Source organism: Plantactinospora sp. BC1 (assembly GCF_003030345.1).
GTDB lineage: Bacteria > Actinomycetota > Actinomycetes > Mycobacteriales > Micromonosporaceae > Plantactinospora.
In genome coordinates, this window is sequence record NZ_CP028158.1 from 8105790 (window position 1) to 8163460 (window position 57671).

The 57671-nt window shown below is 72.4% G+C and carries 50 protein-coding genes, 1 rRNA gene, 2 pseudogenes and 1 riboswitch (2 of these 54 cut by a window edge); of the genes and pseudogenes, 33 read left to right on the forward strand and 20 right to left on the reverse strand.

Annotation, left to right across the window (positions count from 1 at the left end; translation table 11 throughout):
* Positions 1-2623: the 5' portion of a methionine synthase gene (gene metH, locus C6361_RS35615; RefSeq protein ID WP_107270514.1), read on the reverse strand. The gene continues 1025 nt to the left of window position 1, outside the view; the window shows 2623 of its 3648 coding nt (coding positions 1-2623); its start codon is at positions 2621-2623; its stop codon lies off the left edge, out of view.
* Between the two features lie 16 nt (positions 2624-2639).
* Positions 2640-2722, reverse strand: a riboswitch (S-adenosyl-L-homocysteine riboswitch).
* A gap of 147 nt (positions 2723-2869) precedes the next feature.
* Here metH and C6361_RS35620 point away from each other — a divergent pair.
* Entirely contained in the window at positions 2870-3313 is a 444-nt protein-coding gene (locus tag C6361_RS35620) for a VOC family protein (RefSeq protein WP_199853610.1), read from the forward strand.
* Positions 3314-3320: 7 nt separating this feature from the next.
* Here C6361_RS35620 and C6361_RS35625 read toward each other — a convergent pair whose 3' ends face one another.
* A complete protein-coding gene (locus tag C6361_RS35625) occupies positions 3321-4571 on the reverse strand; it encodes an RNA polymerase sigma factor (protein ID WP_107270516.1) in 1251 nt (416 codons plus the stop codon).
* 46 nt (positions 4572-4617) lie between these two features.
* Positions 4618-5028 (reverse strand): YciI family protein, encoded by a 411-nt coding sequence (locus C6361_RS35630; protein WP_234359705.1) that lies wholly within the window; start codon positions 5026-5028, stop codon positions 4618-4620.
* A gap of 242 nt (positions 5029-5270) precedes the next feature.
* Here C6361_RS35630 and C6361_RS35635 point away from each other — a divergent pair.
* Positions 5271-5396 (forward strand): annotated as a pseudogene (locus C6361_RS35635) (sigma factor-like helix-turn-helix DNA-binding protein); the annotation flags it as partial.
* A gap of 85 nt (positions 5397-5481) precedes the next feature.
* Here the strand turns inward: C6361_RS35635 and C6361_RS35640 are convergent.
* Complete coding sequence (locus tag C6361_RS35640; protein ID WP_107262943.1) at positions 5482-5913, reverse strand: VOC family protein; 432 nt, start codon at positions 5911-5913, stop codon at positions 5482-5484.
* A gap of 9 nt (positions 5914-5922) precedes the next feature.
* The gene (locus tag C6361_RS35645; protein ID WP_234359202.1) at positions 5923-6381 is read right to left on the reverse strand and encodes a helix-turn-helix domain-containing protein; all 459 of its coding nucleotides are present in this window, start codon (positions 6379-6381) and stop codon (positions 5923-5925) included.
* A 370-nt stretch (positions 6382-6751) separates the two neighbouring features.
* Between C6361_RS35645 and C6361_RS35650 the strand changes: the two genes are divergently transcribed.
* From C6361_RS35650 to C6361_RS35700, 11 genes and pseudogenes are all read left to right on the forward strand, one after another.
* The gene (locus C6361_RS35650; protein ID WP_107270518.1) at positions 6752-7594 is read left to right on the forward strand and encodes a hypothetical protein; all 843 of its coding nucleotides are present in this window, start codon (positions 6752-6754) and stop codon (positions 7592-7594) included.
* A complete protein-coding gene (locus tag C6361_RS35655; protein WP_107270519.1) occupies positions 7591-8859 on the forward strand; it encodes an SRPBCC family protein in 1269 nt (422 codons plus the stop codon). Before C6361_RS35650 ends, C6361_RS35655 begins: the two co-directional genes overlap by 4 nt.
* Positions 8860-8867: 8 nt before the next feature.
* A pseudogene (gene gvpJ, locus C6361_RS39395) lies at positions 8868-9065 on the forward strand (gas vesicle protein GvpJ); the annotation flags it as partial.
* 208 nt (positions 9066-9273) lie between these two features.
* Positions 9274-10056 carry a GvpL/GvpF family gas vesicle protein gene (locus C6361_RS37835; RefSeq protein WP_107270521.1) on the forward strand — a complete coding sequence of 261 codons (783 nt, stop codon included), beginning with the start codon at positions 9274-9276 and terminating at the stop codon, positions 10054-10056.
* Between the two features lie 7 nt (positions 10057-10063).
* On the forward strand, positions 10064-10315 hold the full coding sequence (locus C6361_RS37840; protein ID WP_107270522.1) for a gas vesicle protein GvpG: 252 nt from the start codon (positions 10064-10066) through the stop codon (positions 10313-10315).
* Position 10316: 1 nt separating this feature from the next.
* Positions 10317-10925 (forward strand): gas vesicle protein GvpO, encoded by a 609-nt coding sequence (gvpO, locus tag C6361_RS35675; protein ID WP_107270523.1) that lies wholly within the window; start codon positions 10317-10319, stop codon positions 10923-10925.
* 11 nt (positions 10926-10936) lie between these two features.
* Entirely contained in the window at positions 10937-11269 is a 333-nt protein-coding gene (locus tag C6361_RS35680; protein WP_107271390.1) for a gas vesicle protein, read from the forward strand.
* The gene (locus C6361_RS35685) at positions 11266-12111 is read left to right on the forward strand and encodes a GvpL/GvpF family gas vesicle protein (RefSeq protein WP_199853166.1); all 846 of its coding nucleotides are present in this window, start codon (positions 11266-11268) and stop codon (positions 12109-12111) included. Before C6361_RS35680 ends, C6361_RS35685 begins: the two co-directional genes overlap by 4 nt.
* Positions 12108-12305, forward strand: coding sequence for a gas vesicle protein (locus C6361_RS35690; RefSeq protein ID WP_107270524.1), 198 nt, complete (start codon positions 12108-12110; stop codon positions 12303-12305). Before C6361_RS35685 ends, C6361_RS35690 begins: the two co-directional genes overlap by 4 nt.
* Positions 12299-12595 (forward strand): gas vesicle protein K, encoded by a 297-nt coding sequence (locus C6361_RS35695; RefSeq protein ID WP_107270525.1) that lies wholly within the window; start codon positions 12299-12301, stop codon positions 12593-12595. Before C6361_RS35690 ends, C6361_RS35695 begins: the two co-directional genes overlap by 7 nt.
* 183 nt (positions 12596-12778) lie before the next feature.
* Positions 12779-15412: an ATP-dependent RNA helicase gene (locus C6361_RS35700; RefSeq protein ID WP_107270526.1), complete on the forward strand. Its 2634-nt coding sequence runs from the start codon at positions 12779-12781 to the stop codon at positions 15410-15412.
* A gap of 46 nt (positions 15413-15458) precedes the next feature.
* On the opposite strand, the gene C6361_RS35705 is transcribed toward C6361_RS35700, so the two are convergent.
* A complete protein-coding gene (locus C6361_RS35705; protein WP_107262953.1) occupies positions 15459-16187 on the reverse strand; it encodes a PP2C family serine/threonine-protein phosphatase in 729 nt (242 codons plus the stop codon).
* A 354-nt stretch (positions 16188-16541) separates the two neighbouring features.
* Here C6361_RS35705 and C6361_RS35710 point away from each other — a divergent pair, with 354 nt between their 5' ends.
* Positions 16542-19634, forward strand: coding sequence for a glycoside hydrolase family 9 protein (locus tag C6361_RS35710; protein ID WP_234359203.1), 3093 nt, complete (start codon positions 16542-16544; stop codon positions 19632-19634).
* A 60-nt stretch (positions 19635-19694) separates the two neighbouring features.
* On the opposite strand, the gene C6361_RS35715 is transcribed toward C6361_RS35710, so the two are convergent.
* Positions 19695-21119: an Nramp family divalent metal transporter gene (locus C6361_RS35715; protein ID WP_107270527.1), complete on the reverse strand. Its 1425-nt coding sequence runs from the start codon at positions 21117-21119 to the stop codon at positions 19695-19697.
* A gap of 212 nt (positions 21120-21331) precedes the next feature.
* On the opposite strand from C6361_RS35715, the gene C6361_RS35720 reads away from it, so the two are divergent.
* Positions 21332-21838 carry a GNAT family N-acetyltransferase gene (locus tag C6361_RS35720; protein WP_234359204.1) on the forward strand — a complete coding sequence of 169 codons (507 nt, stop codon included), beginning with the start codon at positions 21332-21334 and terminating at the stop codon, positions 21836-21838.
* Positions 21839-21850: 12 nt separating this feature from the next.
* Here C6361_RS35720 and C6361_RS35725 read toward each other — a convergent pair whose 3' ends face one another.
* From C6361_RS35725 to C6361_RS35735, 3 genes are all read right to left on the reverse strand, one after another.
* A complete protein-coding gene (locus C6361_RS35725) occupies positions 21851-22828 on the reverse strand; it encodes a TIGR03885 family FMN-dependent LLM class oxidoreductase (RefSeq protein ID WP_107264471.1) in 978 nt (325 codons plus the stop codon).
* Positions 22829-22932: 104 nt separating this feature from the next.
* The gene (locus tag C6361_RS35730; protein ID WP_107270529.1) at positions 22933-24348 is read right to left on the reverse strand and encodes an NADP-dependent succinic semialdehyde dehydrogenase; all 1416 of its coding nucleotides are present in this window, start codon (positions 24346-24348) and stop codon (positions 22933-22935) included.
* A 70-nt stretch (positions 24349-24418) separates the two neighbouring features.
* Complete coding sequence (locus C6361_RS35735; protein WP_107270530.1) at positions 24419-24688, reverse strand: DUF6343 family protein; 270 nt, start codon at positions 24686-24688, stop codon at positions 24419-24421.
* A gap of 135 nt (positions 24689-24823) precedes the next feature.
* On the opposite strand from C6361_RS35735, the gene C6361_RS35740 reads away from it, so the two are divergent.
* Together C6361_RS35740 and C6361_RS35745 are read left to right on the forward strand one after the other, a co-directional pair.
* Positions 24824-25246, forward strand: coding sequence for a PPOX class F420-dependent oxidoreductase (locus C6361_RS35740; RefSeq protein ID WP_107270531.1), 423 nt, complete (start codon positions 24824-24826; stop codon positions 25244-25246).
* Between the two features lie 113 nt (positions 25247-25359).
* Entirely contained in the window at positions 25360-26241 is an 882-nt protein-coding gene (locus C6361_RS35745) for a GDSL-type esterase/lipase family protein (RefSeq protein ID WP_107270532.1), read from the forward strand.
* Between the two features lie 100 nt (positions 26242-26341).
* Here C6361_RS35745 and C6361_RS35750 read toward each other — a convergent pair whose 3' ends face one another.
* The 3 genes from C6361_RS35750 to C6361_RS38655 all read right to left on the reverse strand — a co-directional run bounded on the left by C6361_RS35750 (position 26342) and on the right by C6361_RS38655 (position 28949).
* Positions 26342-27001: an EcsC family protein gene (locus tag C6361_RS35750; RefSeq protein ID WP_234359706.1), complete on the reverse strand. Its 660-nt coding sequence runs from the start codon at positions 26999-27001 to the stop codon at positions 26342-26344.
* 274 nt (positions 27002-27275) lie between these two features.
* Positions 27276-27422 carry a hypothetical protein gene (locus C6361_RS37845; protein WP_199853167.1) on the reverse strand — a complete coding sequence of 49 codons (147 nt, stop codon included), beginning with the start codon at positions 27420-27422 and terminating at the stop codon, positions 27276-27278.
* Positions 27423-27662: 240 nt separating this feature from the next.
* Entirely contained in the window at positions 27663-28949 is a 1287-nt protein-coding gene (locus C6361_RS38655; protein WP_234359205.1) for a hypothetical protein, read from the reverse strand.
* A gap of 293 nt (positions 28950-29242) precedes the next feature.
* Between C6361_RS38655 and add the strand changes: the two genes are divergently transcribed.
* The 4 genes from add (at position 29243) to C6361_RS35775 (ending at position 32459) form a co-directional block, all read left to right on the forward strand.
* Complete coding sequence (add, locus tag C6361_RS35760; RefSeq protein WP_107270533.1) at positions 29243-30286, forward strand: adenosine deaminase; 1044 nt, start codon at positions 29243-29245, stop codon at positions 30284-30286.
* 36 nt (positions 30287-30322) lie between these two features.
* On the forward strand, positions 30323-31243 hold the full coding sequence (locus tag C6361_RS35765) for a proteasome assembly chaperone family protein (RefSeq protein WP_107262961.1): 921 nt from the start codon (positions 30323-30325) through the stop codon (positions 31241-31243).
* Between the two features lie 64 nt (positions 31244-31307).
* On the forward strand, positions 31308-32093 hold the full coding sequence (locus C6361_RS35770; protein ID WP_107270534.1) for an exodeoxyribonuclease III: 786 nt from the start codon (positions 31308-31310) through the stop codon (positions 32091-32093).
* Positions 32094-32123: 30 nt separating this feature from the next.
* Positions 32124-32459, forward strand: a complete 336-nt coding sequence (locus C6361_RS35775; RefSeq protein ID WP_107270535.1) for an antibiotic biosynthesis monooxygenase — start codon at positions 32124-32126, stop codon at positions 32457-32459.
* Between the two features lie 19 nt (positions 32460-32478).
* Here C6361_RS35775 and C6361_RS35780 read toward each other — a convergent pair whose 3' ends face one another.
* From C6361_RS35780 to C6361_RS35790, 3 genes are all read right to left on the reverse strand, one after another.
* The gene (locus C6361_RS35780) at positions 32479-32916 is read right to left on the reverse strand and encodes a hypothetical protein (protein ID WP_159079639.1); all 438 of its coding nucleotides are present in this window, start codon (positions 32914-32916) and stop codon (positions 32479-32481) included.
* Between the two features lie 55 nt (positions 32917-32971).
* Complete coding sequence (locus tag C6361_RS35785) at positions 32972-33574, reverse strand: class F sortase (protein WP_234359707.1); 603 nt, start codon at positions 33572-33574, stop codon at positions 32972-32974.
* Between the two features lie 141 nt (positions 33575-33715).
* On the reverse strand, positions 33716-34219 hold the full coding sequence (locus C6361_RS35790; protein ID WP_234359206.1) for a hypothetical protein: 504 nt from the start codon (positions 34217-34219) through the stop codon (positions 33716-33718).
* A 420-nt stretch (positions 34220-34639) separates the two neighbouring features.
* Between C6361_RS35790 and trmB the strand changes: the two genes are divergently transcribed.
* From trmB to C6361_RS35805, 3 genes are all read left to right on the forward strand, one after another.
* Complete coding sequence (gene trmB / locus C6361_RS35795) at positions 34640-35377, forward strand: tRNA (guanosine(46)-N7)-methyltransferase TrmB (protein ID WP_234359708.1); 738 nt, start codon at positions 34640-34642, stop codon at positions 35375-35377.
* Positions 35378-35491: 114 nt separating this feature from the next.
* Positions 35492-37990, forward strand: coding sequence for an RNA helicase (locus C6361_RS35800; RefSeq protein ID WP_107262967.1), 2499 nt, complete (start codon positions 35492-35494; stop codon positions 37988-37990).
* A 72-nt stretch (positions 37991-38062) separates the two neighbouring features.
* On the forward strand, positions 38063-38872 hold the full coding sequence (locus C6361_RS35805) for an inositol monophosphatase family protein (protein ID WP_107270537.1): 810 nt from the start codon (positions 38063-38065) through the stop codon (positions 38870-38872).
* Positions 38873-39039: 167 nt separating this feature from the next.
* On the opposite strand, the gene C6361_RS35810 is transcribed toward C6361_RS35805, so the two are convergent.
* Positions 39040-39555, reverse strand: coding sequence for an AAA family ATPase (locus C6361_RS35810; RefSeq protein WP_107271395.1), 516 nt, complete (start codon positions 39553-39555; stop codon positions 39040-39042).
* Between C6361_RS35810 and C6361_RS38880 the strand changes: the two genes are divergently transcribed.
* From C6361_RS38880 to rrf, 3 genes are all read left to right on the forward strand, one after another.
* Positions 39554-39685: a hypothetical protein gene (locus tag C6361_RS38880; RefSeq protein ID WP_255416190.1), complete on the forward strand. Its 132-nt coding sequence runs from the start codon at positions 39554-39556 to the stop codon at positions 39683-39685. The genes C6361_RS35810 and C6361_RS38880 overlap by 2 nt on opposite strands.
* A gap of 200 nt (positions 39686-39885) precedes the next feature.
* Positions 39886-40542, forward strand: a complete 657-nt coding sequence (locus tag C6361_RS35815; RefSeq protein ID WP_107262969.1) for a hypothetical protein — start codon at positions 39886-39888, stop codon at positions 40540-40542.
* A 283-nt stretch (positions 40543-40825) separates the two neighbouring features.
* A 5S ribosomal RNA gene (rrf, locus tag C6361_RS35820) occupies positions 40826-40942 on the forward strand.
* Positions 40943-41051: 109 nt separating this feature from the next.
* Here the strand turns inward: rrf and C6361_RS35825 are convergent.
* Positions 41052-41855: a trypsin-like serine protease gene (locus C6361_RS35825; RefSeq protein WP_107270538.1), complete on the reverse strand. Its 804-nt coding sequence runs from the start codon at positions 41853-41855 to the stop codon at positions 41052-41054.
* A 141-nt stretch (positions 41856-41996) separates the two neighbouring features.
* Positions 41997-43937: a VanW family protein gene (locus C6361_RS35830; protein ID WP_369931025.1), complete on the reverse strand. Its 1941-nt coding sequence runs from the start codon at positions 43935-43937 to the stop codon at positions 41997-41999.
* 353 nt (positions 43938-44290) lie between these two features.
* Between C6361_RS35830 and C6361_RS35835 the strand changes: the two genes are divergently transcribed.
* The 3 genes from C6361_RS35835 to C6361_RS35845 all read left to right on the forward strand — a co-directional run bounded on the left by C6361_RS35835 (position 44291) and on the right by C6361_RS35845 (position 52122).
* Positions 44291-48676, forward strand: a complete 4386-nt coding sequence (locus C6361_RS35835; protein WP_107270539.1) for an ExeM/NucH family extracellular endonuclease — start codon at positions 44291-44293, stop codon at positions 48674-48676.
* Positions 48677-48819: 143 nt separating this feature from the next.
* Complete coding sequence (locus tag C6361_RS35840) at positions 48820-49818, forward strand: hypothetical protein (RefSeq protein WP_107270540.1); 999 nt, start codon at positions 48820-48822, stop codon at positions 49816-49818.
* 309 nt (positions 49819-50127) lie between these two features.
* Positions 50128-52122, forward strand: coding sequence for a cell wall-binding repeat-containing protein (locus tag C6361_RS35845; RefSeq protein WP_107270541.1), 1995 nt, complete (start codon positions 50128-50130; stop codon positions 52120-52122).
* A 90-nt stretch (positions 52123-52212) separates the two neighbouring features.
* Here C6361_RS35845 and murD read toward each other — a convergent pair whose 3' ends face one another.
* Positions 52213-53595: a UDP-N-acetylmuramoyl-L-alanine--D-glutamate ligase gene (murD, locus tag C6361_RS35850; RefSeq protein WP_107270542.1), complete on the reverse strand. Its 1383-nt coding sequence runs from the start codon at positions 53593-53595 to the stop codon at positions 52213-52215.
* A gap of 184 nt (positions 53596-53779) precedes the next feature.
* Between murD and C6361_RS35855 the strand changes: the two genes are divergently transcribed.
* The 3 genes from C6361_RS35855 to C6361_RS35865 form a co-directional block, all read left to right on the forward strand.
* Entirely contained in the window at positions 53780-54463 is a 684-nt protein-coding gene (locus C6361_RS35855) for a TetR/AcrR family transcriptional regulator (RefSeq protein WP_159079640.1), read from the forward strand.
* Between the two features lie 34 nt (positions 54464-54497).
* Complete coding sequence (locus C6361_RS35860) at positions 54498-56231, forward strand: ABC transporter ATP-binding protein (protein WP_107270544.1); 1734 nt, start codon at positions 54498-54500, stop codon at positions 56229-56231.
* 83 nt (positions 56232-56314) lie between these two features.
* On the forward strand, positions 56315-57671 hold the 5' portion of the coding sequence (locus C6361_RS35865; RefSeq protein ID WP_107271397.1) for an ABC transporter ATP-binding protein. The gene runs 677 nt beyond the window's last position; the window shows 1357 of its 2034 coding nt (coding positions 1-1357); its start codon is at positions 56315-56317; the stop codon falls past the right edge of the window.

The window sequence follows — 57671 nt, forward strand, 5'->3', positions numbered from 1 at the left end:
CGGAGACGACCCCGACCACCCGGGACGCGTCGAGCACGTGCACGGTGCTGCCGTCGTACGCCGGGGCGATCCGGACCGCGGTGTGCTGCCGGGAGGTGGTGGCCCCGCCGATCAGCAGCGGCAGGCTCATCCCGCGCCGCCGCATCTCGGTGGCGACCGCGACCATCTCGTCCAGGGACGGGGTGATCAGCCCGGAGAGCCCGATCGCGTCGGCGCCCTCGGCGATCGCGGTGTCCAGGATCTTCGCGGCCGGCACCATCACGCCGAGGTCGACCACGTCGTAGTTGTTGCAGCCGAGCACCACGCCGACGATGTTCTTGCCGATGTCGTGCACGTCGCCCTTGACCGTCGCCAGCACCACCTTGCCCTGGCCCCGGTTGCTCTCCAGCCGGCCCTCCGCCCGGGCCTGCTCCTTCTCCGCCTCCATGTACGGCTCCAGGTAGGCGACCGAACGCTTCATCACCCGGGCGCTCTTGACCACCTGGGGCAGGAACATCTTGCCGGAGCCGAAGAGGTCGCCGACGACCTTCATGCCGTCCATCAGCGGCCCCTCGATCACGTCGAGCGGGCGGTCGGCCTGCTTGCGCGCCTCCTCGGTGTCGGCCTCGATGAAGTCGACGATCCCGTGCACGAGCGCGTAGGAGAGACGCTCGGCGACCGGCGTCTCCCGCCAGCCGAGGTCGACGGTGCGTCGGGTGCCGGAGCCGCTGACCGTGGAGGCGAAGCTGACCAGCCGGTCGGTGGCGTCCGGACGCCTGTCGAAGAGTACGTCCTCGACGAGTTCCAGCAGGTCGGCGGGGATGTCCTGATAGACGGCGAGCTGACCGGCGTTGACGATCCCCATGTCCAGCCCGGCCCGTACGGCGTGCAGCAGGAAGGCCGAGTGCATCGCCTCGCGTACGACGTCGTTGCCCCGGAACGAGAACGACAGGTTGGAGATGCCGCCGCTGGTCCTCGCCCCCGGGCAGCGCTCCTTGATCAGCGGGAGCGCCTCGATGAACGCCTTCGCGTACCCGTTGTGCTCGCTGATCCCGGTCGCCACGGCGAGCACGTTCGGGTCGAAGACGATGTCGGTGGGTGCGAACCCGGCCCGCTGGGTGAGCAGGTCGTACGCCCGGGCGCAGATCGAGACCTTGCGTTCGGTGGTGTCCGCCTGGCCGAGTTCGTCGAAGGCCATCACCACCACACCGGCGCCGTAGTCCCGGATCCGCCGGGCCTGCTCCAGGAAGGTCTCCTCACCCTCCTTCAGGCTGATCGAGTTGACGATCCCCTTACCCTGTACGCACTTGAGCCCGGCCTCCAGCACGCTCCACCGCGAGCTGTCGATCATGATTGGGATGCGGGCGACCTCGGGCTCGGTGGCGATCAGGTTCAGGAAGGTGGTCATCGCCCGCTCGCTGTCGAGCAGGTCGGCGTCCATGTTCACGTCGAGGATGTTGGCGCCGCCGCGTACCTGCTCCAGCGCCACGTCGACGGCGGCCTGGTAGTCGTCGGCCTCGATCAGCCGGCGGAACCGCGCCGAGCCCGTCACGTTGGTCCGTTCGCCGATCATCACGAAACCGGTGTCGGGGCCGATGGTGAACGGCTCCAGCCCGCTGAACCTGGTGGCGGCCGGCACCGCCGGTACCGGTCGGGGCGCGCGGCCGGCGACCGCCTCGGCGATCCGGGCGATGTGCTCCGGGCCGGTGCCGCAGCAGCCGCCGACGATGTTGACCATGCCGGCGTCGGCGAACTCGCGGAGCAGCCGGCCGGTCTCCTCGGGCTGCTCGTCGTAGCCGCCGAACGCGTTCGGCAGCCCGGCGTTGGGGTGGCAGGCGACGTAGGTGTCGGCGAGCCGGGCCAGGTCGGCGACGTGCGGACGCGCCTCGGTGGCGCCGAGCGCGCAGTTGACCCCGACGACCAGCGGCTCGGCGTGCGCGATCGAACTCCAGAACGCCTCGACGGTCTGCCCGGAGAGGGTCCGGCCGCTCAGGTCGACGATGGTCACCGAGATCCAGAGCGGCAGATCCGGCGCGACCTCCCGGGCGGCGGCGATGGCGGCCTTCGCGTTCAGCGTGTCGAAGATCGTCTCGATCAGCAGGATGTCGACGCCGCCTTCCGCCAGCGCCCGGATCTGCTCCGCGTACGTCTCGCGCACCCGGTCGAAGGTGACGGTCCGGAAGGCCGGGTCGTCCACCCGGGGCGAGAGCGAGAGGGTCACGTTCAGCGGCCCGACCGAGCCGGCGACGAACCGGCCGCCCGCCTCGTCGGCGGCCTGCCGGGCGAGTTGGGCGCCGCGCAGGTTCATCTCCGGGACCAGCGCCTGGAGGCCGTAGTCGGCCTGCGCGATGCTCGTCGCGGTGAAGGTGTTCGTCGAGGTGATGTCCGCGCCGGCCGCCAGGTAACGCCGGTGTACGTCGAGGATCACGTCCGGCCGGGTCAGGTTGAGCAGATCCGGGTTGCCGGTCACGTCCTGCGGGTGGTCGGCCAGCAGGTCGCCCCGGTAGTCGGCCGGAGTGAGCTGGGCACCCTGGAGCATCGTGCCCCAGGCACCGTCCAGCACCACGATCCGCTCGGCGAGCAGCTCGCGTAGCGCCCGGGTGCGGGCCGCCCGCGTCTCGGTGCCGCTCGAAGCCGTACCCATTGGCCACCTCCGTCGTGGAACGGAGGCGCCCTTGGAAAGATCGAATCCTCGGGTCGAGCGTGGCGGGCATCTCTGCCCGTTGCAGCGCCTCTCGACCCGAGGATCGAGAATACCGGAAAGGGCTCGGCGGGACCGAAACCTTCGCGCAGTGTGGGATGGCGCTCAGCACCCGCCCGGGTCTTGACCTGAAGCGCGGTTCAACTCGCAGGCTTGGTCCTTCCGATCGGGAGGAGTCCGGCGTTGACGATCGATCCGAGGGCGCATCTCCGGCTGGCCCGACCGACCCGGGATCCCGCCGCGATCGAACGCTTCTATGTCGCCGGGCTCGGCCTGGAGGTGCTCTACCGGGCCACCGGCGACGCTCCGGGGGAGCACGACCTGGTGATGCTGGGCTGGCCCGGGGCGGGGTGGCACCTGGAGATCGTCAGCGGCCCGCACCTCGCCGCCGAGCCGGCGCCGAGCACCGAGGACCTGCTGGTGCTCTATCTCTCCGGACCGCTCGACGAGGCCCTGCTCGCCCGTCTCGCCTCGGCCGGCGGCCGCCGCGTCTCCCAGGGCCCGTACTGGGACCGCTGGGCCGTCACCTTCGCCGACCCCGACGGCTACCGCCTCGTACTCTGCGTCCGCTCCTGGGGGGCGGGGGTCACCTCCGGGACGTCTCGGGTCGGGCGGGCCACCACCTTCCTCTGAGACAGCGTCACGGCTCGGTGGTGGTGATCAGGCGGGCGGCGCGGGCGTTCAGGTAGCGCTGCTGGGGCAGGGCGGTGGCGCGGCGGGCGGCGGTGGCGTACGCCACCCGGGCCGCGGGACGGTCTCCGGCCAACTCCAGCAGGTGTGCCCGGACCGCGTGCAGGCGGTGGTCGTCGGCGATCCGGTCGTCGGTGGCGAGCCGCTCCAGCAGGTGCAGTCCGGCGCGCGGGCCGGACGCCATCGCCACCGCCACCGCGTGGTTGAGCGCCACCACCGGATTGGCGGCGATCCGCAGCAGCACCTCGTAGAGCGCGACGATCTGCGGCCAGTCGGTCGCCTCGGCGCTCGGCGCCTCGTCGTGCAGGGCCGCGATCGCCGCCTGCACCTGATATTGCCCGGTCGGTCCCCTCGGCAGGGCCGCGCTGACCAGGGCCACCCCCTCGGCGATCTGCCCGGCGTCCCAGCGGCTCCGGTCCTGCTCGGCCATCGGGACCAGCGCGCCGTCCGGCCCGGTACGCGCCGGGCGGCGGGCGTCGGTGAGCAGCATCAGCGCCAGCAGTCCGGTCACCTCGGCGTCGTCCGGCAGCAGCCGGTGCAGCATCCGGGCCAGCCGGATCGCCTCGGCGCAGAGTTCCGTGCGGTAGAGGGCCGGGCCGGTGGTGCTGGCGTACCCCTCGTTGAAGATCAGGTAGAGCACGTGCAGTACCGCGGCGAGCCGCCCGGCGCGCTCGGCGGGCGGCGGCATCCGGAACGGGACGCCGCTCTCCCTGATCCGCTGCTTGGCCCGGCTGATCCGCCGGGTCATGGTGGCCTCCGGCACCAGGAAGGCCCGGGCGATCTCCGTACTGCCGAGGCCGCCGACCGCCCGCAGGGTCAGCGCGATCTGCGAGGCCGGCGAGAGCGCCGGATGGCAGCAGAGGAAGAGGAGTACCAGCGTGTCGTCGGAGTCCGGCGGCGCCCGGTCGGCGGCCGGCGCCAGCCACTGGTCGGGCAGCGCCCAGCGGGCGACGGCGTCCTCCCGGCGCCGCCGCGCCTGCTCGGCCCGGAGCAGGTCGGTGAGCCGACGGGAGGCGACGGTGATCAGCCAGGCCCGGGGGTTCTCCGGAAGCCCCTCGGCCGGCCACCGGGTGGCGGCGGCGAGCAGGGCCTCCTGCACCGCGTCCTCGGCGGTGTCGAAGTGCCCGTACCGGCGGACGAGCGCGCCGAGGACCTGCGGCGCCAGGTGACGCAGCAGGTCCTCGACGTCCTTCTCCGGCACGCTGGCGACGCCCTGTCGATCCCGGTGCCCTACGGTCCCCGGCGTCCTACAGGTCCTCGATGCCCTCGGCGATCGGCCGGATGTCGACGTACCAGTCGGTGGTCAGGGTCGCGTTCTCCGGATGCGGGGTCCGGGCCAGCTTCGCCGCGATCTCGGTCGCCCGGTCGAAGCTGTCGCACTCCACGATCGTGTAGCCGGCCAGCACCTCCTGGGTCTCCGGGTACGGTCCGTCGGTCACCACCGGCACGCCGTCGGAGAGCTGGATCCGTCGGGCGTGCACCGGCGCGGTCAGCCCCCGGGCGTCGACGAACTCGCCCGACTCCACCAGGTCGTCGTTCCAGGCCGCCATGAACTCGTGCAGCGCCGCCATCTCCTCCGGCGACCAGGCCGGCGAGTCGTCGCCGCCCTTGCCGGCCATCGCGTCGTAGTCGCGCTGGGACCCGCTCATCATGATCATGTATTTCACGGTGACTCCCTCTCCGGTCGGCACCGCCTCCGGTGCCGCTCGCTGGAGACGTCGAGGCCGGCGGACGCTTCCGGACATCCATCCGCCCCAGCATGCCGCAGAACGGGATGCTCCTATGGAAGTCAAGGGGTGTTGAGGGCGGTGAAGTCGGCGAGGAGGGCGGTGTGGACCTCGCGGACGATGTAGCGCTTGAGGCAGCGCATGATCTCTTTCTTGCTGAGTCCTTGTTTGGCCGCTTCTACGGCAACCTCACCCAATCCCAAATCGCCGAACAAATCGGCGTCTCCCAAATGCACATCAGCCGCCTCCTCACCCGCGCCCTCACCAAACTCCGCGGCCAACTCGCCGACACGTACTGAGAAGTAAGCGCAGGCACACCTCCGCCCTACCCGACGGCCCGAGCGAGCGACCGCGCCGGCCACCGGGTAGGGCGGAGGCGTCTGTTCAGTCGAACTCGGCGGCGGAGTACTCCCGAGGCTCGACCAGTACCATCCAGTTGCCCGAGTTGTCCCGAGCGACCGCCTCGACGCCGTACGGGCGCTCCTCCGGGGTGTGGATGAACTCGACACCCCTGGCCCGAAGCTCGTCGTACGTCCTGCGGCAGTCGTCCACGTGCAGGCCGAGCCCGAACATCCCACCGGAGTCCATCTCCCGGTTGATCGCGCTCACCATCTCCGGCGAGTACGGCGGACCCGGCAGGGTCAGGTGCACCTGTAGCTCAGGCTGCTTGGGGTGTTTGACGGTGCACCAGCGGTAGGAGCCGTCCGCGAGGGTGATGTCGGTGTGCTCCTCGAAGCCGAGCACGTCGAGGTAGAACGCCTTCGACGCGTCGATATCCTTCACGAACACGCTGGCGATCGAGATGTTAGTGATCATGCGACCAGGCTAGGAGGGGTCGGCGGACCCCGGCTTCTCCCCGGTTGCGGAGCCGCGCCGCTCGGCGAGTCCCCACATGAACACGAAGCAGCCGGGGATCCGGGGAGCACCGCTCGCGGCCCAGCGGCGCTGGAACTCGCTCGGCGTCTCGCCGACCAGCTCCCGGAACCGGCTGCTGAACGAGCCCAGGCTGGTGAACCCGACCGCGTGGCAGACCTCGGTGACGGTGAGGTTGGTGGCCCGGAGCAGATCCTGGGCCCGCTCCACCCGCCGTCGGCTCAGGTGCACCGCCGGGGAGACCCCGTACGTCGCCGTGAAGAGGCGCTGGAAGTGGTATTTGCTGATCCCGGCCACCGCCGCGAGGGTGCCGAGGTCCAGCGGCTCGGCGTAGTGCAGGTCCGCGTAGTCGCGCGCCCGGCGCAGATGCACCAGCAGGTCTCCGGGGGCCCGGCGCGGCGGCACGCTCACGGCGGCCCAGTCTAGGGCATCGAGTCACCGATCGAGACGAACAGCAGGAGAATCGACCCCCGCGCGTCGAATGGGCACGGTGTCCATTGCGCCCCCGGTCGAGACGCTCTTTCTTTGCTCTCTCGATTTACCGATTCCAGTCACCGATCGCTGTCCCGCGTCATTGTCGACGGATCGCGCAGTCTCGACGAATCCGCAGCTCGTCAGCGGTATGTGCACGGTTTTCCCCCACCATTTTGTGGCCTGGGTCACAGCAATTCGAAAAGGCGTTTTTCCTCGACGGAACCCCGGGTACGGCCTGCCGCTAACGACGAAATGACGACGACCGAATGGCCGGCGTGCCATTGGTACACCGAAGGGGATGACGAGAATGAACAGAGCGACACAGATCGCCTTGGGGGCCGGCGTCGGCTATCTGGTCGGGCGGCACCGGAAGCTGGGTCTGGTCGCGGTGCTGGGCGGCGCGGTGGTGGCCGGACGGCTCAGCGGCGATCGCGGGCTGCTGCACCGCGGGGCGAAACTGCTCGGCGGCTCCTCCGAGCTGGGCCGGATCGCCGAGCTGGGCGCCCCGCTGGTGGCGGCGACCCGAGCCGCGGCGACCAGCGCGGTCACCCGACGCATCGACTCGGTCAGCGCCGGGCTGCGCGAGCGCACCCATCCGGAGCGGGCAACCGGCCAGGGACGACCGGACGAGGCGGACCAGGCGGACGGGGTGAACCAGGCCGACGAAGCGGACCAGGCCGACGAAGTGGCGAAGCCGGTCAAGCGGTCCCGCCGGAAGCTGTCGGACATCCGGCCGACGGCCCGCCGGGGTCCCCGGAGTCGCCGGCCGGCGGACGACGAGGACGACGACCTCGACGAGTTCGGGGAGGACGAGTTCGCCGACGACGAGTTCGCCGGCAACGAGTTCGCCGACGAAGGCCCGGAGCCCGGTGCCGACCTCCGGGACGACGGCATCGACGGTCCCGACGCCGATGAGGACGAATCCGACGACGACGTCGACGATCGCGACGCAGACGACCGACACCTGGACGACCGCGACGCGGACGACGACATGGACGACGACCGCGACGCAGACGACCGGGCTTCGGAGCGGGCCTCGGCCGGGCGGGCAAGCACCCGGAGGCGTCCCACGGCAACGTCCGGGCAGCAGCAGCCGGCCCGGCGGCGAGCCTCGACCGACGCCGCCCCGGTGCGCCGGAGGACCCGATGAGCCCGGCTGACAGTGCGGCGAAGGCTCGTCCCACCGGCGGCCGGGCGGCCCGCTCGACCGAATCGGCTGAGTCGACGGCCTCGAAGGACTCGACGGGATCGACGGGATCGACGCCCTCGGCAGGACTGACCGAGGCGCTCCGGGGTCTGGCCGGCGCCGCTGGTGAACGCGTCGTCACGGCCGCGACCGGTCGGATCGGTGGTACCACCGAGCGGCTCGTCCGGTACGCCGAGCGCAGTGGGCCGACCGGGGCGGCCGCGAAGGCCGGCGCCGGACGGCTGGCCGAAGGTGCCTCCCCGGTGAAGGCGGGACTGGCCGCCGGAGTGGCCGCCGTCAAGGAGCGGGTACGGACCGCGCTGAGCCGGGGCGGCGGCGGGGCGAAGGAGAAGCTCAAGGTGACCAACATCGTCGAGTCGATCGAGGTCGGCGTGCCCCGGCGGGTGGCGTACGACCAGTGGACCCGGTTCGAGGACTTTCCCCGGTTCATGAAGAAGGTCGAGCATGTCGAACGGACCTCGCCCGAGGAGCTGACCTGGAAGGCGCAGATCTTCTGGTCGCACCGCAGTTGGCGCTCCACCACCGTCGAGCAGGTCCCGGACGAGCGGATCGTGTGGCGGTCCACCGGCGACAAGGGCTCGGTCGACGGGACGGTGACCTTCCACGAGGTCACCCCCGACCTGACCCGGATCCTGCTGGTGCTCGAGTACCACCCGCAGGGGCTCTTCGAGCGGACCGGCAATCTCTGGCGGGCCCAGGGCCGTCGGGTACGCCTCGAACTCAAGCACTTCGTCCGGCACGTGATGACCGAGACGATCCTGCATCAGGACGAGGTGGAGGGCTGGCGCGGCGAGATCCGCGACGGGCAGGTCGTCCGCGACGGCGACCCGGCCGAACCGTCGAACGACGACGACGCCCCGCGCCGCCGTGGCGCGACGCGGCCATCCCGAGCCGACGGCCGGCCCGGAGCCGACAGCCCGTCCGGAGCCGACAGCCCGTCCAGAGCCGACAGCCCGTCCGGAGCCGCCAACCCGTCCGGAGCCGACAGCCCGTCCAGAGCCGACAGCCCGTCCGGAGCCGACAGCCGGGGTGCAGCCAGCAACCGATCCCGGACCAGCCGCGAGGGCCGAGCGAGCGGCCGGGGTGAGGGCGAGCGCACCGGGCGTGGTACCGGCGCCGGAGGCAGCAGTGGTGGCCGCAGCACGGAGCGGGCCGGGGGCGAGGCCGAACAGGCCGGCCGGAGCAGCCGTGGAGGACGAGGGCGATGACGGACATCGTGCGACGGACCGACGCCGGCGGGGGCGGCGGAGGCGGAGGCGGCTCGGACCTGGCCGAGGTGGTCGGGATGATCCTGGACAAGGGTGTGGTCATCGACGCCCACCTGGCGGTCAGCCTGGTCGGCATCCGGCTGCTGACCGTCGACGCCCGGGTCGTGGTGGCCAGCGTCGACACGTACCTGCGGTTCGCCGAGGCGACGAACCGGCTCGACCTCTCGGCCACCCGGGACAAGGGCCTGCCGGACCTGGTCTCCGGCCCGAAGGCCGGGCTGGTGGAGAAGGCCGGCGACGCCCTCGGCGAGATCGTCGGCAGCAGCGGCAGCGGCAGCGGCGACAGCAGCAGCAGCGGACGAGGCGGGGATCGTGACCGGGTTCCTCGCCGCCGTCGTCGGGAGGAGGACTGAGATGACAGCTTCGTCCATCGTGGACATCGGCGCCGGGACCGGACAGTTCCTCTACGGGGTGGTGCCGGCGGACGTCGAGGTGACCCCGCAGGCACGGGGCCTCGGCGACCCGCTCGGGCCGGTCACCACGATCCGGCAGGGCGACGTCGCGGCCCTGGTCAGCGAGACGCCCCTGGACGTACGACTGGGACGTCCCGAGGACCTGGTGGCCTACCGCGACCTACTGGACGGCGTCGCGGTGACCGCCGAGGTACCGGTACTGCCGGTGCGGTTCGGCACGGTGCTGCCGAGCGCGGCGGCGGTCACCGAGCTGTTGGGGCTGCGCCACGACGAGTACCGGGCAGCGCTGGCCGAACTGGACGGCCGGGTCGAGTACGTCGTCCGGGCCCGGTACGTCGAGCGGACGCTGCTGGCCGGCGTACTGGCCGACGAGCCGGAGGCCGCCGACCTGCGCGACCGGCTGCGTGGCCGGCCGGCGGACGCCGATGTCGACCTGCGGATCCGGCTCGGTGAGATCGTCGCCCGGGCGGTGGAGGCACGCCGGGCGGCGGACACCGAGCGGCTGGCCGAGGCGCTCACCCCGTACTGCCTGGCCGAGGCGCCGCTGCCGCCGCAGCACGAGCAGGACGCCGCCCGGGTCGCGTTCCTGCTGGAGCGACGACGCGGCGCGGACTTCACGGACGCGGTGCGGGACCTCGCCGAGGCGTGGCGGGACTGGGCCACGGTCCGAACGATCGGCCCGACCGCGCCCTGGGACTTCGTCCCCTCCGGCCCGGGGCGGTGACGGCGGGGTGTTCGGCATCCTGCTCGCCCTGCCGCTCGGCCCGGTACGCGGGCTGACCGGGCTCGCCCGGCTGCTGCGCGACCAGGCCGAACGCGAACTCTACGACCCGGTCAACGTGCAGCGGGAACTGACCGCGCTGGCCGATGCGGCGGCGGCCGGCGAGATCTCCGAACCGGAACTCGCGCAGGCGCAGCAGCGGATCCTCGATCGCCTGATCGCCCGCTCCGACCCGCCGGACATCACACCTGAAGGGAGATGACATGGCGGAGCGCATCCAGCGCGCCGGCCGCTACCGGGAGCACGACAACCACCCGGCCGAAGACGACAACTACGTCGAGGACGACAACTACGTCGAGGACGACAGCTACACCGAAGACGACAACTACGACGAGCGCGACGGCTACGACGAGGACGACTACGAGGAGGACGACGACCACGACTCCGACGAGGACGACGACCACGACGAGGACGACGGTCGCGACGAGGACCACGACAGCGACGACCACGACGAGCAGGCCGACGAGTACCCCGATGACGGCCCGGCCGACCGGGCCGGGAACCGGCGGCGGGCGGCTCGGCGGCGTGCCGGTCCGGCCCGGCCGATCTCCGCGCAGGTCGCGGCCCAGAACGGGGCCCGACAGATCGCCGGCCTGACCGGCAAGCGGGTCACCGGGGTCACCTCGCTGGACCGCACCGAGCGGGGCTGGCTGGTCGGTGTCGAGGTCGTCGAGGACGCCCGGGTGCCCTCCTCGGCGGACATCCTCGCGGTCTACCGGACCGAACTGGATGCCAGCGGGGAGTTGACCGGCTACCGCCGGACCCGGCGGTATCCGCGTGGCCGGGGCGACAGCGGATCCGGGACGGGGTGACCGACGTGACGATGCCACAACCGGCCTACGGCCACGGTCAGGTCCGTCCGGCCAGCGGCGACACCGGCAACCTGGCGGACATCCTGGAGCGGGTACTCGATCGCGGCGTGGTGATCGCCGGCGACATCCGGGTGAACCTGCTCGACATCGAACTGCTCACCATCAAGCTGCGCCTGGTGGTCGCCTCCGTCGACACCGCACGGGAGATGGGGATCGACTGGTGGGAGCACGATCCGTTCCTCGGCGGCCGTTCCCGCCCGTCCGTCGAGTCGGGTGCCGACACGCGGTCACCCGATCGGGCGCTGCCCGACCGGAGTGCACGGCGGACGGAGGAGGAACGATGAGCGGCGGTGAGGGAATCTGGCTGCACGCCGTGACCCGGCAGCTGCCCGCCGACCGGCTGGTCGGGCTGACCGGGGCGGGTGGGGCTCCGGTCGAGGTGGTGCGGATCGGCGACGACCTCGACGCGGTGGTGGCGCCGGTGGACCTCGACGAGTACGGGGAGGCGGCCCTGCACCGGAACCTGGGCGACCTGCGCTGGCTGGAGGCGGCGGCGAGCGTCCACCACCGGGTCATCGAGGCGGTCTGGCGGTTCGGCCCGACCCTGCCGGCCCGGCTGGCCACGGTCTACCAGGACGGTCCGGCACTCCGGGCCGGATTGCACGACCGGCAGGCGGAGTTCGGCGCCGCCCTCGACCGGCTCACCGACCGGGCCGAGTGGGGTGTGAAGGCGTACTCGGTCCGCGCCGCCGAGGCACCGGGGGCCGCGTCCGTACAGCCGTCCGGTGGCGGCGGTGCCGGTGCGGAGTACCTGCGTCGGCGGCGGACCGCGCTGGCGGCGGGCGAGGCGGCCCGGCGGGCGGCGGCGGAGGGAGCCGAGGCGGTGCACGCGGCACTGTCCGGGCAGGCCGAGGCGGCCCGCCGGCACCGGCCGCAGGACAGGAGCCTGAGCGGGGTACCCGACCCGATGGTGCTCAACGGCGCGTACCTGCTGCCCGCCGGGCGGGCGGCGGACTTCGCCGAACTGGTCCGGGAGCTGGGTACCCGGCATCCGGTGCTTCGGCTGGAGCTGACCGGGCCGTGGCCGCCGTACTCGTTCGCCGCGCTCGACGACACCGCCACGCACGGCAGCGCCACGCACGGCACCGCCACGCTCGACGGCAGCGCCGACGGGGCGCTGCGATGAGTGGGCGGGAGGCGCTGGAGAGCCAGCCGATCGCCCTGGTCGACCTGCTCGACCGGGTACTCGGTACCGGAGTCGTGGTCAGTGGTGACCTGGTGCTCTCGATCGCCGACGTGGACCTGGTGTACGTCTCGCTGCGGGCACTGCTCGCCTCCGTACGCGCCGCCGCCCCGATCCACGGCGATACGCCGTGCTGAGCCCCGAGCAGCCCCGGCCGGGGCGGGTCGAGGTGGACCGGGACGGGGTCGAGCGCGGCCTCGCCAGCCTGGTGCTCACCATCGTGGAACTGCTGCGGCAGTTGATGGAGCGGCAGGCGCTGCGCCGGATCGACCAGGGCGACCTGACCGAGGAGCAGATCGAGCGGGTCGGCAGCACCCTGATGGCACTGGACCAGCAGATGACCGAGCTGCGGGAGCACTTCGGCCTGTCGCCGGAGGACCTCAACCTGGACCTCGGGCCGCTCGGCCCGCTGCTACCCCGGGACTGACCGGAACCGGGCCGCAGCCGAACCGGGCGCGGGCCGGAGCCGGAGCCAATCACGAAGCCGACCTCGAATCCGACCCCGGAGCGGACATCGGAGCCGACATCGGAAGCCGACCTCGGAGCCGGCTCTGCGTCCTGGAGCTGACCGTAGCCCGGCCGGTGCCGCCGCCGGTGCGACACTGGCCGGATGTCACCGCCCGAACCCGCCGCCGACCTGCCGGTCCGGCACGTGCTGCCGGCCCTGGTCGAGACGCTGGCCGAGCGCGGCGCGGCGGTGCTGGTGGCACCGCCCGGGGCCGGGAAGACCACGCTGGTCCCGCTGGCGCTGGTCGACCGGGTCGACGGGCGGATCGTCGTCGCCCAGCCGCGCCGGGTCGCGGCCCGGGCCGCCGCCCGCCGGATGGCGGAGCTGCGCGGCGAACGGGTCGGCGAAACCGTCGGGTACGCGGTGCGCGGCGAGCGCCGGACCAGCGCCCGGACCAGGATCGAGGTGGTCACCACCGGCCTGCTCGTGCAGCGGCTCCAGCACGATCCGGAGCTGCCCGGCGTCGGCGCGGTACTCCTGGACGAGGCCCACGAGCGGCAGCTCGACGCCGATCTGGCCCTGGCGTTCGGCATCGAGGCCCGGGCCGCGCTCCGGCCCGACCTGCGGCTGCTGGCGATGTCCGCCACCGCGCAGGAGGAGCGGCTCGGCGTGTTGCTCGGCTCGGCGGCGGAACCGGCACCGGTGCTGCGCGCCGAGGGTCGGGCGTACCCGGTCGACGTGGTCTGGGCGCCGCCGCCCCGGCCGGTGGACCCGCCGCACGGGCTGCGGGTGGATCCCCGGCTGCTCGACCACGTGGCGACGACCGTACGCCGGGCGCTGGCCGAGCACGACGGCGACCTGCTGGTCTTCCTCCCCGGCGCAGGGGAGATCAACGGTGTCGCCGGCCGGCTGACCGGGCTGGCCGACACCGACCTGGTACGCCTGCACGGCCGGCAGTCCAGTGCCGAGCAGGATGCCGCGCTCCGCCCGACCACCGGTCGGCGCCGGGTCGTGCTGGCCACCGCCGTCGCGGAGACCAGCCTCACCGTGCCCGGGGTACGGGTGGTGGTCGACGCCGGGCTGAGCCGGGTGGCCCGGACCGACCTGGCCCGGGGGCTCGGCGCGCTGGTGACGGTGCCGGTGTCCCGGGCGGCGGCGACGCAGCGGGCCGGGCGGGCCGGCCGGGAGGCGCCGGGCCGGGTCTACCGGTGCTGGTCGGCGGCGGAGCACGACCGGCTGCCGGCACAGCCGGAGCCGGAGATCGCGGTCGCCGACCTCACCGCCTTCGCGCTCCAGCTTGCCTGCTGGGGGCGCCCGGACGGCACCGGGCTGGCGCTGCCGGATCCGCCACCGCCAGCGGCGATGCAGGTGGCCCGCGCCACCCTGGAGGCGCTCGGTGCGGTCGCCCCGGACGGCCGGGTGACCGGGCGGGGTCGGGCGATGGCGGCGGTCGGTGCTCATCCACGGCTGGCCCGGGCGCTGCTGGACGGTGCCGCGGCGGTGCGGCCGGACCGGGCCGCCGAGGTGGTCGCGGTACTCGCCGAGTCCGCTCCCGGTGACGATCTGGTCGGCACCTGGCGCCGGCTCCGCTCGGGTACGGACCCGGCCAGCGCCAGGTGGCGGGCGGAGGTGGACCGGTTGCGCGGCGCCCTCGACGAGTCCCCGCCCGCCGTCGCACCGGCCGCCGGACGCAGCGGGTCGGACGACCAACCGAGCCGACGCCACGACCGAGGCGGCCGGCCCGGCGACCAACCGAGCGGGCGGAGCGGCCGAGGCGCCGGGCCGGGGCTGTCGGACGACCTGGCCGCCGGTTTGCTGGTCGGGTTGGCGTACCCGGAGCGGCTGGCCCGGCTCCGGCAGGCCGGCACGCAACCGGTCCGGCAGGCCGGCACGCAGACGTACCTGATGGCCGGTGGCACCGCGGCGGACCTGGCGCCGGGCTCGCCGCTGGCCGGGGCGGAGTGGCTGGCGATCTCGGTGGCCGACCGGGCACCCGGGCGCCGGGGCGCGGCGATCCGCCAGGCCGCGGTGGTGGACGAGGCGACCGCCCGGGAGGCCGGTGCCGCGCTGCTGCGGCGGGAGCAGGAGATCGCCTGGTCCGGCGGGGACGTGGTGGCCCGCGAGGTGGAGCGGCTGGGCGCGATCGTGCTGCTGGAGCGCCCGCTGACCCGGCCGGACCCGGCCCGGGTCGCCGCGGCGCTGCGGGACGGGCTGCGTCACGCCGGGCTCGACCTGCTGAGCTGGACCCGGCAGGCGCGGGAGCTGCGGGCCCGGCTCGCGTTCTGCCGGCAGGCCCTGGGCGGGCAGTGGCCGGAGGTGACCGACACGGCGCTGTTGGACCGGGCCGACGAGTGGCTCGGCCCGGAGTTGGCCGGTGCCCGGCGTCGGGCCGACCTGGCCCGGATCGACGTCTCGGCCGCGCTGCGCCGGCTGCTGCCGTGGCCGGAGGCGGCCCGTTTGGACGAGCTGGCCCCGGAGCGGCTGGTCGTGCCGAGCGGGTCGCGGCACCGGGTGGACTACTCGGATCCGGCGGCGCCGGTGCTGGCGGTCAAGTTGCAGGAGACCTTCGGCTGGCGGGACGTGCCCCGGATCGCCGACGGGCGGGTGCCGGTGCTGCTGCACCTGCTCTCCCCGGCCGGTCGTCCGGTCGCGGTGACCCGGGATCTCGCCTCGTTCTGGCGGACCGGCTATCCGCAGGTACGCGCCGAGCTGCGCGGTCGCTATCCCCGGCATCCGTGGCCGGCGGATCCGACCGAGGCGGCGCCGACCCGCGGCCTGCAATCCCGGCGCGGGTAGCCGGCCCGCCGGGGCGTACCCGAGGATGGGAGCCGGCGCGGCCCGGTCAGGGGGTGTCGATGACGTCCGCGACCACGACGGTGATGTTGTCCGGCCCGCCGGCCCGCAGGGCGAGGTCGACCAGGCGCTGCGCGCAGCCGGCCGGGTCGGGATAGCCGAGCAGCGCCTCGGCCAGGCTGTCCGGGCGGACCACGTTGGAGAGCCCGTCGCTGCAGAGCAGCCAGCGGTCGCCGGTCTGCGGCACCACGGTGGTGTAGGTGGGGGTGACGGGCTCGCCCTGGAGGGCCCGGGTGACCACGGCCCGACGGGGATGGCTGTGCGCCTCCTCGGGACTGATCACCCCCTCGTCGACCAGCATCTGCACGAACGTGTCGTCCCGGGTGAGCTGGGTCATCGTGCCGCCGCGCAGCAGGTACGCCCGGGAGTCGCCGACGTGGGCCAGGGCGAGGCAGGCACCGGTGCGGGCGATCAGCAGCGCGGTCAGGGTGGTGCCCATGCCCTGCCGTTCCGGATCCTCGGCGATCGCCGCCCGGATGCCCGCGCTCGCCGTGTCCACGGCGCCCTGGAGGGCGGCGACGAGCCCCTCCTCCGGGGTCTCCACGTCCAGCGGCCGGATCGCGTCGATGGCGATGGTGCTGGCCAGGTCGCCGGCGGCCATTCCGCCCATGCCGTCGGCCACGGCGAGCAGCCAGGGTCCGGCGTGCACGGAATCCTGGTTGGCGCCCCGGATCAGGCCCCGGTCGCTCACCGCCACGGATCGCAGCTTCAGGCTCATGGCAGGCAGCCTGCCAAAAAGACGGCCAGAATGCTTGCAGTAGATCACCAACGGGCCGGAGTGGCGATCGAAATTTACCGTACGTGGCTACGGTGATCACGATCCGCGAGCCGTTCCGCCGCCGGTAGCCGACGTGCGGGGCGTCGACCCGGCCGAATTCTATCCAGCCTGGTCGATTGACATGCCAGAAACGGGCTGGCAACATCGGCTCCGTATTGGGAGCGCTCCCACCAGCGCTGCCGGTTGCACCCCCGTGAACCCGAGTGCTTCGCCCCGTGAACCCGAGTGCTTCGCCGCCGTGAGCCCGCATGCTGCGCGGTCCGCTCACGGCACGCCCACCGGAAGGGATCCCCCGTGCTCCGACCCCGCCACCGCCACCGCCGGTCCTCCCGCGCGGTCACCCTGCTCGCCACCGCCGCCCTGCTGCTCACCGGCACCGCCACCGGGGCGCAGGCCCGGCCCGACGGCTCCGCCGGCACCCTCGCGCCCACCGAGCACATCGTCAACGGCACCTTCACCGACAGCACCGCCCCGTGGTGGTCCACCGCCAACCTCACCCTCGGCGCGACCGACGGCCAGCTCTGCACCGAGGTCCCCGGCGGCCTCGCCAACCCCTGGGACGCCAGCCTCGGCCACAACACCATCCCGCTCGGCGACGGCGCCAGCTATGCGCTGCGCTTCCGCGCCTCGGCCAGCGCACCGGTCACCGTCAAGGCGAACGTCCAGCTCAACGAGGAGCCGTACACCACGGTCTTCTCCCGGGACGTCGCGCTCGACGCCACCGCCGAGGAGTTCGGGTACGAGTTCACCGGCACCCTCGACTCGCCCAACGGCACCCTCACGTTCCAGCTCGGCGGCGCCGCCGAGGCGTACACGTTCTGCCTGGACGACGTCTCGCTGAGCAGTGACGCCGACACCGGACCGCCACCGGGCGGTGCCGAGCAGTTGACCAACGGCGACTTCGCGAACGGCACCACCGGCTGGTACTCCTACGGCACCACCTCGACCGGGGTGACCGACGGACGGCTCTGCTCCGAGGTGCCGGGCGGGCTGGCCAACCCGTGGGACGGCGGCGTCGGGCAGAACGACGTGACGCTGCTGGCCGGCGAGTCGTACACGCTCTCCTTCGACGCCTCCGCCACACCCGGCGCGACGGTACGGGTGGCGGTGCAGCTCGGCGTCGACCCGTACACCTCGTTCTTCGCCGAGGACGTCACCTTCGGTGCCGAGGCGCAGCACGTCGAGCGGACCTTCACCGCCACCGCCGACACCGAGGTCGCCCAGGTGGCCTTCCAGGTCGGCGGCAACGCCGACGCGTTCACCTTCTGCCTCGACAACGCCTCGCTGCTCGGCGGCGAGGAGGAGCCGCCGTACGTGCCGGACACCGGGCCACGGGTCCGGGTCAACCAGGTCGGCTACCTGCCGGCCGGGCCGAAGAACGCCACGATCGTCACCGAGGCCACCGAGCCGCTCGGCTGGGAGCTGAAGTCGGCGGCGGGCGCCGTGGTGGCCAGCGGGCGGAGCACCCCGCGCGGCGTCGACCAGGCGTCGGCGCAGAACGTGCACACCGTGGACTTCTCCGCCTACCGCACCCCGGGCACCGGCTACACGCTGAGCGCCGACGGCCAGACCAGCCACCCGTTCGACATCTCGACCGACGTCTGGAAGCAGCTCCGCTCCGACTCGCTCCAGTTCTTCTACATCCAGCGCAGCGGCATCGCCATCGACGGAGACCTGGTCGGCGAGGAGTACGCCCGGCCGGCCGGGCACCTCGGGGTGGCGCCGAACAAGGGCGACACCGACGTACCGTGCCAGCCCGGGGTCTGCGACTACCGCCTCGACGTGCGGGGCGGCTGGTACGACGCCGGTGACCACGGCAAGTACGTCGTGAACGGCGGCATCGCCACCTACCAGCTGCTGAACGCCTTCGAGCGGACCAAGACCGCCCCCACCGCCGGTGGTGGTGCCGCGCTCGGCGACGGAACCCTGCGGCTGCCGGAACGCGACAACGGCGTGCCGGACATCCTGGACGAGGCGCGCTGGGAGCTGGAGTTCCTGCTCCGGATGCAGGTGCCGGCCGGTAAGCCGCTGGCCGGAATGGCGCACCACAAGATCCACGACCAGAACTGGACCGGGCTGCCCCTGCAACCCGAGGACGACCCGGAGCTGCGCGAGCTGCACCCGCCGTCCACGGCGGCGACGCTCAACCTGGCCGCCACGGCCGCGCAGTGTGCCCGGCTCTTCGCCCCGTACGACGCCGCGTTCGCGCAGCGCTGCCGCACCGCCGCCACCACGGCGTACGCGGCGGCGAAGGCGAACCCGACCCGGTACGCCGACCCGGCCGACGGCAACGGCGGCGGCTCCTACGCCGACGGTGACGTCACCGACGAGTTCTACTGGGCCGCCGCCGAGCTCTACCTGAGCACCGGCGAAGCCTCCTACCTGGCCGACCTGACCGCCTCGCCGCACCACACCGACGACGAGGCGGTCTTCGGGGCGCACGGCTTCGGCTGGGGCAGCACCGCCGCGCTCGGCCGGCTCGACCTGGCCACCGTGCCGAGCGGTCTGCCGGCGGCCGACCGGGACCGGGTCCGCGCCTCGGTGGTGGCCGCCGCCGACCGTTACCTGGCCACCGCGCAGGGGCAGGCGTACGGGCTGCCGATGCCGGGCACCCCGAACAGCTACTTCTGGGGCGCCAACAGCAACATCATCAACAACGCGGTCGTACTGGCCACCGCCTTCGACCTGACCGGGCAGGCGAAGTACCGGGACGGTGCCGTGCAGGGCATGGACTACATCTTCGGCCGCAACGCGCTGAACCAGTCGTACGTGACCGGGTGGGGCGAGAAGGCGTCGAAGAACCAGCACAGCCGGATCTTCGGCAACCAGTACGACGAGTCGCTGCCGAACCCGCCGGCCGGCTCGATCGCCGGTGGCGCCAACGCCAGCCTCGACGACCCGTTCGCCGAGCAGTTGCTGGAGGGCTGCGCGCCGATGTTCTGCTACGTCGACGACATCGCCTCGTACGCCACCAACGAGGTGGCGATCAACTGGAACTCGGCGCTCGCCTGGATCGCCTCGTTCCTGGCCGACCAGGGCGGCAGCACCTCGGTGCCGGCCGGCTCGGGGTGCCGGGTCACGTACGTCAACCACGGCGCCTGGGCCGAGGGCGGCGGCTTCACCGGGCAGGCGACCATCACCAACACCGGCAGTACCCCGATCAACGGCTGGACGCTGAGCTTCGCGTTCAACGGCGACCAGAAGATCCGGGAGGCGTGGATGGCGAAGGTGACCCAGGCGGGTGCCCGGGTCACCGCGCGGAACGAGTCGTACAACTCGCGGATCGCGCCCGGCGCCAGCCAGATGTTCGGCTTCAACGCCACCACCGCCGGCGGCCCGAACCCGAACCCGGTGCTGTTCACGGTCAACGGGGTGCCCTGCGGCTGACCCGTCGACGGTCACGACGGGCCCCGGCTCCTCCCGGCGAGGAGTCGGGGCCCGCGTCGTTCAGCGCAGCCAGTCGAGCAGCCGGTCGCCCTGTTGCCAGACGGTCAGCGCGGAGAAGACTCCGAAGAGCAGTACCGACCAGACCAGCGCGACCACCCGGTAGGACCGTGGGCGGATCTGCTCGGGCAGTACCCGGCGGTTGAGCACCAGCAGCAGGATCGAGTAGAAGAACATCATCAGCCCGCCGACGCAGGCCGAGATCACCAGCAGGATCAGGGGCTGGTCGAAGCCGGCCAGCAGGATGACGCAGCCGAGTGCGACCAGCCCCCAGACCAGCCCGAAGTAGATCCGGCTCTCGGAGAGCCGGGGCAGGTACGCCGTCTTGAGCACGTCGGCGGCGAGCCGGCTGGTGTAGTCGACGATGCCCATCGCGGCGGCGAAGAGCGACAGCGCCCCGATCACCCAGAACAGGGTGCCGAACCAGGGTCCCACGATCTCCTTGAGCCGCTCCCCCTCCACCTGGAGGAAGGAGACGCTGTTGGCCAGCCCCGGCACGCCGTACACGGTGGAGTAGGCGAGCAGCGAGGTCAGCACGATGGTGACGAACGAGATCAGCGCGAAGGTGACCAGCTGTTCCCGGTTGGCCAGCCGCCACCAGCGCCGCCAGCGGGCCAGGTTCTCCTCGGTCGGCTCGAAGACGAAGCCGCGGCTGTCCGGGGCGGCCTCCTCCCGGCCGGTGACCGGGCTGACCAGCCGGGGCACGTACTTGCCCATCCCGTAGCCCTTGTCCCGGATCCAGTTGGACTGCACCAGGTTCTGCCCGCCGCCGGCACCGGCGAAGACCAGGGCGGAGAGCATCAGCGCGAAGCCGAGTTCGGTGGGGAACTCGGGGGCGGCCACCGCGCTCGGCAGGTCGCCCCAGGCCCGGGCCGAGATGGCGAAGACCACCGCGACCGCGATGAAGAGGAGTACCAGGCCGACCTTGACGAACTCGACCCGCTCCAGCGCGGTGTAGACCACCGGGGCGAGGGTGAGGGTGGCGCCGATCGCCAGCAGCAGGCCGACGGCGATCCAGGTGGCGTCGCCGCCGAAGAGGTACGTCAGCATGGTCGCCGAGCTCGACGCCCAGCCGGGCCAGAGGTTGGCGAAGTAGACCATGATCGCGAAGACCAGTCCCCAGTGCCGCCAGAACCGCGAGAAGCCGGTCAGCGCGGTCTCTCCGGTGGCCAGGGTGTAGCGCTCGATCTCCATGTTCAGGAACCACTGGGTGACGATGCCGACCGCGGCGGCCCAGAGGAAGACCAGCCCCACCTGCGAGGCGATGTACGGGAAGAGGATGAACTCGCCGGACGCCAGGCCGACGCCGGCAGCGATCACCCCCGGCCCGATGATCGACCAGGCCGATCGGGGTGGCGGGGGTAGTTCCCGGACGGTGACGCCGGGCAGGTGTTTGGTCGGAAATCGGTCGGCGGCGGTCTGCGTCATCGGTGACCTCCTGGTGCCGGATGCGAAATCGGTTCGCAGTGGTAGTGATAAATGCATCTTCTGCCAACATGGACGTTGTGCCAACGAGCCCTTCCCGACCTGAACCGCGCGACGCGTCCGACCGGAGGCCCGCCCGAGCCGCGGACGGATCCCGAGCGGAGGGCACGGATCAGCTCGTCGTCCGGGCGGGCGGCTCCGACGACGTCGGCGCGGTGCTCGCCCTGCTCGACGGCGCCACCCGGTGGCTGGTGCAGCGTGGCCGCGTCGGCCAGTGGGGCAGCGCGCCGCACTCCGGCAACCCGCGCCGGATCGCCCAGGTCCGGCGCTGGGCCGCCGACGGGGAGCTCTATCTGGCCGAGCTCGCCGGGCGCCCGGTCGGGGCGATCGTCGTCGGCGCGGCGGTGCCGCACGTCCCGGCCGCGACCGAACCCGAGTTGTACGTCAACCTGCTGGTCAGCGACCGGGCCCACGCCGGGCGGCGGATCGGCGCACGACTGCTCGAGTACGCCGAGGAACTCGCCCGGGCCCAGGGAGTCGACCTGCTCCGGGTGGACTGCTATGCCGGTGACGACGGTGCCCTGGTCCGCTACTACGAGAGCCAGGGCTTCACCGCCACCGAACCGTTCACCGTGCCGCTGGCCGACCGGCGCTGGCCGGGTCAGCTCCTCGAACGCCGGCTGCGGCCCCGCACCGGCGACGACGGGGCGGGCGTGAACTGAGCCGGGCACGGCTCAGGTCTGGTCCGACCCGCCCGTCCGCAGCTCGGGTAGCACCTTCGCCCCGAAGGTGTCGATGAAGGCGTCCTGCTGCTGCCCGACGTGGTGCAGGTAGATCTCGTCGAACCCGAGGTCGGCGTACTCGCGCAGCAGCGCCGCGTGCCGGCCCAGGTCGGCGGAGACGTTGACCACCTCGGCGACCAGTTCCGGCGACACCTGCTCGGAGACGACGTCGAAGTGGTCGGTCAGCTCCAGGTCCCAGCAGACCGGCGGGGCGAAGACGTTGCTGCGCCACTGGTCGTACGCGATCCGGGCCGCCTCGGCCTGGTCGGGCGCCCAGCTCAGGTGGACCTGGAGGTGCAGCTTGCCCCGGCCGCCCGCGTCCCGGTACGCGTCGACCATCCGGCGCAGCCGGGACACCGGCGCGTTCACGGTGATCAGGCCGTCCGCCCACTCGGCGCACCACCGGGCGGTCGCCTCGCTGACCGCCGCACCGACCAGTGCGGGTGGCTCCTCGGGGCGGGTCCAGAGCCGGGCCCGGTCCACGGTGACCAGTCCGTCGTGGCTGACCTCCTCACCGGCCAGCAGCGCCCGGATCACGTCGACGCACTCCCGCAGCCGGGCCGTCCGGATCTCCTTGCGCGGCCAGCCCGCCCCGGTGATGTGCTCGTTGCTCGCCTCCCCGCTGCCCAGCGCCGCCCAGAACCGGCCGGGGTACATCGCGGCGAGGGTGCCGATCGCCTGCGCGATGATCGCCGGGTGGTAGCGCTGGCCGGGCGCGTTGACGACGCCGAACGGCAGGGTGCTGGCCTGCAACGCGGCACCCAGCCAGGACCAGGCGAAGCCGGACTGTCCCTGCCGGGCACTCCACGGCGAGAAGTGGTCGGACGACATGGCCGCGTCGAACCCCGCCTCCTGGGCCCGGACGACGGCCCGGAGCAACTCGGCGGGATGAATCTGCTCGTGCGAGGCGTGGATCCCGAAGACCGTCATGGCGGTCTCCCATACCCCGTCGGCCCCGCCCCGCACACCCGGTACGCCGACGAAAATCGGCCGACCGGCACCCTGGGCCGGACGGCCCGGTCGCCTCCGGCGGGCTACTCGCTGTGCGCGCCCGCGCCCGCGCCGGCCGAGTCCCCCGCGCCGATCCAGACGGCCTTGAGGTTGCAGAACTCCCGGATGCCCTGCGCCGAGAGTTCCCGGCCGTAGCCGGAGTTGCCGACCCCGCCGAACGGCAGCTCCGGATAGGACGTGGTCATCCCGTTGACGAAGACCATTCCGGCGTCCAGGTCGGTGACGAACCGCTGCTGCTCGTCCGGGTCCCGGGTCCAGGCGTTGGAGCCGAGGCCGTAGTCGGTGCCGTTGGCCACCTCCACCGCCTCCTCGTAGGAGCCGACCCGGTAGAGACCGGCGACGGGTCCGAAGACCTCCTCGGCGTACATCCGCATCTGCGGGGTCAGCTCGGTGACGACGGTCGGCGGGTACCACCAGCCGGGCCGGTCCGGCAGCTCGCCGCCGCAGAGCACCCTGGCGCCCTTCGCCACGGCGTCCCGGACCTGCTCGGCCACCTCGTCCCGGCCCCGCTCGGTGGCGAGCGGTCCGACGTCGGTGCCGTCGTCCATCGGGTCGCCGAGGCGCAGCGCCGACATCCGGGACACGAACGCCTCGGCGAACTCGTCGTAGACCTCGGTGTGCACGATGAACCGCTTCGCGGCGATGCAGGACTGGCCGTTGTTCTGGCAGCGGGCCACCGTGGCCACCTCGGCGGCCCGGGCCACGTCGGCCGAGGGCATCACCACGAACGGGTCGCTGCCGCCGAGTTCCAGCACCGTCTTCTTGAGGTACTTCCCGGCGATCGACCCCACCGAGCGGCCGGCGCCCTCGCTGCCGGTCAGCGTCGCGGCCCGGACCCGGGGATCGGCCAGCACCTGCTCGATCCGCTCCGACCCGATCATCAGGGCCTGGAACGCACCGGCCGGGAAGCCGGCCCGGCGGAACAGCTCGTCCAGATAGAGCGCGGTCTGCGGCACGTTGGAGGCGTGCTTGAGCAGCCCGGTGTTGCCGGCCATCAGGGCCGGCGCGGCGAACCGCATCACCTGCCAGAGCGGGAAGTTCCACGGCATCACCGCCAGCACCGGACCCATCGGGAAGTACCGGCCGTACGCCGAGGTGGCCCCGATCGAACCGGCGTCGGCGGGCTCGTCGGCGAGGAACCGCTCGGCGTGCGCCGCGTAGTACCGGCAGGCCGCGGCGCACTTGGCCACCTCCGCCTTGGCCGACGCGTAGGTCTTGGCCATCTCCGTCGTCATCATCCGGGCCACGCCGTCGCACTCGACCTCCAGCAGGTCGGCGACGGCGGACATCCACCGGGCCCGGTCGGCGAAGGTGGTGGCCCGCAACTCGTCGAAACCGGCCGCCGCCCGGGCGAGAGCCGCCGTCAACTGCTCGTCCGTCATCTCCTCGAAGGTCTTGAGCACCTGTCCGGTGGTCGGGTCGATGGTGGCGATCGACATGTCGTACTCCCTTCGATGTCGGCGGACCGGCCGAGCGCGGGTCGCGGACGGGCCGGACCGGCTGCGGTGCTCACTCGAAGAGCGAGTGCTTCGTACCCGGCGGCTCCTCCCGGCGCCGCGCGGCCCGGCGGCGCTGGATCACCACCAGGTCGACCACGGCGACCACGGCGAGGATGCCGAGGACCACCGCGAGGACCAGCAGGTCGGCCCGGAGCGCCAGCACGCCGAGCACCACACAGATCACCAGACCGAACGCGGCCAGCGCCAGGCGCAGGTTCAGCGCGCTGTACGGGTGGCCAACCGTCCCTTTCGCCCGTCGGGGCTGCGATCTCGAGGCCATTTCGGCCAACTACCCGGTATGCGGGTGGGCTAACCTGACCGGCCACCCCGGCCGTCCCCGGCCCCAGGCGGGCGCTCCCGGCGTGCCGCGCGGACGGTGGGGATTCCGGCGCCCAGGATGGGTATAACGGGTGATATGACGACCGGTCCCACTCCCCCGCCCAGCCACGCCGACCTGTTGACCCGTCCGCTCTTCGCACACCTGGCGACCACCCGCCCCGACGGCGGACCGCAGAGCAACGTGATGTGGTTCGCCTGGGACGGCGGACGGATCAGGATGACCCACACCAAGCGCCGGCAGAAGTTCCGCAACGTCCAGCGCGATCCCCGGGTGGCGCTCTCGATCGCCGACCCCGACGACCCGTACCGGTTCCTGGAGGTGCGCGGCGTGGTGGAGAAGATCGAGGACGACGACGAGGTCGCGTCCTTCTACCGGTCGCTCCAGGAGCGGTACGACAACGTCTACGAGATCGGGGACGCCCCGGAGCGGGTGATCGTCACCATCCGGCCGGAGAGCTTCGTCGCCGTCAGCAACGGGCAGCCGCAGCGCAACCGCTGACCGCCAGTGTCGGTGATCCGCGTGCCGCGGGGGCGTCGGCGAGGGTTCCGGGCCGACGGCGGCGCCGCGTACAGTTACGGAGCGATTGCTGTCCGCTCTGTACGGAGAGAAGCATGCCCAGACGTTGGACCGCCGCCGTCACCGCCGTGCTCGCGGCCTTCGCACTGGCCTGCGAGGGCTCCGACGGCGGTGGCGGCGGCGGCCAGCCCGATCCCCCGCCCGGCACGCCCCGGCCCGGACTGCCCGACTCGATCGCGGCACTCGGCGACTCCATCACCGCCGGCTTCGGCTCCTGCCTGGTCCTCGCCGCCTGCCAGCGCAACTCGTGGTCGACCGGGGAGAGCAGCCGGGTGGAGAGCATCTACCGGCGACTGCGCGAGGTGAACCCGGCGATCCGCGGCGAGGCACACAACGAGGCGGTGAACGGGGCCCGCGCCTCGGGTCTGGCCAACCAGGCCGCCGCGGCGGTACGGGCCAGAGTGGAGTACGTGACCGTACTCATCGGAGCGAACGACGCCTGCCGGGGCGGGATCGAGGAGATGACCGGCGTGGCGGCGTTCCGCACCGAGATCGACCGTGGACTCGCCACCCTGAAGAAGGGCCTGCCGAGGGCCCGGGTGCTCGTGGTGAGCATCCCGAACCTGTACCGGGTCTGGGAGGTCGGCCACGAGGACGCCCGGGCGGTACGCGCCTGGCGGGGCCGGATCTGTCCCGCCCTGCTGGCCAGCCCGACCTCGACCGAGCCGGCCGACCGCACCCGCCGGTCGACGTTCCGGGCCCGGATCGACGCGTACAACGAGCAACTCGCCGCCGCCTGCAAGGCGTACGGCTCCCGCTGCCGCTACGACGGCGGAGCGGCGCACCGGGTGCGGTTCGGCCTGGACCTGCTGAACCGGCTGGACTACTTCCACCCGAACCTGGCCGGGCAGAACGAGCTGGCCGAGGTGGCCTGGCGGGCCTCCGGGCTGGCCGGCCCGGCCCGCCGCGCCGGCTGAGCCCGACCGGCGCAACCAGCCCGACCGGCGCAACCAGCCCGACCGGCGCAGCCAGCGCAGCCAGGCGGCGGGAGCAGCCGACGCGGCCGAGGTGGCGGGGCTAGCGGCCCGGCGGCATGATCGCGCGGGGCCCGTACAGCTCCCGGGACCGGTCCGCCAGGCTCCTGGTGGCCGAGGAGTTCGCCCAGCTGCCCAGCACCACCGCCGCGCCCGGTACCGCCTTGGCGAGCAGCCGCTTGGCGGCCCGGACACCGGCCATCTGCGCCAGCTTCAGGCCGAGTCGCAGCATCACCTGGGCCAGCGGCGCCTGCGACCGGCCGCGGAGGGCGTCGATCCGCTCCCGTCCGGCGGCCACCCCCAGGGCCAGCCGCGCCGTCTCGGCGATCTTGTGGACCCGTTGCAGCACGAGCAGGTCGGTGGCCCGGTCGCGGTGCTCGGGATCGTGGCCGTACGCGGCCGCGACGTAGAGCACCATCCGGGCCTGGGTCCAGGCCAGTACGCCCATGTCGAGGACCGCGCCGGGCAGGCCGGCGGCCCCGGAGATCGCTCCGGAGACCCGGGCGTGGTTGACGAACTTCCGGATCGCCGTCTCGGCCATGGCCTCCGGTGTCATCTGCGGATACCGGGCGCGGTTGCGCTCGGCCCAGGCTCGGGCCTGCGGCCCGATCCGGCGTACCGCCTCCAGGGCGAGGTGCTCCGGGGCGTACTGCGGATCGGCCTTCATCCGCTCCCACAGCCCGCTGGGCGGGGGGACGACCAGTTCCGGGTCGACGGCCGCCTCGGACCCGGCCGGATCGGCGCCGTCGGCCGGCGCCTCCGGGTCGAAATGCGCGACCCCGGCGGCGTCCGGGTGAGGTGCCGGGCCCTGCTTCGCGGCGGCCGGCGGCGTACGGTCGGTCGGCGGTACCGGCACGGCGGTTCCGCCGCCGGCCGGCTGGGACTCGGTCACGGACACACTCCGGATCTTCGAGGGGACGGATCAGGGCACGACCGACCGCGCCGCTCGGTCGGAACCGGCGGCCGGGGGTCGACGGTCAGCGTCGGCCGCGCAGCCGGGACATGATCTGGCGCATCCGGTGCTGGTTCGACGGCTTGGCCAGTTCGCGCCGGCCTCGTTCGACGAGCTGCCGGCCCTGCGGAGATCTGAGGAACATCCGGATCCGTTGCACCAGTGACGCCATCTCGGTCCTCCTCGCGTGGTCCCTGCTATCAGGTTTACCCGATCGTCGGCCCGACCACACCGACCTCACGGTTCGGACGGGTCCACGCCTCCATCCTGGCCGGACCGATCAAGTCGCCGCCGGTCGATGCCCGCCGGGCCCGGCCTTGCAGCGCTGTGCCGGCCGCCGTCGAGGGCGGCCGGCACAGCGGCGGGGGCGCCGGTCAGCGGCGGGGGCGCCGGTCAGCGGCGGGGGCGCCGGTCAGCGGCGGGAGGAGGGTACGAGTGCGTCGACGACCCTGGTCGCCTGGCCCTCGTGCTTGGCGTAGTGCTCGGGGTAGGCCGAGTACTGCACCGCCTGGGCCGCCTCGGTCAGCCGCATCCGCTGCCAGCCGGGTACCTGGCGCAGCGCCTCGAAGAACCGGGCACTCGCGTACGCCGGGTCCATCAGCCGGTTCACCGGCCCCCAGCCGCTGCTGGTGCGCTGCTGGAAGAGCCCGACCGAGTCGTGGTCCCAGCCGGTGCCCTGGTGCCGGTAGCGCTTGGACTCCGGCAGCACCTCGCTGGCCCGGTTGAGCAGGTTGCTCTCCTGCATGGCGGTGGCCACGCCGATGACCAGTGCCCGCCTCGGCATCCCCATGTCCCGGCCGGTCCGGACGATGGCCCGGGCGTTGTCCATCTGGACGTCGGTCAGTCCGGCCACCGGGGCCGCGTCGTCCAGCGGCGAGGAGGTGTCCGGGTCCGCCTCGTCCGACCTGGCGCCCGCGGACCGGTCGTGGCCGGCGGAGCGGCTGGACCGCTGCGCCGAGCGGTCCCCGGACCGGTCCCCGGTGCCGTCGTCGGGGCGGGAGAGCGCCACCCGGTCCTCGGCGTTCGCGGTGCCGCTGCCGGCGGGGCCGGCCGACGGCGAGACCGCCTCGACGGCGGCCAGCACGCCGAGGCAGCAGAGCAGCCCGGCCGCCACCGCGACCCGGCCCGGACGGCGCAGGCCGAGCCGGTCCGGCAGCCCGGTCCGGGCGGCCAGGGCGCCGGTCCGGGCGGCGAGGCGGCGGGCCGGTGGGGCGACCCGGCGAGCGGCCAGGCGTACCCGCTGCTCGGCGCCGCGCACCGCGGGCAGCCGGCGGAACCGGGCCAACCTCGGCGCGACGATTCGGCGGAGCCGGGCCAGCCCGGGCTCGACGGCCCGGCGCAGGCGTCGTCCCACGGTCCGGAGCCCGGCCAGGGCCGGCCCGGTGGCGACCCGCAGTCGGGCGGCCGCCACGCCGGCCAGCCGGGCGGCGGCGAGGGCACCGGGCCGGGCGCTCCGGGCCACCGCGGCGGCGGCCCGGGCCAGCCGCCGCGTCACGGCCGCGCCGAACGGCCGGAGGTGACCGAGCAGGGCCGAGAGCAGGAGTACGAGCCTGTGCAGCCCGGCCGGGGCGGGGCGGAGCGCCCCGGGCGACCGGCGCGGGGCGGCGCCGGATGTCGAGTCGGAGGAGGAGGCATCATCCGATCGGACAGTGCTGGGTACGGCGGGGTACGCGGTCTCAGAACGGTCGTCGTCAGGCATCCGACGAGGCTAGGCAGGTCGATGGCCGACTACGGGCAGTCACGGGGTGGGCTCCACCACATCTGCGGGCAGGGAAACGGGTCAATGGACCGCAGGGGGTGGCGCCGCCGGTCAGATATGACAATCAAGATGTAAGCGGCAAAGCGCGCTCTCCACATCAACGGGGCATCTACCTTCGAATCAACCGTCACCCGAGGCCACTCCGGCCACCTCCTCCGATCGGCCGAGCCGGGCTCGGCCGGCCGGCCCCCCGCCCGTTCCCCGGACCGGTCCGTCTCGTGAGACCGTGGACTATGGCACCGGTCACCGACCCGCACCCGCGCCGCGACCTCCGTCGACTGCCGAAGACCAACCTGCACCTGCATCTCACCGGCTCGATGCGGCCGGAGACCCTGGCCGAGCTGGCGGACCGGGACGGCCTGCCGCTGCCCGAGCCGCTCCCGACCGGCCTCCTCGCCGGCTGGGCCGCGTTCCAGAGCCGCTACGACGTCGCCCGGGCGGCACTGCGTACCGCCGACGACCTGAGTCGGGTGGTGGCCGAGGCGACCGCCGACAACCTCGCCGACGGCGCGGGCTGGGTGGAGATCCAGGTCGACCCGACGACGTACGCCGACCGGCTGGGCGGGCTGGAGCCGGTGGTGGAGGCGGTACTCGCCGGGGCGGCCGGTGGGCGTACCGGAGTGGTGCTGGCGGCCAGCTGGGCCGGGCCGCCGGCCCAGGCGGAGCGGATCGCCCGACTCGCCGCCCGGTACGCCGGGCACGGCGTCGTCGGCTTCGGACTCTCCAACGACGAACGCCGGGGCAGGATCGCCGACTTCGTACCCGCGATGCGGACGGCGACCGGGGCCGGACTGCTGGCCGTGCCGCACAGCGGCTTCTACGAGGCCGCCTGGCACGTCCGGGACTGCGTCACGCTGCTCGGCGCGGACCGGATCGGGCACGGGGTGACCGCCACCGCCGACCCGGCCACCCTCGACCTGCTGGCCGAGCGGGCGGTGGCGACCGAGGTGTGTCCCAGCTCATACCCGCCGTTCGGCGTCACCAGCGGGCTGGCGGCCACCCCGCTGCGCGCCCTGCTCACCGCCGGGGTGCCGGTGGCACTCGGCACGGACGATCCCCTGCTGTTCGGAACGAGCCTGCTCGACCAGTACGTGCTGGCCCGGGAGGTACTCGGCTGCACCGACGACGAGTTGGCCGCCCTGGGCCGGGCGTCGGTCGAGGCGTCCGCCGCGCCACCTGAGATCCGCGCGACGATGCTGGCAGGGGTCGCCGAGTGGCTCGGTGGAATGGACCAAGATAGCGGCAGCGTTTGCTACATCGGGGCGCCCTCCGCGTGAGGCGTGTCCCGGCGTACCCCAAGGAGGTCCTGACCGGTGCTCGACCCGAACGAGCTCTACCAGCTCACCGACGACCTGCCCGAGCTGGGTCAGCCGGTGCTGATCCAGGCGCTGTCCGGCTTCGTCGACGCCGGCAACGCGACCCGGCTCGCCCGGGAACACCTGGTGTCGACCCTCGAGTCCCGGACGATCGCCACCTTCGACGTGGACCAGCTGCTCGACTACCGGTCCCGGCGACCCACGATGATCTTCGTCGAGGACCACTGGGAGCACTACGAGCAGCCGAAGCTCGAACTGCACCTGCTGCGCGACGACGAGAGCACCCCGTTCCTGCTGCTCTCCGGTCCCGAGCCGGACTTCCAGTGGGAACGGTTCATCGCCGCGCTGACCAGCCTGATCCGGCGGCTCGGCGTACGGGTGACGATCGGACTGAACGCGATCCCGATGGCGGTGCCACACACCCGGCCGATCGGGGTGACCGCGCACGCCACCCGACCGGAGCTGATCACCGGCTACGAGTCCTGGCTGCAACGCATCCAGGTGCCCGGCAGCGCCGGCAACCTGCTTGAGTTCCGCCTCGGCGAGCAGGGCCGGGACGCGGTCGGCTTCGCGGTGCACGTGCCGCACTACGTGGCCCAGACCGAATACCCGGGCGCGGCCGAGCTGCTGCTGACCTCGGTCTCCCGGGCCACCGGGCTGCTGCTGCCCACCGAGTCGCTGCGTACCGCCGCCGAGGCCGTCCGCGCCGACATCGACCGCCAGGTGGCCCAGACCGACGAGGCGACCTCGCTGGTGCAGGCGCTGGAGGAGCAGTACGACGCCTTCACCCGGGGCCGGGGCGGGCCGAACCTGCTCGCCAACCAGACCGGGCCGCTGCCCACCGCCGACGAACTCGGCGCGGAGCTGGAACGCTTCCTCGCCGAGCAGGGCCGCCCCGGGGAGAACCCGGGCACCTGACGACGGGCCGTCACCCGCGCGTCGCGCGCCTGCGTTTCCCGGCCCGATCGGGCAGGCTGGGCACATGCGCCTGGCGACCTGGAACGTCAACTCGGTGAAGGCCCGCCTCCCCCGGCTGCTGGACTGGCTCGCCGGCACGAAGCCGGACGTGGTCTGCCTCCAGGAGACGAAGTGTCCGGACGGGTCGTTCCCGACCGGCGAGGTCGGCGAGCTGGGCTACGAGGTGGCCAGCCACAGCGACGGACGGTGGAACGGGGTGGCGATCCTCTCCCGGGTCGGCCTGGCCGACGTGGCGGTCGGCTTCGCCGACGAGCCAGGGTTCCCCGAGCCGGAGGCCCGGTCGATCTCCGCGACCTGCGCCGGGCACCGGATCTGGTCGATCTACGTGCCGAACGGGCGTACCCCGGACTCGCCGCACTACGAATACAAGCTCGCCTGGCTGGGGGTGCTCCGGGACGCGCTCGCCGCCGAACTGCGCACCGGGTTGCCGCTGGTGGTCTGCGGCGACTACAACGTGGCCCCGACCGACGCCGACGTCTGGGACCCGGCGCTCTTCGTCAACTCGACGCACGTGACCCCGGCGGAGCGACAGGCCCTGGCCGACCTGCGCGCGCTCGGCCTGACCGACGTGGTGCCGACCCCGATGAAGGGCCCGCACCCGTTCACCTACTGGGACTACCGCGCCGGGATGTTCCACCAGAACAAGGGCATGCGGATCGACCTGGTCTACGCGACCGAGTCGTTCGCCGAACGCGTCACCTCGGCGTACGTGGACCGGGAGGCCCGCAAGGGCAAGGGCCCCTCCGACCACGCCCCGATCGTGGTGGACACCGCCCCGGACGCCGGGTAGCGCGCGGACCAGCGCGGCTAGGGTGGGTGCATGGCAGTTGTGAAGATCAACGCAATCGAGGTTCCGGAGGGCGCGGGCCCGGAACTGGAGCGCCGGTTCGCCGCCCGGCAGGGCGCGGTCGAGAACTCCCCCGGATTCCTCGGCTTCGAACTGCTCCGTCCGGTGGCCGGCGAGAGCCGCTACTTCGTCTACACCAAGTGGGAGAGCGAGGAGGCCTACCAGGCGTGGGCGAGCGGGCCGGCCCGGCAGGCGCACGCGCGCGGACCCGCCGACGGATCCGGCGGCGAGCAGCCCCGGCCGGTCGCCAGTGGCGCCACGCTGCTGGAGTTCGAGGTGGTCCAGCAGGCCGACCCGACCGCCCGGTAACCCCGCCCCCGGCCGGCCGTCAGGTCGTGGCGGCCGGTCCTGGCCCGATCAGGAGGCCGAAGCTGCCGTCGTACTCGCGGTGCAGTTCGAGTACGTCGAACGCCTCCCGTAGCCGACGGACCGTCCAGGCGAGGTGGATCCAGATCCCCCGGTCCTGCGTCGGGTCGCCGTCATACCTCGACCAGCCGCGCGAACGCTGCTTCGGGCTCAGATCCAGGTACCGGGCCACCTCGGGCAGCGGATGGTGGCTCACCCCGAAGGTCGCGTACTGGTTCGCGCACTGGACGACCACCTTGACGGTCCCGCCGTCGCGACCGCGCGGCCAGTCCACGACGGTGACCCGGTAGACCAGGCGGCCGTCGTCGTACATGACGCCGGGCCAGCGCAGTTCGACGGGGCGTTCCCCTCTCGCCAGAAGCTCTCCCACCGTACGGATGAGGTCGTCGCTGTCGGTCATGCGTCCCACGGTGGCACCGCTCGGCAGGTACGTCCATCGCCGGAGTGCCGGCCGGTCAGGGCTTCCGGGAGTCGACCAGCGCGGCGAAGGCGATGATGTTGTCGGAGTACCCCGTGCCACCGCCGACCCAGCGTCCGCCGCAGGTGATCAGGCGGAGCCAGGGGCGGCGGAAGTCGCCGTAGACCCGCTCGGTGGGCAGCCTGTCCTTGTCGAAGTGCTCGACCGAGTTGACCTCGAAGATCGCCACCGACCGGTCCTGCCGGGTCACCTCGATCCGGGCGCCCGGCCGGAGCTTGGCCAGGTCGTGGAAGACCGACGGTCCGGTACGGGTGTCCGCGTGCCCGACGATGATCGCCGGCCCGAACTGACCCGGGGTCGGGCCCCGGTCGTACCAGCCGGCCTCGTTGTGCTTCTCCAGCGCGGGTACGGCGATCGAACCGTCGTCGGCCAGTCCCACCCGGTGCACCGGCGCCCGTACCCCGATCGACGGGACGGCGAGCTTCACCGGCCGGCTCGGCGCGAGCACCGGGAAGTCCCGGGGCGGCTCCTTGGTGCCACCGTTGAGCCAGCGCCACGGCCCGCCCGCCGACTGGCCCAGCCCGGCCCCGGTGGCGAAGACCCCGACGAGCACCAGGACGATCGCCAGCGGCCCGATCATGCTCCGGCGGGGGCGGCTGCCGCCGGGCCGGGCCGCCGGGTGCCGCAGGTGCACCGCCGGCTGCCGGCCGCCGATCCAGCGACGCCGGCCGGTGGGGGTACGGCCGGTGGGGGTACGGGCCATCGGGCGGGACTCCTCCGGTCAGGTCCGGCGGGGGGTGGTCGACCGGACCCGGCGGCGGATGGCGACCAAGCCGAGCACGGCACCGAGTACGGTGCTGGCCAGCCCGCCGGCCACCAGCAGTCCGCCCGGGTCGTCCCCGGCGCTGCCGCCGAAGCCGGTCGCCGGCCCCCGTTGCGGCCGGGTCGCGCCCACCACCATCAACCGGGTACTGCCGGTTCCGCCGTCCGGGCAGCTCAGCCGGACCCGGTAGGTGTCCGCCCGGGTCGTCTCCGGCACGCTGGCGACCGCGGTGAGGAACCCGGCCTGCGGCTGCACCGTCACCGTGCCGAAGGCCGGCGACTCGACCGTGGCGGGCTGGGTGTTGGTCCGGCAGCTCGCCTTGAGGCCGACCATGAAGCCGGCCTCGACGGTGCTCGGGTTGACCTGGACGAAGACGTCGGCGGCGCGGGCCGGAGCGGGCACGGCCAGCAGCAGGGCGAGCGGAACACCGCCGAGGATCGCGATGCGTCGACGCGTTGCCACTGGTCCCCCTCCCGGCGCCTCGGGCAGGCCGGGTGCCGCGCGGCCCGTGGCCTGCCGTATGGGGAAATCCTCTCACCTGTCGCCGCCGCGCACACCCGGTCAGGCGTTCTCGGACCAGATCGGTGGTCGTCCGACCTGGCGAATCGCGGTCGGCCCACCTCGGGGATCTCGGTCGGCCGACCTCGGGGATCGCCGTCGGCCCACCTCGGGGATCGCCGTCGGCCCACCTCGGGGATCGCCGTCGGCCCACCTCGGGATCGCGGTCGGCCCACCTCGGGATCGCGGTCGGCCCACCTGCTGGATCCGGGGTCGGCCGCACCGATCGCGTAGGCTGACGTTCCCGTGACCCTCACCAGCCAGGACCAGAGCGCCGCCCCCGCACCGGCCCCGCAGCCCGCGACCGCAGGGGCGTCGAGCCGGGTGCCGTCGGAGCGGCTGGCCCAGATCCGCACCTTCCACCCGCGCCGGGGGCGGCTCAGCGGACGGCACCTGGACGCGCTGGACCGGCTCTGGCCCCGGTACGGCCTGACCGTCCCGATTCCCGGGCACTCCGGCGACAGTGACGGCGACCGCGACGGCGACGGCAACCGCCCCGCCGGCAGCCGGCTGGACCTGGTCGAGTTGTTCGGCCGGGCGGCACCGGTGGTGCTGGAGATCGGTTCCGGGATGGGTGACGCCACCGTGGCGATGGCCGCCGCCGACCCGGGACGGGACTATCTCGCTGTCGAGGTGCACACGCCGGGCATCGCCAACCTGCTCGCGCTCATCGAGCGGCACGGGTTGACGAATGTCCGGATCGCCCGGGGCGACGCGCTCGACCTCGTCCGGTACCTGCTGCCACCGGACCGCCTCGACGCCGTACACGTCTTCTTTCCCGACCCCTGGCCGAAGCCCCGGCACCACAAGCGCCGGCTGATCCAGCCGGCGCACGTCGCGCTGCTCCGCTCCCGGCTCGTCCCCGGCGGAACCCTGCACTGCGCCACGGACTGGCCCGAGTACGCCGAGAGCATGCTCCAGACCCTCACCGCCGACCCGGAGCTGGTGAACCTGTACCCCGGTTTCGCCCCCCGCCCGGCGCACCGGCCGGTGACGAAGTTCGAGCGGCGCGGGACGGCCGCCGGCCGTCCCATCCTCGACCTGATCTTCCGGCGTCGCTGAGATCCCGCCCGGCCCCGGCCCCGGCCCCGGCCCCGGCCCCGGCCCCGGCGAGATCATCCTGGCCGGGCCGGAGGATTGGCGTTGCCGAGCCGGGGCAGGCACGATGGACCGGCTATGACGCTCACCGACCAGCTGCCGGGCAGCGCCGACCCCGATACCCTCTTCGACGCGTTCGCCGGTTGGGCGCAGGAGCGTGGCCTCAGCCTCTATCCGCACCAGGAGGAGGCGCTGATCGAGATCGTCTCCGGGGCCAACCTGATCCTGAGCACCCCGACGGGTTCCGGCAAGAGCCTGGTCGCCACGGGTGCCCACTTCGCGGCCCTGGCCGACGACCGGGTCAGCTTCTACACCGCGCCGATCAAGGCGCTGGTCTCGGAGAAGTTCTTCGCGCTCTGCGAGATCTTCGGCGCCGAGAACGTCGGGATGCTGACCGGTGACGCCAGCGTCAACGAGGACGCGCCGATCATCTGCTGTACGGCGGAGATCCTCGCCAACATCGCCCTGCGGGACGGCGAACGGGCCGACGTCGGCATGGTGATCATGGACGAGTTCCACTTCTACGCCGAACCGGACCGGGGCTGGGCCTGGCAGGTGCCGCTGATCGAGCTGCCACAGGCCCAGTTCGTGCTGATGTCCGCCACGCTGGGCGACGTCACCCGGTTCGTCGAGGACCTGACCCGGCGTACCGGGCGACCGACCGCGCTGGTCCGCAACGCCGAGCGGCCGGTGCCGCTGATGTTCACCTACGCGATGACGCCGCTGCACGAGACCCTGGAGGAGCTGCTCTCCACCCGGCAGGCGCCGATCTACGTCGTGCACTTCACCCAGGCCGCCGCGCTCGAACGCGCCCAGGCGCTGATGAGCGTCAACGTCGCCACCCGGGCCGAGAAGGACATGATCGCCGAGGCGATCGGCAACTTCCGGTTCACCGCCGGCTTCGGGCGTACGCTCTCCCGGCTGGTCCGGCACGGCATCGGGGTGCACCACGCGGGGATGCTGCCGAAGTACCGGCGGCTGGTGGAGACCCTCGCACAGGCCGGGCTACTCAAGGTCATCTGCGGTACCGACACCCTCGGGGTCGGGATCAACGTGCCGATCCGCACCGTCCTCTTCACCGGCCTGTCGAAGTACGACGGGGTCAAGACCCGGCTGCTCAAGGCGCGCGAGTTCCACCAGATCGCCGGTCGGGCCGGCCGGGCCGGCTTCGACACCCTGGGCACGGTGGTGGTGCAGGCGCCGGAGCACGTGATCGAGAACGAGAAGGCGCTCGCCAAGGCCGGCGACGACCCGAAGAAGCGCCGCAAGGTGGTCCGGAAGAAGCCGCCGGAGGGTTCGATCGGCTGGGGCCGGCCCACCTTCGAACGGCTGGTCGAGGCGGAGCCGGAGCCGCTGACCTCCAGCTTCCAGGTCAGCCACGCGATGCTGCTCAACGTGATCAGCCGGCCCGGCGACGCCTTCGCCGCGATGCGGCACCTGCTGACCGACAACCACGAGGAACCGGCCGCGCAGCGCAGGCACATCCGCCGGGCCATCGCCATCTACCGGGCGCTGCTGGCCGGCGGCGTGGTCGAGCGGCTCGCCGAACCGGACGAGACCGGCCGGCGGGTACGCCTCACCGTCGACCTCCAGCTCGACTTCGCGCTCAACCAGCCGCTCTCGCCGTTCGCGCTGGCCGCGATCGAGCTGCTGGACACGGCGTCCCCCACCTACGCCCTGGACGTACTCTCGGTGGTCGAGTCCACACTGGACAACCCACGGCAGGTGCTCTCGGCCCAGCAGTTCAAGGCCCGGGGCGAGGCGGTCGCGGCGATGAAGGCCGACGGCATCGAATACGAGGCCCGACTCGAACTGCTCGACGAGGTGACCCACCCGAAGCCGCTCGCCGAACTGCTGGACGCCGCCTACGAGATGTACCGGCGCGGGCACCCCTGGGTGGCCGACTACGAGCTGCGGCCGAAGTCGGTGGTCCGGGACATGTACGAGCGGGCGATGACCTTCGTCGAGTACGTCAACTTCTACGGCCTCTCCCGCTCCGAGGGGCTGGTGCTGCGCTACCTGGCGGACGCGTACAAGGCGCTGCGGCAGAGCGTGCCCGAGGACGCCAAGACCGAGGAACTGATCGACCTGATCGAGTGGCTGGGCGAGCTGGTCCGGCAGGTCGACTCCAGCCTGATCGACGAGTGGGAGCGGCTGCGCAACCCCGCCGACCCGACCGCCGTGGTGGTGGACGACAAGCCGCCGGCGGTCACCGGCAACGTGCGGGCGTTCCGGGTACTGGTCCGCAACGCGCTGTTCCGCCGGGTGGAGCTGGCCGCCCTGCGCCGCTTCGACGAGCTGGGTGCGCTCGATGCCGAGGACGGCTGGGACGCCGACGCCTGGGCCGACGCGCTGGAGCCGTACTTCGAGACGTACGACGAGATCGGCACCGGCCCGGCGGCGCGCGGGCCGGCGCTGCTGATGATCGAGCAGGGCCGGGACCGCTGGACGGTACGGCAGATTCTCGACGACCCGGACGGCGACCACGACTGGGGGATCAGCGCCGAGGTCGACCTCGCCGCCTCCGACGCGGCCGGCACGGCCGTGCTCCGGGTGACCGAGGTCGGGCAGCTCTGAGGGCCGCCGGCCAGCAGCCGCCCGGCCATCGCGGGCCCGCCCCGCCGGCCGACGGTCCCTATCCTTGCCCGCATGACGATCACGGATCTTGAACTGGCCGTCGCGGCGGCGGAGGCTGGCGCCGAGGTGGTGCGTTCCCGCTACGGCACCGCGCTGGCCCGGTTCGACAAGGCGCCGGGCGACTTCGCCACCGCCGCCGACATCGAGGCGGAGCGGGCGATCCTGCGGGTGCTGCGCGCCGCCCGTCCCGACGACACCGTGGTCGGTGAGGAGAGCGGCCGGACGGGATCCGGCGGCAACGGCCGGGAATGGCTGGTCGACCCGCTCTGCGGCACGCTGAACTACGCCGCCCGCAGCATGCTGGTCGCGGTCAACGTCGCGCTGCGCTCCGGCCCGGAGACCACCGTGGCGGCCTCGGCGGACCCGTTCAGCGGGGAGGTCTTCTGGACCGACGGTGTCCAAGCCCGGGTACGCCACGACGGCGTCGACGCCGACCTCCGGCCGTCGGCCGACTCCTGGCTGGTGGACGTCAACCTGGATCCGCCGTTCCCGAACGATCCCGCCTTCCGGGCCGTACGGCTGCTCGCCGACCGGGGGTTCGCCGAGCGGTTCCGCCCTAGGGTGATCTCCAGTACCCTCGCGGTGGCCTGGGTCGCGGCCGGTCGGCGGGCCGGGTACGTGACCGACGGCGACCTGCGGGACAGCGTGCACTTCACCAGCGGGATCGCGCTGTGCCGGGCCGCCGGTTGTGTGATCACCGGCCTGCGCGGCCAGCCGCTGCACACCGGTCCGGGCGGCCTCGTCGTGGCGGCGGACGAACAGACCCACGCCGCCCTGGTGGCCCTGGTCGAGCAGCAGTTCCGGGCCGGCGCCGAAGGTTGAGCCGTCCCGGCAGCCTCGTGCGCGCCGCCGCGTCAGGTGAGAGCGAGGGTCAGGCGATTGCGCGTTTCACCTTCGCTATGGACGGCCCTCAGGCGCTGACCAGTGACTCACAAGGTAGTTCCGGACGGTGCGAAATGCGATTGTCCGGGCTACGTCGTGGTTTTGGTTCAGGGTTGTCGTTGACAGTGTGCTAGCACGGCCTCGGCGACCTGTTCTGGCGGTTGGGAGGCGTCGACGAAGTGGGCGTCGGCCAGCGAGGCGAAGGTCGTCAACGCTTGGATGACGTGGTCTTGTCGCCACTGGCGGGCCTTCGCTTCCACGTGGTCATCGTCAATGCGGTTGCGTAGCTGCTGCTCCGGAACGCGGAGGATGACCTCGCGGAGGTCGGCGCCGGCAGCCCGGATGCCGTCGAAGATCTCGGTGCGGTAGGCCACGTTGATCAGGCTCATCGGGACGACCCAGGTGTGCGGATGCTGCTGGGCAAGGCCCGTCATCGTCTGTATGACGAGGTGACGCCAGAGCGGAAGGTCCTGGAAGTCGCCGGTCGGGGACTCGACGAATGGCATCAGCATGTAGCCGACGTACTCGGGGTCGAAGACCTTGGCGCCGTCCAGCCGTTTCGTCACGAGGCTGGCGGTCGTCGTCTTGCCTGCGCCGAAGGCGCCGTTGATCCAGAGAATCATGGCGGACATCGTGTCATCCCGACGCCTGGAGGAGGATTTCGACAGCGTCCGCGACAGTCGCGATGGCGCGCAACCCGGCGCGGCGTCCACCGGAGATGTCGAGGATCGGGTCGTCGGTCAGCCAAAGTAGGTCCGGACTCCGCAGGCTTCGCGTGGACGCGACAACAGCAAGCCGTTCCGGCGGCTCGCAAGATTACTCGCAGACTTTCCCGGACACTCGCAGGATTCGCGCGAACGCGACGTCCGGTACGACCCTTTTGGGCTGGGCGGAGCGGCAAGAATCAATTAGAATGTGTGTACTAAAACGGCTTCTGAACTGGGAGGACAGCCGTGCCAGAGTCCGTCGCCACCGCGCCCACTGCCGCCCCCCTCCCCTACGCCACCCTGCTCGCCTTCACCCGCTACGTCGACCGCACCGGGCCGGCCAAGGCGACGTTCGTCGGCGGCCTGCGCAAGCAGCGCGCGAGCCGCTCCGGCTTCAACCCGCACGGGCAGCTCGTCAAGGCGCTCAAGACCGACATCGCCTTCCGGACCGGTGGCCGCCACCTGACCGAGATCGCCGGAGTGGTCAAGCCGCGCTGGCGTCCGCTCTACGAGGCGCTGGTCCCGGGCGCGATCAGCTACCTGCACTCGCTCGGCGACCTGTCGACCGTCAACCTCGCCCAGACCCACGACGCCCTCGGGATGGTCGGCGACCTGCCGGTGAAGGTCAACCCGCACCTCGGGCTGCGTTACGACGACGGCCGGCGGGAGGCCGTCCGGCTGCACTTCGACGAGCAGCCGCCGAGCCAGGAGGCACTGCTGGCCACCCTGCACCTGATGGGTCGGCAGATGGAGCAGGTGCTGCCCGGTGCCGAGCCGGTGCTGGTCGACGTACGCCGGGGCGTCGTGCACCACCGCGACCCCGCCGTCCGTCCCGACCAGGTCGAACGCTGGCTGGCCGGTGAGGCGGCCGGTTTCACCGCCATCTGGTCCACCGCCGCCTGACCGGTGGGCAGCTCGCGCCACGTCCCGGCAGGAGGGCCTCGACCAGCGGGCGAGGCCAGCACCGGCGGGAATTAGCGCGATCTTCCGCGGAGAGCGGGTGTGCACGTGGTGCTGCCCCGGCGTGCTGCGGCACGCCGGGGCAGCACCGTCGGGATGCTCCTATGGAAGTCAAGGGGTGTTGAGGGCGGTGAAGTCGGCGAGGAGGGCGGTGTGGACCTCGCGGACGATGTAGCGCTTGAGGCAGCGCATGATCTCTTTCTTGCTGAGTCCTTGTTTGGAGGGTTACGGCGGTTATGGCGGAGGGGAAACGCCCGGTTACATTCCGAACCCGGAAGCTAAGCCTTCCAGCGCTGATGGTACTGCACTCGGGAGGGTGTGGGAGAGTAAGACGCCGCCGGACATCTTCTACGAAGTGGCGCCACCCGCATGGGTGGCGCCACTCGTGTTTTACCTGACCTGTGTCGGCCCGGGTGGGTCGGTTCCCACGGCCCCGACCACACCCCTACCGGTCAGCCGCCCAGGCTCGCCGCCGCCGAGGCGATCGCCGAGGAGAAGTAGCTGACCTGGGTGTAGACGCCAGGGTAGTTGGCCCGTGCACATCCGTTGCCCCAGCTCACGATCCCGACCTGGACCAGGCCGCTGCCACCCTGCCGGAACATCGGGCCGCCGGAGTCACCCTGGCAGGTGTCGGTACCGCCGGAGAGCGGACCCGCGCAGATCTCCTCGGCCGCGATGACGTCGCCGTCGTACGCCGAGGGGCCGTTGCAGACCGAGTCGCTGACGAACGGGACGCTGGCCTTCATCAGGTACCGCTGCTGGCCCCCGCCCTCCCGGGTGGCGCCCCAGCCGGCGACGGTGAAGGTGCCGGTGTCGTACGCGGTGGAGGTCGCGATCGGCAGGGTGCTGAGCCCGGTGACCGGGCTGGCCAGCCGGATCAGCGCCCAGTCGTCTCCGTTGCCGTTGTAGCCCGGTGCCCGGTAGACGTAGTTGGAGCGGACCTGGATCCGGCTCGACGACTGGAGGTCCACCACCCCCAGCGTGGCGGTGATGCTGGAGTTGCTTCCCGTACGCCCGACGCAGTGTGCGGCGGTGAGCACCAGCCGGGGGCTGTAGAGGGAACCGCCGCAGCCCATCGAGAGTCGTACCATGAACGGGAACTCGCCCTGCGCGGCGCGGGTGCCGCCGACGACGAAGGGTGTGACGTCGGTGTTCTCCGGTGCGGCGCTGACCGGGGCGGCCAGGGTGACGCCGCCGACGGCCGCCGCGACGAATGCGGCGGCGGCCAGGCGGGTGAGGGAGCGCCAACGAGCCATGGGGGTCCTCTCCGAGCATCGACGACGCGCCTTGTGGGCGCGCCTGAGATCACGATGCCGGCAGCGTATGGACCCCCATCGCTATATCGCAATGCGCCGATGTCATCCCGGTTGTGTCATATCACCGGGCGACGGCAGGCGTCAGCCGCAGCTGTAGCGGGGCTCGGCGAGGTACTTCCAGGTGAACTTCTCCCGCTTGACGACCTTTCCACCCTTGTGGAAGAGCCGGAACGCGTCCTGGGTGAAGCCGTCGATCCCGTTGGTGGGGATGCAGGACGGGCCTGGCTGGAGCTTGATCACCTTTGGCTTGGTGATGTTCCGGCGCGGGCTCCACTCCGTCGTCACCCTGTCGTAGACCTTGGTGCCCCAGATCGACACCGTGATCGAGCTGGAGGTGTGCGAGGTGTCGATCAGTACGCCGTACGGGCTGTCGTTCTTGAACTTGAAGTCGAGGTCCGGCCAGAAGATGGTCGACTCGATGACCGGTGGATAGCGGCTGAACCAGTAGGAGTGCGGCTTGTGCTCCACGTCCTCCAGGCCGGCGTAGTACGTCGCGTTGAACAGCGTGGTGGTGAACTGCGACGTGCCGCCGCCGACCCCGGGTACGAGCTTGCCGTCCAGGATGACCGGCGCGTCGCGGTAGCCCTGCGCGTAGCCGCGCTCCCCGGTGTGCCCGTTGAGCGAGAAGGTCTCGCCGGGCTTGACCACGGTGCCGTCCACGTCCCGGGCGATGGTGACGATGTTCTGGCTGCGCGGCGAGCCGAGACCGCCGGTGAAGTTGGTGGTGAAGCTGGAGACCTTCTCCTTGATCCCCATCTTGCCCAGGTCTTCGGTGCTGACCTTCGGCTCGACCGGCTTGAGCTGTGCCCGCAGGGTACGGCCGTCGGTCTTGGGCAGCACCGCCAGCAGGTCGCGGGCCAGCGCGGCGGTGTCGACCTGTGAGCCACCCGAACCGGCGACGATCTTCGGCTTGTTGCCCTGGATCGACATGGTGGCGTCCTTCGGCTTCACCTCCACCCTGTCGAGCTGGCCGGGCAGCGCGGCGCGCAGCTTCTTCTCGTCGACCCGGGGGGAGATCCTGCCGGTCTTGTCGGAGGTCAGCACCAGGCTCTTCGCGATGGCGGCCGGGGCGATGGTGAAGTTCCCGCGCTCGGTGGTCACCGTCACCGGGCCGGCGACCGCCGGCCTGGCCAGCTCGGTGACCAGCCTGTCGACCTCCTCGGTGCTGGTCGCCGGGTGGGTCTCGACCAGCGGCACCTGGATCGGCTGCCCGCGCAGCCAGCCCTCCCGCAGCGCCTTCGCCGACTCCTCGGGCCGCAAGCCCTTGCTCGGCTTCGGATAGACCGGCCGGGGCGTCGTACCTTTGAACGTGATCGCCGGCAGCGTCATCTGCGGCCCGGCCCGACCGACGATCTTCCGTAGCTCGACGTCGAGCTTCTCGGCGTCGACGGTGACCACCGGCTCGGTGCTGCGGGAGCCGAAGAGCAGGCTCAACGGCCCGGGACGGTGCTCGGCGGCCGCCGTCACGGTCGCCTCGACGTCCACCGCCAGTCCGACGGCGGCCGGCGAGACCTCACCGGTCTGGTCGCCGATGCGGACCTGGACCGGGGTGGTGAAGGTGCTGGCCCGGGAGTCGAGGTCGGCGCGGAGCGTCGCCGCCGCCTCGGCCCGGCTCTTGCCGCCCAGCTCGACGCCGAGCACGGTGGTGCCCCGGGGCACCTCACCGGCGTAGGCGTAGCCGGCCGTGGCGCCACCGCTGGCCAGGAGCACGGCGACGGCCGCGCCACCGGCGAGCAGCAGCCGACGCAGGCGCCGCCGGCCCGCCGGCTGGTCGGGGGGACCCGCCGGATCGGCCGGGCCGGAGCCTGAGACCGGCGTCTCCCAGCCGGCCGACGTCGCGGTGACGCTCTCCGGGGTACTCCCGACGCCGCCGGCCGGACCGCCGCCGTTGCGCTGGTCCACCGGCAGGGTGACCGCGGTGATCTGGATGGTGGGGCGCTCCCCGGCGGCCCCCTCGACGGCGGCCATCTGCACCGTCGGCCGCTCGTCGGCGGGCATTCTGTTGTCGCCGTACTGACTCACGGACACCTCAGCCTCACGGACACCTCAGCGGATGCGGCGGGCGGGCACGACAGCCGCCCGGCAGGACCTTGACCGACTACGGTAGCCAAAACTCGACTCCGACGGGCGACGGGTCCGGCCTGAGGCGGCGTGACCTCGGTCTACCGGCGCGGCGCCGGGACCTCGGGATTGATCGGACCCGAGTGGACGGTGCCCGGGAAAGCGGTTTCGGCGTACGGGCGAAAACTGTGAATAGTCCGATCTTCGGCGGGGTACGACCGAACATCCATGGTGTTCCGTACACCTGGCAGCTCTCGGTACGCCACCGAGCCCGCATATGCTCCGACCGTCTACCCCCTATCGGAGGCAACTTGATGCGCCGGAACAGACGCGGACGCTCGCTCAAGGCGCTGGGCGTACTGCTCACCAGTGGTGCGCTCGGTGTGACCAGCGGAGTGGCGGCCCTCGCCGCCGAACCCGTGGCGACGCCCTTCCTCACTGAGATCCACTACGACAACGTCGGCACGGACACCGGTGAGGCGATCGAGGTCGAGGCCCCGGCCGGTACCGACCTGACCGGCTGGCAGCTCGTCCTCTACAACGGCAACAACGGTGCCGCGTACCACACCCGCACGCTGAGCGGGACGGTGCCGGCGGCCGGGGTGGTCGTCGCGACGTACCCGACGGACGGCATCCAGAACGGCGCGCCGGACGGGATCGCGCTGGTCGCCCCCGACGGCGCCGTCGCCGAGTTCCTCAGCTACGAGGGCGGGATGACCGCGGTCGGCGGCCCGGCCGACGGGCGGGCCGCCACCGACATCGGCGTCGCCGAGGGCAGCACCACCCCGATCGGCGAGTCCCTCCAGCGGGTCGACGGGACGTGGCGGGCCCCGGCGCTGAACAGCTTCGGCACCCGCAACAGCGGCGGCGACCCGGACCCGGACCCGGATCCGGACCCGGTCGGCTGCGACACCCCGGTCAGCCACACCATCGCCCAGGTCCAGGGCACCGGCGACGCGACGCCGCTGGCCGGCACCCGGGTCACCGTGGAGGGTGTCGTCACCGGCGACCACCGCACCGGCGGCTACAACGGCATCTACCTGCAGACCGCCGGCAGCGGCGGGCGGGCGCCGGCCGCCGGGACCGCCTCGGACGGCATTTTCGTCTACCTGACCAGCAACGCCGCCAACCACCCGAGCGTCGCGCTCGGCGACCGGGTCCGGGTCAGCGGCACCGCGAGCGAGTTCAACGGGCTCACCCAGGTCAGCATCGGCGCGAGGGCGGACGTGCAGGTCTGCGAGCAGGGCGTCGCGCTGCCGTCGCCGGTCGCGCTCTCGCTGCCGCTGGACGCCCCGGCCCGGGAGTCGGCCGAGTCCATGCTGGTCGCCCCGGTCGGCCAGTTCACCGTCTCCGAGGTCTACAACACCAACCGGTACGGCGAGGTCGTGCTCGCCGCCGGCGACCGGGCCGCGGTGATCCCCACCGACGTCGCCCGGCCCGGCAGCGACGCCGCCCGCGCGGCGGCGGCGGCGAACAGGCTGGCCCGGCTGCTGGTCGACGACGGCCGTACCACCAACCTGGCCGACGCGGGCCTGCTGCCGCCGTACCTGGCGCCGGGCAGCCCGCTGCGGGTCGGGGACAGCGTGGAGGCGTTCGGCCCGACCGTGCTGTCGTACGGGTTCAACGAGTGGCGGCTCCAGCCGACCACCCCGGTCGACGCGGAGACCCCGCCGGCCGCCCGGACCACCTTCAAGGTGACCAACCCGCGTACCCCGGCACCGGCGAACGTCGGCGGCGACCTCAGGGTCGGCGCGTTCAACGTGCTGAACTACTTCGTGCACTTCGGCGGCGACGCCCGGGGTGCCGAGGACGAGGCGGCGCTGGCCAGGCAGGAGTCGAAGATCGTCTCGGCGATCAACGCGCTCGGCGCCGACGTGGTCGCGCTCCAGGAGATCGAGAACTCGGTCCGGTTCAACACCGCCGACCCGCAGCAGGCGCTCAAGCGGCTCGTCGCCGCGCTGAACACGGCGGCCGGGGCGGGCACCTGGGACTACGTGCGTACCCCGGCGGAGCTGCCGCCAGCGGCCCAGCAGGACTTCATCACCACCGCGATCATCTTCAAGCCGGCCAAGGCACAGCCGAAGGGCGCCTCCCGGTCGGTGAACGACGAGACCGTCTGGTTCAACGCCCGGGAGCCGATCGCGCAGACCTTCACGGCCGGCGCGACCACCTTCACCGTGGTGGCCAACCACCTCAAGTCGAAGAGCAGCTCCGACTCGGCGACCGGCGACAACGCCGACACCGGGGACGGGCAGGGCGCGTTCAACGGCGACCGGGTCCGGCAGGCCCGTGCGCTGGCCGCCTTCGTCGACCGGCTCAAGGCCGACAGCGGCAGCGACCAGGTGCTGCTGCTCGGCGACTTCAACGCGTACACCCAGGAGGACCCGATGAAGGTCCTCCACGACGCCGGGTACGTCGACCTGAACGAGGGCGGCAAGGCCAGTTACGTCTTCGGCGGCGAGTCCGGCTCACTCGACCACGCGGTCGCCTCGGCGTCGCTGGCGGAGCGGGTCACCGGGGTCGACGTCTGGCAGATCAACTCGCACGAGTCGTACGCCTTCCAGTACGACGGGCACCCGGCGTTCTTCGCCGAGGACCCGTACCGGGCCAGCGACCACAACCCGATCGTCGTCGGGCTGGAGACCGGGGCGACCGGACCGGTCGACCTGCGACTGCTCAGCGTCAACGACTTCCACGGCCGGCTGGAGTCGCCGGGCAACGCCCCGGACGGCCGCCCGGTCGGCGGTGCCGCCCAGGTCGCCGGCCTGGTCGACCAGCTCCGCGCAGAGAACCCGAACACCGCCTTCGTCTCCGGGGGCGACAACATCGGCGCCTCCACGTTCGTCTCGGCGATCGACGACGACAACCCGACGATCGACGCGCTGAACGCGATGGGGCTGGCCGCCTCGGCGGTCGGCAACCACGAGTTCGACAAGGGCATCGCCGACCTGACCGGCCGGGTGACCGACCGGGCCGACTTCCCGCTGCTCGGTGCGAACGTCTACCGGGGCAACGAGCGGGTGCTGCCGGCGTACTCGGTCAGCAGCGTCGGCGGGATCCAGGTCGGCTTCGTCGGCGTGGTGACCGAGCAGACCGCCTCGCTGGTCAGCCCGGACGGGATCGCCGGGATCACCTTCCGGGAGCCGGTGGCCGAGGCGAACGCGGTGGCCGCGCAGCTCAAGGACGGCAACCCGGCCAACGGTGAGGCCGACGTGGTGGTGCTGCTCGCCCACGAGGGCGCGGCGACCGAGAACATCGGCTCGGCCGAGGCGCTGGCGAACGACCCGGTCTTCGGGAAGTTCACCCGGGCCGACGCCACCATCGACGTCATCTTCAGCGGCCACACCCACCAGCCGTACGCCTTCGAGGTGCCGATTCCCGGCACCGACCGGCTGCGGCCGGTGGTGCAGGCCGAGGACTACGGCAAGCGGCTGGGCAAGGTCGACCTGACCTTCGACCCGGCCACCGGTACGGTCACCGCTGCCGACGCCGCGCTCGTCGACGTGGTCGGCGCGCCGCAGCACCCGGGGGTCGCCGAGATCGTGGCGGCGGCCAAGGAGCGGGCCCAGGAGCTGGGTCAGCGGCCGCTCGGGTCGATCACCGCGGACATCAGGCGGGCGTACAACGAGGCCGGGAACGAGGACCGGGGCAAGGAGTCGGTACTCGGCAACTTCATCGCCGACGTGCAGCTCGCCGGGACCAGCGCGCCCGGCCGGGGCGGGGCGCAGATCGCGTTCATGAACCCGGGCGGTCTCCGGGCCGACCTGCTGTACGCCCCGGACGGGGTGGTCACGTACGCGGAGGCGTTCTCGGTGCAGCCGTTCGCCAACGACGTGGTGACGAAGACGTACACCGGGGCCCAGATCAAGCAGGTGCTGGAGGAGCAGTGGCAGCCGGCCGGTGCCTCCCGGCCGGTGCTCTGGCTCGGCGTCTCCAAGGGCTTCTCCTACACCTACGACCCGGAGGCCGCGCAGGGCTCCCGGATCACGTCGATCTCCCTGAACGGCGCGCCGATCGACCCGAACGGCAGCTACCGGGTGACGGTGAACTCGTTCCTCGCGGCCGGCGGGGACAACTTCGCCACCCTGGCCAGCAACGTCGACCGGGTCACCACCGGCGACAACGACCTGACCATGCTGACCGACTACCTCGCGGAGAACTCGCCGATCACCGCCGACCCCGCGCCGCGCTCGGCGGTCGGCCGGCCCGGCCCCGAGTGCACCACGACGATCACCGGCCGGCACAACCGGGCGTTGACCGTCTTCTCCGGGCTCACCTGCCTGGAGAACGCCACCGTCACCGGTCCGGTGACCGTGCTGCCCGGCGCGTCGCTGCTGGCGACCGGCGGCAGCATCACCGGACCGGTCACCGCCACCGGGTCGAAGACGCTGACCCTGAGCGGTACCAGGGTCTCCGGCCCGGTCACGGTGGTCGCCGCGACCGGCGCGGTACTGGTGGAGCAGGGCAGGGTGAGCGGCCCGGTCTCGGTCGCGCTGGGCCGTGGCGGGGTACGGGTCGACACCGTCACCGTCGCCGGCCCGGTCTCGCTGCTCGGCAACTCCGGCAGCCAGCCGGTACTGGTCGCCGGCAACACCATCAGCGGACCGCTGAGCTGCCTGGCGAACACTCCGGCACCGGGCGACGACGGTCGGACCAACACGGTCCGGGGTCCGGCGACCGGACAGTGTGCCAGGCTGTGACCGACGGTTTCAGTACGGACCGACAGTCGGGTTGACGCATCGCGACCGCGGGTCCGGGACCGGTCACCGGTTCCGGACCTGCGGTCGTCTGTCGTGACGTGCCCCGGAGGACGCCGTTCCTCCGTGGGCGGGAGAGGACGAGGGTGAGCGGGTACCAGCCCGTACCGCTGCCGAGCGGTGCCGGCGCGACGTCCCGGGACGATTTGGTGGCCGGGCTGACCGGCTGGGCCCGGTCCCGGCCGCTGCGGGACCTGGTGGCCGCCTTCGGTGCCGAGCTGCCCGACCGGCTCGCCCCGGCCGAGCTGCTCGGCTGGCTGGACGACTTCTCGGCCCGGCACTGGGACTTCCGCAGTCGCAACGGTGCGGTCGAGCGGGACGAGGTGGTCGAGACCGCGCTCGACCCCGCCGTCGCCGAGCTGGTCCGGTCGGCCGCCGGAGCGCTCGGCCTGGCCGGCCCGCGACCCGTGCCCGGCCGGCGCTACGACCATCTGCTGGTGCTGGGCGGGCTGGCCCGGTCGTGCCTGCAACGGACCGCCTACGCCGCCCGGCTGGTCGACACCGGGGCCGTCGAGGCCGGTGAGATCGCGGCGCTGGGCAGTTTCCGCCCGCTCCGCCCGGCGGAACTGCAACGGCTGCACGTCCCCGCCGACCGGCACCGGATGCGGCTCGACGGTGGCTACGAGGTGGACGCGATGGACCTGGGCATCCGGGCCGCGTTCGGCTGCCCGACGACGGTCGAGCAGCGGCGCTCGGCGGGCGGGATCGACCACCGGTCCTGGTCGGTCGCCGTCTACCGCCCGCCGGGCCGGCCGGTGGTGCGGGTACTGGCCGCGCCGTCGACCGAGCCGGCGACCCGGCGGGCGCACACCTCCGACACGTACCACTTCTGGGCGGCGGAACTCGGGCCGTCGGCCGGGGACCGGGTACTGGTGCTGACCTCGCAGATCTACGTGCCGTTCCAGCACTGCGACGCGATCCGTACGCTGACTCTCGGCTACGGCTGCCAGGTGGACACGGTGGGGCTGGACCCGGCGGTGCTGTCCGGGTACGGGCCGGCGGAGCCGTTGGGCGCGGACCGGTACCTTCAGGAGATTCGGTCCGCCATCCGGTCGATAGGCAATCTGTTGAGCGTGCTCGGATAACCACCGTGCGAACAGGTCGCGGTGGGTGACGCCAATACACCATCTCCTGTGGACGGCAAATCGGATTACTCGCCCGGACCGTGCTACATGGTGGTTTTCGCAGCAACGATTCGCCGGATCGTCGGGGTGTGACTGGCCTAACGGGTCAACTTGGTGCGGGGGACCGAAACGGGGCAGCGCGCCGAATAAAGGAACCCTTAAAGTTACTCCGGCGTCGCCCCACGGGGGGGCAACCGTTCCCTATCTGGGCAGTGCGACGCGTTTCTGTTGCGAGGAGTCCCCTTGCCTCCACGTTCTATTTACCGGTCGATGGCGCTTGCCTCGGCCGTCGCGCTCAGCGCCACCACCGCCGTTGTCGGTGCCACGGCGGCGCAGGCCAGTCACCCCGGCCCCGCCGGCAGCCTGCTGAGCAGCAGCAACGGCACCAACACGATCAGGTTCAACAACGGGTCGACGCTCCGGCTCACCACCGAGGACCCGACCATCACCACCGTGAACGGTGCGGCCTGGGCGCCGGACGGCAGCCGGGCGATCTTCGCCACCGAGAACGGTGAGATCGCGACCATCCGCTACAACGACGGCTGGAACTACTGGTGGGTCTCGCCTTCTCCCATCGAGGGTGAGCCCGTGGTCGAGTACCGCAGCCCGGTCTACCGGAGCGAGGGCATCGGCGTGCTCTGGTCGGCAAAGGAGTCGGGCTCGCCGTGGCGGATCGAGGCGCAGGTCGCCTCGGGCGGTTTCCTGCCGCGCCAGCTCACTCCGGGCGACGGACGGCACTACCTGAACCCCGACTCCGGGCCCGGCGCGCTCTTCGTCTACCAGGTCCAGGGTGGCAGCGCCGACACGCCGTCCGGGCCGTCGGAGGTCGGCGTCTTCGACGGCGACAGCTTCGACACGATCCTGGACGACGCCAGCAACCCGTCGGTCGCGCCGAACGGCAAGCGGGTGGCGTTCGTCCGTGGCGGCCAGATCTACGCCGCCAACATCGACGGCAGCAACGTCGTCGCGATCACCTCGAACGCGGCGGCGCACGACCACCCGACCTGGTCGCCCGATGGCACCACCATCGCGTTCACCAACGGCACCGGTGTGGCGACGGCGCCCGGCGACGGCAGCGGGGCGGCGAACCCGAGCGTGGTGGCGGGGCTGACCGGCATCCCGTCCTACCAGCCGCGTCGGACCGACACGGTGGCCCGGCTCGCCGGGCAGGACCGGTACACCACGGCGAACGCCGTCTCCCAGGCGCACTGGGCGACCGCGTCCGACCAGAACGACCCGCGCCAGTTCGCGGACGCGGTCGTGCTCTCCCGGTCGGACCTGTTCGCCGACGCGCTCGGCGGTGCGGCGCTGGCCGCCGCGAAGCAGGGTCCGCTGCTGATGACCCCGCCGGCCGGGCTGAACGCACCGACCGAGAGCGAGATCCGGCGGATCCTGCCGGTCGGCAAGACCGTCTACCTGCTCGGCAGCCCGGGCGCGATCTCGACGACGGTGGAGAACCAGGTCAAGGCGCTGGGCTACCAGGTCGAGCGGCTCGCCGGCCAGGACCGGTACAGCACCTCGATCGCGATCGCCAACGAGATCAACCCGAACCCGACCTACGTGCTCGCCGCGACCGGGGCCAACTTCCCGGACGCCCTGGCGGCGGGTGCGGCGGCCGGCTCGTTCAACGTGCCGGGGAGTGGCCAGTCCGCGGTGGTCGTGCTGACCGCCGACTACACGCTGTCGCCCGGCACCAAGACCTACCTGGACCGGGTCCGGTCGACCTCGCGGATCGTGGGTATCGGTCTCCAGGGTGCGACGGCGACCGCGCCGTACAACCCGATCGAGATCTTCGGGTCGAGCCGTTACGAGACGTCGCTCTTCACCGCCTGGGCGTTCTTCGGCGGCACCGACTACGCCGGCCTGGCGACCGGGGTCAACTGGCCGGACGCACTCTCCGGCGGCGCCCTGATGGCGACGATCAACGGTCCGCTGCTGCTCACCCGGGGCAACGAGTCCGGGCTCTCCTTCGAGCCCGAGCTCTTCCTCGACGAGCACAGCGGCTCGCTGGACACCGCGCTGATCTTCGGGTCCGCCGCGGTGGTCTCGGCGGGGCAGCAGGCGCCGACCGGTAGCTGGATCAGCGGCCCGGGTGGCTACACCGTGGTGCAGAACCCGACCAACATCGGGATCGTCGGCCTGGAGCGGGGCACCTCCAGCACCGCCCGTGCGGCGGCGACGGCGGCGGACCCGAGCCAGGTCCGTACTCCGGAGCAGCTGGAGGCGGCCGTGGCCGGGCTGAAGGAGCGGCTCGAGTCGCGGTAGTCCGGCAGGACAATGTGTGAAAGGGGGCCGGTCGGTTGACCGGCCCCCTTTCCGCGTCCGGCGCTCTGCACCGTCCCGCCGCCGTTCCGGCTATCCGGCGGTCTCCTCGATCGCCTGCCGGAAGACCCGGGACCGGTGTGCGTAGTTGTCGAACCGGCCGTAGCTGGGGGCGGCCGGGGAGAGCAGCACCACCCCGCCGGCCGGAGTACGCTCCCGGCCCAGCCGGACCGCCTCGGGCAGGTCCTCGGCGGCCAGCGTGGTGATGGTGCCCAGGTCCTTGACCACGTCCAGGATCCGGGGGCCGCTGTCCGGGATGCCGATCAGGGTGGCCACGATCTCCTGCTCGGCGAGGAAGTCCCGCAGCGGGGTGTAGTCGACGCCCCGGTCCTCACCGCCGACGATCACGGTCAACGGACGGCCCGCGTACGCCTCGATGGCGTGGATCGCGGACTGCGGGATCGTCGAGAGCGAGTCGTCGACGAAGGTGATCCCGGACGGGTCCTCGATCGGGGTGAGCCGGTGCTCCAGGACCGGCAGGGTGGCCAGCGCGGCGGCGAGCCGGTCCCGTTCGGCGACACAGTCGACGCCGACCGCCCGCAGCGCGGTCAGCGCCACGCAGAGGTTCCCCTCGTTGTGCCGCCCGACCAGTGGCAGGGCGGTACGCGGGAAGAGCCGCTCGTCACCGAGGCGTACCCAGCGGGTGCCGTCGGGCTCGTCGGCGACGTGGAAGGTGGGCTCGGCACCCACCTCGGGGCTGGCCGTGCCGGCGGGGAGCAGCGGCAGCCCGGGCCGGGCCGCGAGTTCGGCCCGGAGCCGGGTGTCGTGCGCGTTGAATGCCACCCACCGGGGTCCGTGGTCGACGAGGTTCAGCTTGTGCCGGTAGTACTCCGCCTCTCCGCCGGCCCAGTCCAGGTGCTCCGGGGCGAGTGAGGTGAGTACCGCGACCTCGGGCGAGTCGGTCAGGTCGGCGCACTGGTACATCGACAGTTCCAGGACGTAGCGCGGTGCGGGCGGCAGGTCGAGCACCGGTACCCCGATGTTGCCGCCCATCACGTTGGGCCGGTCGACGGCGCTGAGCAGGTGGCTGATCAGGTTGGTGGTGGTGCTCTTGCCCTTGCTGCCGGTGACCCCGATGGTGCCGGCGGCGTGTTCGGCCATCCAGAGCGCCGTACCGCTGGTGATCGGGATGTCGCGCTCGCGCAGGCGTACCACCCAGGGGTGGGTCTCGCCGATCACCGGGGAGCGGACGACCACGTCCGAGCGGAGCAGCACGTCCAGCGCGGCGGGGCCGGTGTGCAGCGGGGCCAGTTCGGCGAGCCGGCCCGTCCAGGGCTTGGCGGCGTACGTCTCCCGGTCCATCACCGCGACGAGTTCGGCCGGCCCGACCGGGGCGATCGCGTTGATCGCCGCGACGCCCTCCCGGCCGGTGCCCCAGACCGCGACCCGCCGGCCGCGCAGATCCGCCAGTTGCACCTGACAACTCCCTCCGGTACGCGCCCAAACTCTAGTCCCGGCCGCCGGTGCGCCGGGTGGGGACGTCGACCCCGGGGCGCTGGCCGGCCCGCTGCGGTCGCCGGTACGGGTGAGCCCGGGCACCGGTCCGGCGGAGTAGCGTAAATCGCTTGTGAGTGAGTTGCTCACTCACTACTGTTGCGCCGTGAACTCGCAGACCCCGTCCGGCCGGGCCCGGCCGCTGCCGCCGGAGGAGCGGCGGGCGGCGCTGATCACGGCGACCCTGGCCCTGATCAGCGAGCATGGGATCAAGGTCACCACCCGGCAGATCGCCGAGGCGGCCGGGGTGGCCGAGGGCACGATCTTCCGGGTCTTCCCGCACAAGGAGGGGCTGGTCCGGGTGGCCGTGGAGACTGCCCTCGACCCGGCCCCGCTGCTGGACGAGTTGGCGGCACTCGACCTGGAGACCCCGTTGCCGGAGCGGCTCACCGAGCTGGCCGCGATCCTCCAGCGCCGGCTGACCAGCATCTTCAACCTGCTGCACTCGGTCGGCATGCACGGGCCGCCGGAGGGCTCGTCGGGTCGGCCGACCGGGACGGGCGGGCTGCGGCCACCGAACGAGGAGATCTACCAGGCCATCGTCCGGGTGCTGGAGCCGGACGCCGACCGTTTCCGCTATCCGCTGTCCGAGGTGGCCCGGCTGCTCCGGCTGCTGACCTTCGCCGGCTCGCATCCCCGGATCTCCGACAACCAACCGCTCACTCCCGAGATGATCGCCGCCGTGCTGCTGGACGGCGTACGTAAGCCCGGGCCCACCGAGGTCGCCCGACCGGCCGAGGGGTCCGGCTCGGGAGACCACGCTCACCACAACCGACCGGACCGGTCATGACCGGTCACCGCGTCCTCGATTCGGGGGGTCGTCGATGCTGAACCGACTACTACGTACCTATCTGCGGCCGTACGGCCGACCGCTCACCGCCGTGGTGCTGCTGCAACTCGTCGGCACCATGGCCTCGCTCTACCTGCCCAGCCTCAACGCCGACATCATCGACAAGGGCATCGCCCGGGGCGACACCGGCTACATCGTCAGTACCGGCGGCTGGATGCTGCTGGTCACCCTGTTGCAGATCGCCTGCTCGATCGCCGCCGTCTATTTCGGCGCCCGCACGGCGATGGGCTTCGGTCGGGACGTACGCGGGGCGATCTTCCACCGGGTGATGGGCTTCTCCGCCCGGGAGGTCGGCCAGTTCGGGGCACCGTCGCTGATCACCCGCACCACCAACGACGTGCAGCAGGTGCAGATGCTGGTCGTGGTGACTTGCACGATGCTGGTGGCGGCACCGATCACCCTCTTCGGTGGTGTGATCATGGCGCTGCGCGAGGACGTCGGCCTCTCCTGGCTGATGCTGGTCTGCGTACCGGTGCTGGTGCTGGCGATCGGTCTGGTGATCCGCCGGATGGTGCCGCAGTTCCGGCTGATGCAGACCCGGATCGACACCGTCAACCGGGTACTCCGGGAGCAGATCACCGGGATCCGGGTGGTCCGGGCGTTCGTCCGGGAGCCGTACGAGACCCGGCGGTTCGAGGCGGCGAACGAGGACCTGACGGACACCGCGCTGCGGGTCGGCCGGCTGACCGCGCTGATCTTCCCGATCGTGATGCTGGTGCTCAACCTGTCGAGCGTGGCGGTGCTGTGGTTCGGTGCGCACCGGATCGAGTCGGGGCAGATCCAGATCGGGGCGCTGACCGCCTTCCTGACGTACCTGATGTTCATCCTGATGTCCGTCATGATGGCGACCTTCATGTTGATCATGGTGCCCCGGGCGGCGGTCTGCGCCGAGCGGATCATGGAGGTGCTGCGGACCGGATCGTCGGTCGTACTGCCCGAGGAGCCGGTACGCGAGGTGCGCGGCCGCGCCGAGCTGGAGCTGCGCAACGTCCGGTTCCAGTACCCGGGCGCGGCGGCGCCGGTGCTCCGGGACATCTCGTTCCGGGCCAGGGCCGGGCAGACGACGGCGATCATCGGTAGCACCGGTGCGGGCAAGACGACACTGCTCGGGCTGGTACCCCGGCTCTTCGACGTCACCGGCGGCGCGGTACTGGTCGACGGGGTCGACGTCCGCGAACTCGACGCCGACCTGCTCTGGGACCGGATCGGCCTGGTGCCGCAGCGGCCGTACCTCTTCTCCGGCACCGTCGCCAGCAACCTGCGCTACGGCAAGCCGGACGCGACCGACGAGGAACTCTGGACCAGCCTGGAGATCGCCCAGGCCCGTGACTTCGTCGAGGCGCTGCCGGAGGGGCTGAACGCCCCGGTGGCCCAGGGCGGGACGAACCTCTCCGGCGGGCAGCGGCAACGGCTGGCGATCGCCCGGGCCCTGGTCCGGCGCCCGGAGATCTATCTCTTCGACGACTCGTTCTCCGCCCTCGACCTCGGCACCGACGCCCGGCTGCGGGCCGCGCTGAAACCGGTCACCGCCGATGCCGCGGTGGTGATCGTGGCGCAGCGGGTCTCCACGATCCTGGACGCCGACCAGATCATCGTGCTGGAGGACGGGGCGGTGGTCGGCGCCGGCCGGCACAGCGAACTCCTGGAGACCTGCCCGACGTACGCCGAGATCGTCGAGTCCCAGCTCACCGTCGAGGTGACGGCATGAGCGGCACGCAGAGCGAGCAGAACGGAAGCGGCGGCCAGCACGACGACGGTCGGCCGGCGGAGGAGAACGGCCAGGGTGGGACGATGAACGAGAAGACGGCCCGGGCGACACCCGCCCGGCTGCCGGGCGGCGGTGCCGCCCGGGGCGGCCCGGGATGGGCCACCGCCGGGATGCCGGCCGAGAAGTCGATGAACTTCGGCCCGTCGGCCCGGCGGCTGCTGGGTCTGCTCCGGCCGCACCGGCTGTCGCTGGTCGCGGTGGTCCTGCTGGCGATCGTCAGCGTCGGGTTGTCGGTCGCCGGACCGAAGATCCTCGGGTACGCCACCGACGTGATCTTCTCCGGACTGATCGGCAAGCAGTTGCCGGCCGGTACCACCGCCGAACAGGCCGCCGAGGGTGCCCGGGCGGCCGGCAACGACGGCTTCGCCGAGCTGCTGCTGAAGATGGACGTCATCCCCGGCGTCGGCATCGACTTCGAGCAGCTCGCCCGGATCCTGCTGCTGGCGGTGCTGCTCTTCCTCGCCGCCAGCCTGCTCGGCTGGCTTCAGGGCTACGTCCTCAACGGCGCCGTGCAGAGCACCATCCGGCAGTTGCGCTCGGACGTGGAGGCGAAGCTCAACCGGCTGCCGCTGCCGTACTTCGACGGTCAGCCCCGGGGCGAGCTGCTCAGCCGGGTCACCAACGACATCGACAACATCTCGCAGACCCTGCAACAGACCCTCAGCCAACTGCTCACCTCGCTGCTCACCGTGATCGGCGTACTCGGGGTGATGTTCTGGATCTCGCCGCTGCTGGCCGTGGTCGCGCTGATCGCGGTCCCGGCGTCGGTGCTGGTCACCAAGCAGATCGCCAAGCGGTCGCAGAAGCAGTTCATCGCACAGTGGACACACACCGGTGTGCTGAACGGCCAGATCGAGGAGGCGTTCACCGGGCACGAGCTGGTGAAGGTCTTCGGCCGGCAGCGCGAGGTCGAGGCGGCGTTCGGTGCGAAGAACGAGGAGCTGTTCAAGGCGAGCTTCGCCGCCCAGTTCGTCTCCGGCATCATCATGCCGTCGATGATGTTCATCGGAAACCTGAGTTACGTGCTGATCGCGGTGATCGGCGGGCTGCGGGTCGCGTCCGGGGCGATGACGCTCGGCGACGTACAGGCGTTCATCCAGTACTCCCGGCAGTTCACCCAGCCGCTGACCCAGGTCGCCGCGATGGCGAACCTGCTCCAGTCCGGGGTCGCCTCGGCGGAGCGGGTCTTCGACGTACTCGACGCCGACGAGCAGACCCCGGACCCGGTCGAGCCGGCCCGGCTCACCGAGCGGCACGGCCGGGTCGAGTTCGCGCACGTCTCGTTCCGGTACGAGCCGGAGAAGCCGCTGATCGACGACCTGTCGCTGGTCGCCGAGCCGGGGCACACGGTGGCGATCGTCGGACCGACCGGAGCCGGCA

What these genes read in the sequence shown, in the direction of transcription:
- C6361_RS35705 (WP_107262953.1), bottom strand. Translation starts at nt 16,187, where the DNA reads ATGAGCCTGAAGCTGCGATCCGTGGCGGTGAGCGACCGGGGCCTGATC.
- C6361_RS35825 (WP_107270538.1), bottom strand. Translation starts at nt 41,855, where the DNA reads ATGGCTCGTTGGCGCTCCCTCACCCGCCTGGCCGCCGCCGCATTCGTC.
- C6361_RS35800 (WP_107262967.1), top strand. Translation starts at nt 35,492, where the DNA reads ATGACGCTCACCGACCAGCTGCCGGGCAGCGCCGACCCCGATACCCTC.
- C6361_RS35785 (WP_234359707.1), bottom strand. Translation starts at nt 33,574, where the DNA reads ATGATCGGGCCGCTGGCGATCGTCCTGGTGCTCGTCGGGGTCTTCGCC.
- C6361_RS35835 (WP_107270539.1), top strand. Translation starts at nt 44,291, where the DNA reads ATGCGCCGGAACAGACGCGGACGCTCGCTCAAGGCGCTGGGCGTACTG.
- C6361_RS35860 (WP_107270544.1), top strand. Translation starts at nt 54,498, where the DNA reads ATGCTGAACCGACTACTACGTACCTATCTGCGGCCGTACGGCCGACCG.
- C6361_RS35655 (WP_107270519.1), top strand. Translation starts at nt 7,591, where the DNA reads ATGAGCCCGGCTGACAGTGCGGCGAAGGCTCGTCCCACCGGCGGCCGG.
- C6361_RS35630 (WP_234359705.1), bottom strand. Translation starts at nt 5,028, where the DNA reads ATGATCATGATGAGCGGGTCCCAGCGCGACTACGACGCGATGGCCGGC.
- C6361_RS35805 (WP_107270537.1), top strand. Translation starts at nt 38,063, where the DNA reads ATGACGATCACGGATCTTGAACTGGCCGTCGCGGCGGCGGAGGCTGGC.
- C6361_RS35725 (WP_107264471.1), bottom strand. Translation starts at nt 22,828, where the DNA reads ATGACGGTCTTCGGGATCCACGCCTCGCACGAGCAGATTCATCCCGCC.
- C6361_RS35700 (WP_107270526.1), top strand. Translation starts at nt 12,779, where the DNA reads ATGTCACCGCCCGAACCCGCCGCCGACCTGCCGGTCCGGCACGTGCTG.
- C6361_RS35810 (WP_107271395.1), bottom strand. Translation starts at nt 39,555, where the DNA reads ATGATTCTCTGGATCAACGGCGCCTTCGGCGCAGGCAAGACGACGACC.
- C6361_RS35730 (WP_107270529.1), bottom strand. Translation starts at nt 24,348, where the DNA reads ATGTCGATCGCCACCATCGACCCGACCACCGGACAGGTGCTCAAGACC.
- C6361_RS35640 (WP_107262943.1), bottom strand. Translation starts at nt 5,913, where the DNA reads ATGATCACTAACATCTCGATCGCCAGCGTGTTCGTGAAGGATATCGAC.
- C6361_RS35740 (WP_107270531.1), top strand. Translation starts at nt 24,824, where the DNA reads ATGACGACCGGTCCCACTCCCCCGCCCAGCCACGCCGACCTGTTGACC.
- gvpO (WP_107270523.1), top strand. Translation starts at nt 10,317, where the DNA reads ATGGCGGAGCGCATCCAGCGCGCCGGCCGCTACCGGGAGCACGACAAC.
- C6361_RS35745 (WP_107270532.1), top strand. Translation starts at nt 25,360, where the DNA reads ATGCCCAGACGTTGGACCGCCGCCGTCACCGCCGTGCTCGCGGCCTTC.
- add (WP_107270533.1), top strand. Translation starts at nt 29,243, where the DNA reads ATGGCACCGGTCACCGACCCGCACCCGCGCCGCGACCTCCGTCGACTG.
- C6361_RS35845 (WP_107270541.1), top strand. Translation starts at nt 50,128, where the DNA reads ATGGCGCTTGCCTCGGCCGTCGCGCTCAGCGCCACCACCGCCGTTGTC.
- C6361_RS37835 (WP_107270521.1), top strand. Translation starts at nt 9,274, where the DNA reads ATGACAGCTTCGTCCATCGTGGACATCGGCGCCGGGACCGGACAGTTC.
- C6361_RS35715 (WP_107270527.1), bottom strand. Translation starts at nt 21,119, where the DNA reads ATGACGCAGACCGCCGCCGACCGATTTCCGACCAAACACCTGCCCGGC.
- C6361_RS38880 (WP_255416190.1), top strand. Translation starts at nt 39,554, where the DNA reads ATGGCGGACATCGTGTCATCCCGACGCCTGGAGGAGGATTTCGACAGC.
- C6361_RS35735 (WP_107270530.1), bottom strand. Translation starts at nt 24,688, where the DNA reads ATGGCCTCGAGATCGCAGCCCCGACGGGCGAAAGGGACGGTTGGCCAC.
- C6361_RS35685 (WP_199853166.1), top strand. Translation starts at nt 11,266, where the DNA reads ATGAGCGGCGGTGAGGGAATCTGGCTGCACGCCGTGACCCGGCAGCTG.
- C6361_RS35680 (WP_107271390.1), top strand. Translation starts at nt 10,937, where the DNA reads ATGCCACAACCGGCCTACGGCCACGGTCAGGTCCGTCCGGCCAGCGGC.
- C6361_RS38655 (WP_234359205.1), bottom strand. Translation starts at nt 28,949, where the DNA reads ATGCCTGACGACGACCGTTCTGAGACCGCGTACCCCGCCGTACCCAGC.
- C6361_RS35690 (WP_107270524.1), top strand. Translation starts at nt 12,108, where the DNA reads ATGAGTGGGCGGGAGGCGCTGGAGAGCCAGCCGATCGCCCTGGTCGAC.
- C6361_RS37845 (WP_199853167.1), bottom strand. Translation starts at nt 27,422, where the DNA reads ATGGCGTCACTGGTGCAACGGATCCGGATGTTCCTCAGATCTCCGCAG.
- C6361_RS35780 (WP_159079639.1), bottom strand. Translation starts at nt 32,916, where the DNA reads ATGACCGACAGCGACGACCTCATCCGTACGGTGGGAGAGCTTCTGGCG.
- C6361_RS35650 (WP_107270518.1), top strand. Translation starts at nt 6,752, where the DNA reads ATGAACAGAGCGACACAGATCGCCTTGGGGGCCGGCGTCGGCTATCTG.
- C6361_RS35775 (WP_107270535.1), top strand. Translation starts at nt 32,124, where the DNA reads ATGGCAGTTGTGAAGATCAACGCAATCGAGGTTCCGGAGGGCGCGGGC.
- C6361_RS35770 (WP_107270534.1), top strand. Translation starts at nt 31,308, where the DNA reads ATGCGCCTGGCGACCTGGAACGTCAACTCGGTGAAGGCCCGCCTCCCC.